Here is a 57671-nt window from a genome sequence, read left to right as displayed (position 1 = left end):
CCTCGCCGGCACGGCCGATTTGATGGCGGAACTGACGCTGGCGGATGCAGCCGACATGCCCGACGTGGTGACGCGGGTGTTGCCGTCGATCGAGGGGGTGGAGCACGTGGAGGCGCGGTTGGTGCTGCGGCCTTTCCGCCGAGCCGGTCAGTGGCGTATCCAGGCCGGCGACGGCCCGCCCGATGGACCGGAGCCGGCGACGGCGCAAGCGCCAGCCGCGCTGACCGAGCCGGAACAGCGTATCGTCGCCCATCTGATGCGCGATGGCCGCGCGAGCCTGGCCGAGTTGGCTGCGCATGCCGATGTCAGCGAGCCCACCGTCCATCGCCTGTTGCAACACCTGGTGGAGCGGCGCGCGCTGAGTTTCCGCGTGGAAGTCGAGCCTGCCCTGGTGGGCTTTCCGGTGGAGGCGGTGATCTCGGTGCAGGTGCGGCCGCAGGCGGTCGATGCCCTGGCCGCGCACCTGGCGCTGGATCCGAATACGCGCTGCCTGTTCGGCACCAGCGGCGCTTCGCAACTGTTCTGGCATGTGCTGTGCCGCGACAGCCTGAACTTGTGGGACGTGGTCACGCGCAGGCTTGGCGAACTCGATGGCGTGCTGGCCAGTGAAGTGGGCGTGGTGATGCGCGCCTACAAGCGCTGCGGCATCGTGCGCGAGGGCGCGCGGCTGGGCGGCGAGGCCGCCTGAGCGTTCTGGCGCGAAGCCTGGCGCGCCTGCGCCGCGCCAGGCTCCGGCGCATTCTCACGCGCCGAGGTAGGCGCGCGCCAGCGCTCCATCGGCGGCGATTTCCCGCGCCGTGCCGTGCGCCGCCACGCGGCCGGACTCCAGCACGTAGGCGCGGTCGGCCAGCGACAGCGCCAGCGCGGCCATCTGGTCCACCAGCAGGATCGTCATCGATTCGGCCCGCAGCCTGTCCAGCGCTTCGAACAATTCATCGATGATCTTCGGCGCCAGGCCGAGCGACGGCTCGTCCAGCAACAGGATCACCGGCTTGGACATCAGCCCGCGCGCGATTGCCAGCATCTGCTGTTCGCCGCCGGATAGCAGGCCGGCGCGCTGGTGCAGCCGCTCGCGCAGGCGCGGAAAGCGCGTCAGCATCTCTTCTACGCGGGCTTCCCGATCGGCCGGATGCAGGAAGGCGCCCAGCCGGATGTTGTCGAGCACGCTCAGGTCCGGGAACACCTGCCGCCCCTCGGGCACCAGGACCAGCCCTCGCGCCACGATGCGGTCCGCGCTCAGCCCCTGCAATTCCTGCCCTTGCAGGTGCATGCCGCCCTGGACGGGCCGGTGCAGCCCGGCCAGGGTGCGCATCAGCGTCGACTTGCCGGCGCCATTGGCGCCAAGCAGCGCCACCATTTCGCCCTCGCGGACCTGCAGGTCGATGCCATGCAGCACCGGGTTGGCGCCGTAGCCGGTGGTCAGGTTGCCTACGCCCAGCACTTCCGGCGCGACGCCGCCAGTCGCCGGACGCGCACGCGCCGTGGGCGCCTGGCGCGCCGCATCGTCGCCCAGGTAGGCTTGCCGCACGGCTTCGGACTGCTGGATCTCGCCGGTGGATCCCTGCGCCAACTCGCGCCCCGCGTCGATGGCGACAACGTGATCCGAGACGCCCATCACCAATGCCATGTCGTGCTCGACCAGCAGTACGCCGGCGCCGGCCTCGGCAATGCGCCGCAGCAGGGCGGCCAGTCGTGTCTTGTCCTCGCGGGACAGGCCCGCCGCGGGCTCGTCCATCAACAGGACGTCGGCGTCGGTGGCCAGCGCGCGGGCAATCTCCACCAGCCTGCGATCCACGTGCGCAAGATCGGCGGCCGGCGTGTCCAGGTCGCCTTCGTATCCGCAAAAGGCCAGCAGGGCGCGGGCCCGCTCGCGCGCATCGGACGACAGATAACGGCGGGCGGCCAGCAGGCCGCCCAGCCGGCCGCGCAACAGGCCCAGTGCGACGTTGTCCTCGACACTCAAAGTGTCGAACAACTGCGAGGTCTGATAGGTGCGCGCGATGCCCTCGCGCGCCACGCGGTGGGCCGGCAGGCCGGCCAGTGGCGCGGCGCCCAGCGCGACGTTGCCGCTGGTGGGCTGGTAATAGCCGCTGAGCATGTTGATGACGGTGGACTTGCCCGCGCCGTTGGGGCCGATCAACGCAGTGATGGCGGCGGGCGCGACGTGAAACGATACGCCCTGCACCGCGCGCACCCCGCCGAACGTCATGGTCAGCGTGTCGGCGCGCAGGGCGCGGCGGGCCCGGCCATTGGCGGCCAGGCCGCCCTGGCGTGGGGCCAGACGCGGTGTCAGGCCGCGTCGCCGCCAGCGGGCCAGCAGTCCCGCCGCGCCTTCGGGCGCCGCCCACAGCACCACGAGCAGGAAGGCGCCGAAGAACAACAGGCGATATTCCTCCAGGCTCGACAGCAGTTCGGGCAGCAGTCCGACCACCACCGCGCCCAGCAGGGGCCCCGCCAGCGAACCGGCGCCGCCGATGGTGACGGCCAGCACGAACAGGATCGACTGCATGAAGTTGAAGTTGTGCGGCGTGATCATGCCGGCCTGCGGCGCATACAGGCCTCCCGCCAGGCCGACCACGGCCGCCGACACCATGAAGGCCACGGCCTTCACCACCAGCGGGTTGATGCCGATGGATTCACTGGCCGTTTCACTGTCCTTGACGGCGCGCATGGCCGCGCCCCAACTGCCGCGCGCCAGCAGCGCATAACCGGCCAGCGCGGCGAACACCGTCACGATCGCAAGCATTGCCACCCCGCGGTCTCCGCCCAGCGCGCCGAGCGCGGGCTGGGCAATGCCCATCAACCCGTTCTGGCCGCCGGTGAGATCGCCGCCCTCGACCAGGGTGTGTTCCACGATGAAGCCGAAGGCGATCGTGATCATCGCCAGGTAGGGCCCTTGGACTCGCAGCGCCGGGAGCGCCAGCAGCAGCCCGAACACCCCTGCCACCGCCGCGGCAACGGGCCATGCCAGCCAGAAATTCCAGCCCGCCTGGCCGGTGAGGATAGCCACCGTGTACGCCCCGATGGCGTAGAACGCGGCATGGCCGAACGACATCTGGCCGGTCAGCCCCAGCAGCACGTTCAGGCCGATGCCGGCAAGCGCCAGCAAGGCCACGTTGCCGATCACGAAAACGTAATAGCCGTTGACGCTGGCCGCCAGGGTCAGGCTGACGAGCGCCAGCAGGGCGTAGGCGGCCAGCGCCGGCCAAGAGAATGCAGATTGCCGGGCCATCAGACTTTCCTCACGGCCGCGCGGCCGAACAATCCGTTGGGCCGCATGGCCAGGATGGCGATGACCAGCGCAAAGCTGATGATCTGGGTATAGCCGGAACCCAGGGCGACGGTGATCAGCCCTTCGGCCACGCCGAACAGCAGGCCGGCGAGCATGACGCCCCAGGCGCTGGTGATGCCGCCCAGGATGGCGACCACGAAGGCCTTCAGTCCGAACAGGGTGCCCATGTCGGCCTGCACGTTGAACAGCGGCGCGACCAGCGCGCCGGCCACGCCCGCGAACAGCGTCGAGACGGCAAAGGCGGCCATGATGGCGCGCCGCACCGGGATGCCCATCAGCCGCGCGGCGTTGGGATTCTGTACCACGGCCAACAGTGCCACGCCCCAGCGCGTGCGTCGCGACAAGGCGTGCAGGGCGGCGGCCAATGCCAGTCCGACCAGCGGGATCAGCAGTTGCAGCGGATACACGCCCAGCCCCAGGCCGCCGATTTCCAGCGGCGCTTGCGCCAGCGGAGACGGCAGGCTGCGCGGCTCCTTGCCGAAGGTGAACATCACCAGGTTGTCCAGCACGATGCCCAAGGCCACCGTCGACATCAGCCAGGCGTTCGAGCCGCGGCTGGCGAATGGCCGCACCGCCAGCCGCTCGACCACCAGGCCATACAGCGCGCACAAGGCCAGCGCCGGCGGCAAGGCGGCCAGCAGCGGCCAGCCCAGCGTCTGCGCGAAGGTATAGGTCAGCACCGCGCCCAGCATCATGGAGCTGCCCTGGGCGAAATTGACCGTGCCGGACACGGCGTAGGTCAGGTAGAAGCCCAGGGCCATCAGCCCATACATGCTACCCAGCCCCAGGCCGCTGACGATGGCGGACATCCACAGCATGCGTCTCTCCCCTCGCGCTTACTGCGCGCCCTTGACGGGCAGGATGCGGTTGTCGACGAAGTGCGTCCACACGTAGTCGTCTTCGCGCAGGGCGTCGTGCGAGGCCGGCGTGAAAGGCTGCTCGTAGGTCTTGATCAGGCCTTCATACTTGCCGATCTTGTAGAAGCCCTGGCGCACGGCGTCGCCGTCGGTGGAACCGGCCTGCGCGATCGCCAGCGCCGCCAGTTGCATGCCGTCATAGGCATTGGCCACGCCCACGGCCGGGGTGATGTCCTGCGGGCCCTTGATGTCGGAATACTTGGCCTTGAGCGCCTGCATCACTTTCTCGCCCACCGGCCCCTGCTTGCCGAAGAAGCTGTAGGTCTGCACGAAGTGCACGTTCTTGGCGTTGGGGCCGGCCAATTCCGTGAAGCGGCCGCCGGCCGGGCCCCAGTGCGACACCACCGGCACCTTCCAGCCCATGCGGTCCAGCGACTTCACCACCTGCGCCGAAGGCCCGACGTTGCCCACCAGGAACAGCGTGTCGGCGCCGGCCGCCTTCAGGCGGCTCAGTTGCGGCGTGACGTCGAGGTCGGCGGGCTGGAATTTCTCGACGCCGGCCGGCGTGATATTGGCGGCGGCGAGCGCGGCGTCCAGCCCCTTTTCGTTCGATTCGCCCCAGGGGTTGTTCACCAGGATCATGCCCGGCTTGGCGCTCTGGAACGTCTTGCGGGCGTACTGCACCATGGCGCTGTCGACGATTTCGTCCATTGCCGAGACGCGGAACACGAAGTTCGGGTTGCCCTTGTTGTGCGTGATCGCGGTGCCGGCGGCCCAGGGGCCCATGAATGGCACCTTCTCCTGGTTGACGATGGGCACGATGGCCATCGACACCGGGGTATCCAGGCCGCCGAACAGCACGGCCACTTTTTCCTTGTAGATCAGCTCGCGCGCGGCGGCCATGCCCTTGGCGGGGTTGCCTTCGTCGTCGCGCCGCACCAGCACCACCTGGCGCCCGCCCAGCAGGCCGCCCTTGGCGTTGATCTCGTCGATGGCGATGGTCATGCCGCGCGTCAAGGCTTCGCCGGCACGCGCCGATTCACCCGACAGGGCGGTGATCAGGCCGATCTTGATGGGGTCGGCGGCCAGCGCGGGTTGCGCGGCCAGGCCCGCCGCGAACAGGGCGGCGGCGGTGGCGCGGAGCATGAAGGAACGGCGGGTCGGGCGCATCGGGGCACTCCTGGAAAAGTGGAATGGATCTTGCATGGGAGAGGTGCTGCTGCCGTTCCCAATGCAAGATCCATGCCACCCGCGCCTCGGGGGCGTGTCCCAGGGGGAAATTGGTGGTTTGTCGACGCTGGATCCTGTTTTTGTTTTCAAAAGAGCAGGGTTTTTGTTCACAATCATGCATCAGGATTTGCACCAAAATGAATCCATCCCTGCTTCAAGGCACTAATGCGGGGCCTGCCGCGCCCTGGTCTCCCGCGCCGCTGGCCGGCCACGACCGCTTCGCCTACCAGCCCATCACCGGCCGCGCGGACTACGCCTGGCCCAACGGCGCGCGGCTGGCCGTCTACCTGGGGTTCAACATCGAGCATTTCGCCTTTGGCGAGGGGCTGGGCGCCGAGCTGGGGCCGGCCTCGCCGCATCCGGATGTGCTCAATTACGCCTGGCGCGAGTACGGCAACCGGGTGGGCGCCTGGCGCTGCCTGGAACTGTTCGACGCGTTGGGACTGCCGACCGGCGCCCTGATCAACACCGCGCTGTATGACCATTGTCCGGAACTGGTCGATGCCTGCCTGGCGCGCGGCGACGAGCTGATCGGCCACGGCTACAGCAACGCGCATCGCCAGGGAGGGTTGGGCGAGGCCGAGGAACGAGCGCTGCTGGAACACTGCCGCGAGCGCATCGGCCGCCACGCGGGCAGCGCCCCGGCCGGCTGGCTGTCGCCGTGGATTTCGGAAAGTCGCGCCACCCCGGACCTGCTGGCCGAGACCGGCTACCGCTACACCTTGAACTGGTGCCACGACGACCAGCCCACGCGCATGCGCACGCGCGCCGGCGATCTGTGGGCGATTCCCTACCCGCAGGAGCTGAACGACATTCCCATGATCATGGGCCGCAAGATGGACGCGCGCGATTTTGCCGATATGATTCTCGACCAGTTCGAGGAAATGCGGCTCCAGGCGCAGCGCCAGCCCCTGGTGATGGGCATCGCGCTGCATCCGTATATCGTGGGGCAGCCCTACCGCCTGCGGCACCTGCGCCGGGCGCTGGCCCCGCTGGCGGCCGCGCGCGACCGGGGCGAGATCTGGTTCGCCACGCCGGGCCAGATCTGCGCGCACGTCGATGGACTGTCGCCGGCGCCCGGACTGTCTTCCCGTTGACCGACCCTTTGCCTTCGTTGCCACCGAGTCCGCCATGCCTACCCGCGATCCCGCCAAATCCCGTCCCAGGGCGACGCCTTCGCGCCGCGCCGCCGCCGCCGTGTCCGAACACCTGGAGGACACGGCCCCCGATGCCGACATGGAGCGCCGCATTTGCGAGGCGGTCTATGAAAGTGTCATGAGCCAGCGGCTGACACCGGGCACCAAGCTGCCCGAGGCGGCGCTGTGCGACATCTTCGGCGTTTCGCGCTCGGTCGCGCGCAAGGCGCTGCAGCGCCTTGCCCACGAGCATGTGGTCGACCTGCACCACAATCGCGGCGCGGTGGTGGCCGAGCCCACCCCCGAGGACACGCGCCAGATCTTCGAGGCGCGGCGCGCGCTGGAAGCGGCCCTGTTGCCGCTGGCGGCCGCGCGCGCCACCAAGGCCGACTACGCCTCGCTGCGCAAGCAGTTGCGCGACGAGCATGCCTTGCTGCATCGCGCCGGCCAGCCTGCCTGGGCGCGCCAGGCCAGCGCCTTCCATGTGCGTCTGGGCGAGCTGTCTGGCAACGCCATCCTGCACGGCTACCTGGCCGAACTGGTGTCGCGCTGCTCGCTGATCGTGGCGTTGTATGAACCGCCCGGCAACGCCGCCTGCGAGCATGGCGAGCACGTGCAGATCGTCGATCTGATGGAACAGGGGCAGGTGGCCGAGGCGGTCAAGATCAACGACAACCATCTCGCGGACCTGGAGCGGCGCATCAGCCTGGAGCGCCCGCAGCCCGCACAAACCCTGGCCCAGATGCTGGGAATGGCCTGACATGGACATCGACTTCGATTCAATCACCGAATACCAGCGCTACAAGCTGATGGCCAGCCTGATCGTGCCACGGCCGATCGCGCTGATCACCACGCTGTCCGAAACCGGCGTGGTCAATGCCGCGCCCTTCAGCATGTTCAACATGCTGGGCGAGGATCCGCCCATCGTCATGGTCAGCATCAACCGGCTTGAGGACGGCAACCTGAAGGACACCGCTCGCAACATCGCGCGCGACCGCGAATTCGTGGTGCACCTGACCGACGAGGCCATGGCCGAGAAGATGCACCGCTGCGGCGATCGCCTGCCGGCCGACGTCAGCGAGCTGGCGCACGCCGGCCTGGACGCCGCGCCCAGCCAGCGGGTGGCGCCGCCGCGCATCGTGCAGGCGCCGGTGGCATTCGAATGCACCCTGTTCGAGACCCTGGAAACCGCCAGCCGCCAGATCTTCATCGGCCAGGTGCGCTGGCTGCATGCGCGCGATGGGCTGATCGACACGGACACCTGGCGCGTGCGGCTGCAGGATTATTTTCCGGTGGGCCGCTTTGGCGCCAGCTTCTACGTCACCACGCGCGACCGCTATGCCATCGGCGACATGCCGGCCAGCACCGCCATCGACGAGATCTGACAGCGCGCGGGACGTTCGTCACCACACGGCGGCCTGCGAACCCGGCGCGCGCAGGTGGCGGGCGAAGCGTTGCGCCAGGAAATCGACGAAGGCCAATGTCTTGGCCGGCAGGTTGAGCCGCTCCGGGTACAGCACGTGGATGTCCGCCGGCGGCGTCGCCCAGTCGGTCAGCACCTGACGCAGGCGGCCGGCGCGCAGCAGCGCGGCGGTCTCCCATTCCGAACGCATGACGATGCCGTGGCCGTCCAGCGCCCATTCCAGCGCGCTCTGGCCGTCATTCGAACTGACGGGGCCGCGCACCTTCACGGTTTCGGTGCGCGAGCCGGATTCGAGCCGCCAGGTGCCGTAGGCGACGTCGTTCTCGCGCACCACGATGCAGCGGTGGCGCTGCAACTCTCCGGGTGTGCGCGGCTCGCCAAAGGTCTCCAGGTAGCGCGGCGACGCGCACAGCAGGCGCCGGTTGGAGGCGATCTTGCGCGCGGTCAGGCGCGCGTCGGGCAAGTCGCCGAAGCGCACCGCGGCGTCGAAGCCTTCTTCGATCAGGTTCAGGGGCCTGTCGGTCAGGCGCAGTTGCACTTCCACTTCCGGATACTGCCGCGCGAAATCGGAGATGGCGGGCGTCACGTGGGCGCGGCCAAAGCCGAAGGTGGCGTTCAGGCGCAGCAGCCCCTGCGGCTGGGCGCGGCTGCTCGACACGGATCGTTCCAGCGCCTGAAGATCGGCCAGGATGCGGCTACCCTCGGCCAAGTACAGCTCGCCTTCCTGGGTGACGCTGACGCGCCGCGTGCTGCGGTTCAGCAGGCGTACGCCCAGACGCTGTTCCAGCTTGGCCAGCCGCGTGCTGACCGCCGGCGGCGTCAGGCCGAGCTCGCGCGCGGCCGCCGACAGATTGCCGTGCTTGACCAGCAGGGAGAAGAAGGCCAGATCCGACAGCGCGTCCATGGATTTATTTATAAATTCAATTTAATAAAGATTTATTTTATTCATCCATTATAAGAATGGAACGGACTTATACACTGGGTCGACCGATACACAGAGCCGCCTGACGCGGCCGCCCTCAAGGAGACCCACCCATGAAAGTCCGCCATCTGTTGTGCGCGCTGACCGCCGCCGCGTCCTGTTGGACGGCGCCGGCCATGGCAGCCGATGCCTTTCCGCAGCGCCCGATCACCCTGGTGGTGCCGTTCGCTCCGGGCGGCAGCGTGGATATCGCCGCGCGCCTGATTTCCGACGCCTGGGGCAAGGCCCTGGGCCAGAGCGTGATCGTCGAAAACCGCGCCGGCGCCTCCGGCAACATCGGCATGGCCGCCGTGGCCCGCGCCGAGCCCAATGGCTACACGCTGGGCATCAACACCATGTCGCTGGCGATCAATCCGGCGCTGTTCCGCGCCATGCCGTTCGACACCGCCCGCGATCTGCGTTCGGTCGGCACGGTTGGAACTTCGCAGCATGTGCTGACGGTGTCACCGTCGCTGCCGGTGAACGATGTCAAGGAACTGCTCGATTACATCCGCGCGCGCCCGGCGAATGCACTCAGCTTCGGCTCCGCCGGCACGGGCAGCACTTTTCACATGGCCGCTGAACTGTTCAAGGCGGTCTCCGGCACGCAGATCCTGCACGTGCCCTACAAGGGCGGCGGTCCGGCCATGGTCGACACCATCAGCGGCCAGGTGCAGATGAGCTTCCCCGTGCTGTCCGCGGCCAAGCCGCAGGTCGACGGCAAGAAGCTCAAGGCACTGGGCGTGACCGGCACCACCCGCTCGCCGCTGCTGCCGGACGTGCCCACCATCGCCGAGTCCGGCCTGCCCGGCTATGCCTTCACCACCTGGTTCGCGGTCAGCGCGCCGGCCGGCACGCCGCAGGCTGTCGTGGACACGCTGAACGCCAAGCTGGCGCAGGCCCTCCAATCGCCCGAATTGTCAGGTCGCATGCGCCGCGAAGGGTTCGATCCGCTCGTTTCGACGCCCGCCGAGACCGACGCCATGGTCAAGGGCGAAATGACGCGTTGGGCCGGCATCGTCAAGGACGCCGGCATCGAGGCCAATTGACGGCCGGCGACACATCGCGCGCCTCGCGTGGGCGCGTTGTTCTAAGCAAGGAAGCACCGACATGCCTGGCATGACGCTATACGACAAGCTGGTGGCGAGCCATGAAGTGGCCCGCATCGACGACGAGCACATCCTGCTGTACGTGGATCTGCACATCATGAACGAATACACCAGTCCACAGGCCTTCAGCGGCCTGGCCGCGCGCGGCCGCGATGTGCTGCGGCCCGCGCAGCAGATGGCGGTGGTGGACCACATCATCCCCACCCATCCGGTGCCGGCCGCGCTGCGCGTGATTGCGGATGACGCTTCCTCGCGCCAGGCCCGCAACCTCAAGCGCAATTGCGACGAGCAGCGCATCGCGCTGTTCGACACCACCGATCCGCTGCAGGGCATCGAACACGTGATCGCGCCCGAGCACGGCATGATCCTGCCGGGCATGGTGGTGCTGTGCGGCGACAGCCACACCACCACCTACGGCGCGCTGGGAGCGCTGGGTTTCGGCATCGGCACCTCGGAAGTCGAGCACATCCTGGCGACGCAGACGCTGGTCTACCGGGTCGCGCGCAACATGCGCATCCGCGTCGACGGCCGCCTGGGCGCGGGCGTATCGGCCAAGGACCTGGTGATCTACGTGGTCCACCGCATCGGCGCGCAGGGCGCGCGCGGCCATGCCGTGGAATTCTGCGGCAGCGCCATCGAAGGCCTGTCGGCCGAGGCCCGCATGACCCTGTGCAACATGACCGTCGAGGCCGGCGCCCGCGCCGCGCTGATCGCACCCGACGCCACCACCGACGCCTATGTCGCTGCCCGCGCGCGACACCTGGACGCCAGCGAACTGGCGCAGGCGCGCGCTTATTGGGCCACCCTGCGCACGGATGCCGACGCGGCGTTCGACGCCGAGCATGTCTTCGACGCGGCGCGGATCGCGCCGTTCGTGACCTGGGGCACCAGTCCCGACCAGGCCATGCCGATCACCGGCACGGTCCCCGATCCCCAGGCCGAGCCGGATGCGCTGGCACGCCTGGCGCTGGAAAAGGCCGTGGAATACATCGGCCTGCAGCCCGGTGCGCCGATCGCCGGGGTGCCGATCGAGCGGGTCTTCATCGGCTCGTGCACCAATGGGCGCATTGAGGACCTGCGCGTGGTGGCCGACATCGTGCGTGGCCGCAAGGTGGCCGATGGCGTGCGCGCCATGGTGGTGCCGGGCTCGGGCGCGGTGCGCGCCCAGGCCGAGGCCGAGGGCATCGCCGCCACGCTGGTCGATGCCGGCTTCGAATGGCGCCAGCCGGGCTGTTCCATGTGCCTGGCCATGAACGACGACGTGCTGCGGCCGGGCGAGCGCTGCGCATCCACCACCAACCGCAACTTCGAGGGCCGCCAGGGCCGCGCCGGGCGCACCCATCTGATGAGCCCGGCCATGGCCGCGGCCGCCGCGCTGGCCGGCCGCATCGTCGACGTGCGCGACTTGGAGAACCTGCAATGAACCAGATCATCAGCGGCGTTGCCGCGCCGTTGCCGTATTCCAATCTGGACACCGACCAGATCATGCCGAAGCAGTTCCTGCGCATCATCGACAAGGCCGGGCTGGATCGCGGCCTGCTCTATGACCTGCGCTTTGACGCCAACGGCGAGCCGCGGCCGGACTGCGTGCTGAACCAGCCCGCTTACGCGGGCGCGTCGGTGCTGGTGGCCGGCCCCAACTTCGGCTGCGGCTCCAGCCGCGAGCATGCCGTCTGGGGACTGATGCAGTACGGTATCCGCGCCGTTGTGGCCGCCAGCTTTGGCGAGATCTTCTACTTCAACGCGCTCAATAATGGTCTGCTGCTGGTGAGCCTGCCGCCGGCCGATGTCGACGCGCTCTTGGCGCGGGTGTCCGACCCCGGCGCCAACCGCGTCGAGATCGACGCGCTGGCGGGCACGGTGCGGGCCGCCGACGGCTGGACCGGGCATTTCGACTTGCCGCCGCGCCATCGCCGCATGTTCTCGCAAGGGCAGGACATGGTGGGCGCCTCGTTACAGCAGTTGGCGGATGTGGAACACTTCGAGGCCGGCCACTGGGCGCGGCATCCCTGGATGAAAGACGTGGCGCGCCGCGTGCGCGACCGGCTCGGCCAATGAACGCCACAGACTGAGAGGCACCGACCGCAATGACCGCTTTCTTCGATCTTCCCGTGCGCCGCCACGAGGTCAACGGTATTCACATCGCCGCCCGCATCGACGGCCAGGGGCCGCCGCTGCTGTTGCTGCACGGCCATCCGCAGACCCACGCCATCTGGCACCGGGTGTGGCCCGAGCTGACGCGCCGCCACACGTGCGTGGCGGCCGACCTGCGCGGCTACGGCGACAGCGACAAGCCGGCCGCCACGCCGGACCATGCCGCGCATTCCAAGCGCACCATGGCCGCCGACATGGTGGCGCTGATGCGCGTCCTGGGCCATCAACGTTTCGATGTGCTGGCCCACGACCGCGGCGCCCGTGTTGCGCACCGCCTGGCCCTGGACCATGCCGACGCCGTCGGACGCATGATGCTGCTGGACATCGCGCCGACGCTGGACATGTACGAAAACACCACCCGCGCCTTCGCCCAGGCCTACTACCACTGGTTCTGGCTGATCCAGCCGGCGCCGATGCCCGAAACCATGATCGAACGTGATCCGGTGTTCTACCTGCGTTCGGTGATGGGCGGCCGGCCTGGCGGGCTGGCGCATTTCTCCGCTGAGGCGATGGCCGAGTATGAACGCGCCGCGCGCCTGCCGGGTTGGGCCACCGGTATCTGCGAAGACTACCGCGCCTCCGCCACGCTGGATCTGGAGCACGACCGCCAGGGCCGCGCGGCCGGCGAGCGCCTGCGCATGCCGCTGCGCGTGCTGTGGGGCGAGCGCGGCGCGGTGGGGCGCAATTTCGATGTGCTGGGATTGTGGCGGGCGGTGGCCGACGAGGTCACGGGCGGACCGCTGCCCGGCGCCCACTACCTGGCCGAGGAAACGCCCGACGCATTGCTGCGCGAAGTGGCCGGCTTTTTAGGCTGGGACGGGCGGGAATAGAGGCGGCTGCCCTCGCGGCCGGCACGGACCAGCGCGGCTGCCGCGGCAGCCTGCTTGGCGACTTCCCATCGCCCTCCACGCCGGCCGTCGCCACCGGCCGGCAGTCAGGCCAGCGGCCTGGATGGTCCCTTGGCCCTGTTGTCAATCAAGCCACGGCGGGCGATAGGGCCATCCAAAAAGGGACGCACCGCCGGTGGTAACCTTCGGCCATGAATCCCTCTTTTGCCGATCTGACCGAATTGCCTGAACCGGAGGACGCCCAGCGCGCCTTCCGGGCCTCGGATTCCCCCTGCGTTGCCGTTTGTTCCACGCTGTTCGACGATATCTGCCGGGGCTGCGGCCGTACGGCCATGGAAGTGGCCAACTGGGTCTTCATGACGGAAGAGGAAAAGCGCGAGGTCTGGATCCGCATCAAGGCGCAGGGGTATCCCCGCCGCAACAACTAGGCCGGCGGCGCCGGGCGCGGTCTTGAGGGTGTCACATGGCGCGGGCTAAATCGCGCTATTGCCCACTTCCGGCCCCATCATGCGCATCGTCCTGGTTACGGATGCCTGGCATCCGCAAGTCAACGGCGTCGTCCGCACCTGGACGACCATGCAGCAGATTCTCACCGATTGGGGCCACGAGCTGATCGTGGTGAATCCCCAGGGCAGCCGCACCGTGCCGGCCCCCTCGGAGCCTGATTTGCGGCTGTGCCTGCAGCCGGGGCGGCAATTGCGCCGCATCCTGGGCGATATCGTGCCCGACGCGCTCCACATTGCCACCGAAGGCCCGCTGGGCCTGGCGGCGCGGCGCATGGCGCTGTCGCGCGGCTGGCGCTTCACCACCTCGTTTCACACCATGTTCCCCGACTACCTGCAGGCGCGCATGGGCATTCCCGCCGCGTTGCCGTGGCGCTTCCTGCGCTGGTTTCATCGACCGTCGCAATGCGTGCTGGTGCCCACGCCGACCGTGCGCGACATCCTGGTGCGGCGCGGTTTCGCCAACCTGCGCATCTGGTCGCGCGGGGTCGATCCGCGCAAATTCCAGCCCACCCCGGGCCGGGCGTTCCAGGACTTGCCGCGCCCCGTCTTCCTGTCGGTCGGCCGGGTGGCGCGCGAGAAGAACCTGGATGCGTTCCTGTCGCTGGACCTGCCCGGCAGCAAAGTGGTGGTGGGCGCGGGCCCCGACGAGGCGCGGCTGAAAAAGCGCTTTCCCCAGGCGGTGTTCCTGGGCATGCAGAACGACGAGGCCCTGCCGACGTTCTACGGCGCGGCGGACGTCTTCGTGTTTCCCAGCCTGACGGACACGTTCGGCCTGGTGATGCTGGAGGCCATGGCTTGCGGCACGCCGGTGGCGGCGTTCCGCAGCGAGGCGCCGCTGGCGGTGGTGACGCAAGGCGTCACCGGTTTCCTGGACGACGATCTGGCCCACGCCTGCCGCGCCGCCTTGCCGCTGGACCGGCACGCCGTGCGCGAGCACGCCCTGACGCGCAGCTGGGATGCCGTGGCCACGGATCTGCTGGCATCGCTGGTGCCGCTGACCCCCGGCGCGGAGCTGGCCAGGCCCTTGGCCCCGGCAGGCTGACCGCCGCCGATCCGACATTGCATATCGGGCTTTCCACCGCCCGGGCCAAACCGGTACAATGCCCGTCAATCCTGAGGAGCGTTGCGACGACCTCGCGGTTCCCGCCATGTCCCATGGCCCGCGGAACCCGGTTCGCCAGGCTCAGGAATCCTTGTTCAAGCGCCGTGCCACGCACGGCGTTACAGCAACGGCGCTCACCTTTTGTCGCGTATGGCGGAAAAGGCGAGCACTCGATTGTCGTGGTGGTTTCGCGTTGTCCGGCCGTATCGTGCGCCGTTCGTCATTCACGTGGAGCCTACACACCATGAACGCTGTCACCGATAAATCCTTCTCCGACTACATCGTCGCCGACCTGTCGCTGGCAGGCTGGGGCCGTCGCGAGCTGGCCATCGCCGAAACCGAAATGCCCGGCCTGATGGCCATCCGCGAAGAGTTCGCCGCCAAGCAGCCGCTCAAGGGCGCCCGCATCGCCGGCAGCCTGCACATGACCATCCAGACCGGCGTCCTGATCGAGACGCTGGTGGCCCTGGGCGCCGAAGTGCGCTGGGCCTCGTGCAACATCTTCTCCACGCAGGACCACGCCGCCGCCGCCATCGCCGCGTCGGGCACGCCGGTCTTCGCCGTCAAGGGCGAAACGCTGGAAGAATACTGGCAGTACACCCACAAGATCTTCGAATGGCCCAATGGCCAGAACGCCAACATGATCCTCGACGATGGCGGCGACGCCACGTTGATGCTGCACCTTGGCACCAAGGCCGAGAAGGACATCTCGGTGCTGGCCAACCCCGGCAGCGAGGAAGAGCGCGTGCTGTACGCCGCCATCAAGAAAACGCTGGAGCGTGATCCGAAGTGGTACTCGACCCGCCTCGCCCTGATCAAGGGCGTGACCGAGGAAACCACCACCGGCGTGCACCGCCTGTACCAGATGTCGCAGAAGGGCGAGCTGGCCTTCGCCGCCATCAACGTCAACGACTCGGTCACCAAGTCCAAGTTCGACAACCTGTACGGCTGCCGTGAATCGCTGGTCGACGGCATCAAGCGCGCCACCGACGTGATGGTCGCCGGCAAGATCGCCGTGGTGGCCGGTTACGGCGACGTGGGCAAGGGTTGCGCCCAGGCGCTGGTCGCCCTGCGCGCCCAGGTGTGGGTCACCGAAATCGACCCGATCTGCGCCCTGCAGGCCGCCATGGAAGGCTTCAAGGTCGTGACCATGGAAGAAGCCGCCGCCCACGGCGACATCTTCGTCACCGCCACCGGCAACTTCCACGTCATCACGCGTGAGCACATGAACGCCATGAAGGACCAGGCGATCGTCTGCAACATCGGCCACTTCGACAATGAAATCGACGTCGCCAGCCTGGCCGACTGCAAGTGGGAAGAGATCAAGCCGCAAGTCGACCACGTCATCTTCCCGGACGGCAAGCGCATCATCCTGCTGGCCCAGGGCCGCCTGGTGAACCTGGGTTGCGCCACCGGTCACCCCTCGTTCGTGATGTCGTCGTCGTTCGCCAACCAGACCATCGCCCAGATCGAACTGTTCACGCGCAACGAAGCCTACAAGTCGGGCGAAGTCTACGTGCTGCCCAAGCACCTGGACGAGAAGGTCGCGCGCCTGCACCTGAAGAAGCTGGGCGTGAACCTGACCACGCTGCGCAAGGACCAGGCCGACTACATCAGCGTTCCGGTCGAAGGTCCTTACAAGCCGAATCACTACCGCTACTGATGCTTGTAGCAAAATAGGAAAGTGCCGCGCCATGTCGGCGCGGGCTTTCCGGTCCGCGGGGCTTGCCCGTCTCGCCTGGCGATGGCGGGACCGCGGAGCGTCAATACAGGAGGTCGAACAATGGCATTGATACTCGTCTGGATCCTGAACGCGGTGGCCCTGTTGGCCGTTGCCTACTTGCTGCCCGGCATCACCGTGGCCAGCTTCGGTTCGGCGCTCATCGCCGCGCTGGTGCTGGGCCTGGTCAACATGCTGGTCAAGCCGGTGCTGGTGCTGCTGACACTGCCCATCACGATCGTCACGCTCGGTCTCTTCCTCATCGTCATCAACGCCTTGTTGTTCTGGTTCGTCGGCTCCGTGCTGAAGGGCTTCCAGGTCAACGGGTTCTGGTGGGCCGTGGGCGGTGCGATCCTGTACAGCATCATCTCGGGCCTGCTTACCAAACTGATCCCCTGAATTCCCACCCCCGAGCGCTACGCGTTCCCCCTCGAAGGGGGCGTGCCAGCGGACCGGCCAAGCCGGCTCCGCGGCGCCCCGAGGGGGCGGCACCTGTTTCATGCAATGCGCATGGCGCTATGGATAACTGATCCGATATGTCCGACTCGACTTCTCCGGCGTTCAGCCTGGAATTCTTTCCGCCTCGCGACCTGGCTGGCCAGGAGCGGCTGGTCCGCGCGGCCAAGCAGATGCTGGCGATCCAGCCCAAGTACGTCAGCGTGACGTTCGGCGCCGGCGGCTCCACCCGCGCCGGCACGGCCGACGCGGTGCGCACGCTGCGTAACCTGGGCTGCGACGCGGCGCCGCACCTGTCGTGCGTCGGCGCCTCGCGCCAGGACCTGCGCGAGATCCTGCAGGCCTACAAGAACGAAGGCGTGCGGCGCGTGGTGGCCTTGCGCGGCGACCTGCCCTCGGGCATGGGCGGCGACGCCGGCGAACTGCGCTATGCCAACGAGCTGGTGTCGTTCATCCGCGAGGAAACGGGCGATTGGTTCCACATCGAAGTGGCGGCCTATCCCGAAATGCATCCGCAGGCCGCCCATCCGTCGGCGGACCTGGATCATTTCGTGGCCAAGGTCAACGCGGGCGCCAATGCCGCCATCACCCAGTACTTCTTCAACGCCGACGCCTACTTCGACTTCGTCGACCGGGCCCAGGCCAAGGGCGTGCGGGTGCCGATCGTGCCGGGCATCATGCCCATCACCAACCACACCCAGCTGCTGCGCTTCTCGGAAATGTGCGGCGCCGAAGTGCCGCGCTGGATCCGCCTGCGCCTGGCCGAGTTCGGCGACGACAAGGCCTCGATCCGCGCCTTTGGCGTGGATGTGGTCACCGAGCTGTGCCAGAACCTGCTGGACAATGGCGCGCCGGGCCTGCACTTCTACACCCTCAACCACGCCGAAGCGCCGTTGGCCGTGTGGAAGGAATTGAGCGTGTGATCCCCGCGGCGCGCAGCGCGCAGTAACGCAAAGGCCGGCAGCTATTGCCGGCCTTTTTTATCGGGCGTGTCAGGGTCTCATCGCGCCTGACCGGCACGCGCGCCGCGTGGCAGCGAGGGGCCGGCTGGGGGCGACGGCAAGCGCGCCTCAACGGCCCGCATGACGCTTCAGTCGGCGTATACGCCTGCCTTGCGGATGATCGGCCCCCACTTGTCCACTTCCGACTGCAGCCAGCTCTGCAGGCCGGCCGGCGTCTGCTTGGCCTCGGGCACGATTTCCGCGCCCAGCTCGGCCATCTTCTGCGTGAAGGCGGGGTCCTGGAGCGCCGCGCGCAGGGATGCATTGAACTTCGCCACCACTTCCGGCGGGGTGCCCTTGGGCGCGTACACACCGTGCCATACCTTGACCTCGAAGCCCTTCAGCCCGCTTTCCTGCAGCGTCGACGCATCGGGCAGCGTCTTGATGCGATCCAGCGTGGTCACGCCGTACAGCTTGACCCGCTGCGCCTTGATGTGCGGAATGGTCTGCGTGGTCTGGTCGCACAGCACATCCACCTGGCCGCCCAGCAGCGCCGTCAGCGCGGGGGCGGTGCCGGCATACGGGATCGTGGTGAACTGCGTGCCCAGCGCTTCCTGCAACAGCATGCCGCATAGCTGCGACACCGCCCCCAGGCCGGCATTGGCCAGGTTGATCTTGTTGCCGTTGGCGCGCGCGTACTTGATGAATTCCACCATGTCGGCGGGCGGCAGATCCTTGCGGCCCAGCAGCGTCATGGGCACGTCGGCCACCTGGCCGACATAGGCGAAGTCGGTCAGCGGATTGAATGGCAGCTTGCGGTACAGCGCCGGGGCAGTCGCCATCCCGTTGTGGTGGATCAGGAAGGTATACCCGTCGGGCGCGGCGCGCGCCACGTGCGTGGCCGCCAGCGTGCCGCCCGCCCCGGGCCGGTTCTCGACGATGATGCTCTGGCCGAGGGTCTTGGACATGGCGGCCCCCAGGCTGCGGGCCACGACGTCGGTGGGGCCGCCCGCCGCGAACGGCACGACCAGCGATATGGCGTGGTTGGGATAGTTGTCCTGGGCCGTGGCCGGGCCGCCTGCCAGGCAGCCCAGCGCCAGCAGGGGCGCGGCCAGGCGCCGCAGGGCGCGCGGGAAATTCGGGGTCATGTCTCGTCCTTATGGTGTTATGGCGACCCGCAAGACGAAGCATGGCGGGCTGGCGCCAGTGTGGCGCGCCAGCCGCGAGATGAGAATTTGTGGTTTTACAAGCCGGGTTTAGGGAAGCGGAAAGCCGGGTTTGTACGGTGGGACAAGTCCGAGCCCTAGTTCGGCTGATCCTTGCCCGGGTCCTCCGCCAGCACTTGCGGCGCGGGATAGACGACCTGTGGCACGTCCACCGGTTCGGCACGCAGCGGCTGGTGCTCCCGGCTGGCGGGCACCAGCGAACCCGGGTCTTCCGGACGGGTCCAGAGCGGATCCGGGATCTCGGCGAACACCTGGCGCAGGCGTTCGCCCCAGGTGCCGCGGATCATGCGGAAATATTCATTGTGCTCGTCGATGCTGGCGAAGTGCGTGACGCGCAGCGCGTCGGCGTCATAGACCAGCAGGTCCAGCGGCAAGCCGACCGAGATGTTCGAGCGCAGCGTCGAGTCCATCGAGATCAGCGCGCACTTGGCGGCTTCGTCCAGCGAGGTATCGGGGCGCAGCACGCGGTCCAGGATAGGCTTGCCGTACTTGGCCTCGCCGATCTGGAAGTATGGGCATTCGGAGCCGGCCTCGATGAAGTTGCCGGCCGAATACACCTGGAACAGCCGGCAGCGTTCGGTGCCGATCTGGCCGCCGAAGATCAGGCTGACGTTGAAATCCACGCCCTGCTCGTGCAAGGCCGCGGCCTCGCGGTGGTACACCGCGCGCACCGCCGCGCCGACCCGGCGGGTGGCCTCGAACATGTCGGGCGCGTTCCAGACGGTTTCGCCACCCTCGTCATGCTGGCGCGCCAGCGCGTTCAGCACGGCCTGGCTGACGGCCAGGTTTCCCGAGGTCATCAGCACCATCATGCGCTCGCCGGGGCGCTCGAAAACGGTCATCTTGCGGAAGACACTGATCTGGTCGACCCCGGCATTGGTGCGGGAGTCGGACAGGAATACCAGGCCGGCGTCGAGGCGGGCGGCTACGCAGTAGGTCATGATCGAAAAAGGGAAAAAACCACACCGCATTGTATTGCGGCGTGGCCGGGCGGGGTTATTGCTGCAATGCCGTCTGCACCTGCACCGAGACTTCCATGGACTCCTCGCCGCCGCCGGTGCGCACGCCGCGCACGGGGGAGGCGGAATCATAATCGCGCCCCACCGCCAGGCGGCAGTGGCAATCGGACGCGAATTGGCGATTGGTGACGTCCACGCTGGTCCAGCCGGTGCCCGCCAGCCAGACATCGGCCCAGGCGTGGCTGGCCGCGTGTTCGTTGGTGGTGTACAGATAGCCGCTGACGTAGCGGGCCGGCACGCCCAGGCCGCGCACGCAGGCCAGGAACAGGTGGGCGTGGTCCTGGCAGACGCCATGGCCCAGCGCCAGCACCTGGCCGGCGGCGGTGGTGACGTCGGTGGTGCCGGGCTCGTAGGCGACCCGGTCGCAGATTGCGCCGGCCAGCGTCAGCACATCGGCGGGCGTGTTCAGCCCATCCGGCAGCGCATTGCGCACGAATGCGAGGATGGTGTCGTCGGCCTGCGTCAGCGGCGTCTGCACGCAATAGGCGTGCACCGGCAGGCGGCTGTCCTCGCCGCCCAGCGCGCCTTGCGTCAGCGAGCCGACCAATACCTGCCCGACCACGCGCAGTTCGATCTCCGTGTGCGGCCGGTTCAGCGTCAGCGTGTGGGTGATGTTGCCGTAGGCGTCCACCTGCTGCTCGAGCGCGCCGGGCGCCTCAATGTGCCAGCGCAGCACGCGCTGGTGTTCGTCGTCGCGCGGGGTCAGCCGCAGGGTCTGGATGCTGTAGTTGACGGGCGCGGTGTAGCGGTAGTGCGTGACGTGCGTGATGATCTGTTTCATGCCTGTCTCCTTGTCATGCCGACAACGGCACCAGGAAGTCCTGGCTGATCCGGTTGCCCAGGTCGTTGATGCGGTCCAGGAAGTGCTCCAGGTACTGGTGCAGGCCGCTGCGCAGAATGTCCTCGACGCGGCCGAATTGCAGTTCGGCGCACAGCATGCCGGCGCGTCGCTGGGTTTCGGTCGAGCGCTGGTTGGACACACGGGCCAGATCCTCGGATACCGCCCGCATGGCCGCCAGCAGCGAGCGCGGCATGTCGGGATGCAGGATCAGCAGCTCGGCCACGCGGTCGGGCGTAATCACATCGCGATAGACCTTGCGGTAGATCTCCAGCCCGGACACCGAGCTCAGCAGCGCGGACCAGCGGTAGAACTCGCTTTGCAGGGCGCCCGAAGCATGGCCCTCGCCGCGGCCGTCCTGCTGTTGTTGCGGCGTGCCGTTGCCGTTGCCGTCGCGTTCGTGGAACTTCACGTCCAGCATCCGCGCGGTGTTGTCGGCGCGTTCAAGGTGCATGCCGATGCGCAGGAAATACAGCGCCTCGTCCTCCAGCATGGTGCCGATGGTGACGCCGCGCGCCAGGTGCGAGCGGAACTTGACCCACTCGAAGAACTCGCCCGGGTTGCGTTCCAGCAGCCCGGTGTGCAGGTGCTTGAGCAGTTCCAGCCAGGTGGTGTTGTAGGTCTCCCAGACTTCGGTGGTGAGGCTGCCGCGCACGGCGCGGGCGTTTTCACGCGCGGCGCGCATGCAGCTGTAGATGGACGAGGGGTTCTCGGCGTCGCGCACCATGTACTGCAGCACGTCCTGCGGCGACACCGCGGCGTGCTTGGCGTGGTACAGCCGTTGCAGCTCGGAGATGCGCAGCACGGCGTTCCACGAGCCTTCGCGGGTCTGCGCGTCCTGCGGCAGCAGCGACATCTGCAGGTTCACGTCCAGCATGCGGGCGGTGTTCTCGGCGCGCTCGGTGTAGCGGCACATCCAGAACAGGTTGTCGGCGGTTCGGCTCAGCATCGTTATTCCTCCAGAACCCAGGTGTCCTTGGTGCCGCCGCCCTGGCTGCTGTTGACCACCAGCGAGCCTTCGGTCAGCGCCACGCGGCACAGCCCGCCGGGCACGGTGCGGATGTCCTTGCCGCACAGCACGTAGGGGCGCAGGTCGACGTGGCGCGGCGCCACGCCGGATTCAACGTAAGTCGGCACCGTGGACAGGGCCAGCGTGGGCTGCGCGATGTAGTTGGCGGGATTGGCGCGCACCCGATCCTTGAACGACTCGACCTCGGCGTGGGTCGCGGATGGTCCCACCAGCATGCCGTAGCCGCCGGCGCCGTGCACTTCCTTGACCACCAGTTCGTGCATGTTGGCCAGCACGTGCGACAGCTCGTCGGGACGGCCGCAGCGCCAGGTCGGCACGTTCGACAGGATCGGCTCCTCGCTCAGATAAAAGCGGATCATGTCGGGCACGTAGAGGTAGGTGGACTTGTCGTCGGCGATGCCGGTGCCGATGGCATTGGCCAGGGTCACGCGGCCGGCGCGATACACCGACAACAGGCCGGGCACGCCGAGCGCCGAGTCGGCGCGGAACGACAGCGGATCGAGAAAGTCGTCGTCCAGCCGGCGGTAGATCACGTCCACCTTGCGCGGCCCCTGCGTGGTGCGCATGTAGACCGTGTTCTGCTCGACAAACAGATCCTGGCCCTCCACCAGTTCCACGCCCATCTGCTGCGCCAGGAAGGCATGCTCGAAGTAGGCCGAGTTGTACATGCCGGGCGTCAGCACCACCACCGTGGGATCATCGCCGCCGTGCGGCGCCACTTCGCGCAGGTTGTCCAGCAGCAGGTCGGGGTAGTGCGCCACCGGTTCGACCTTGATGCGGCTGAACGCGTCGGGCATCAGCCGCATCGACATCTTGCGGTTCTCCAGCATGTAGGACACGCCGGACGGCACCCGCAGGTTGTCCTCCAGCACGTAGAACTCGCCGGCGCCGGCGCGCACGATGTCGACCCCGGCGATGTGGCAGTAGATGTCCTCGGCCACATCCACGTCCTGCATCTCGGGGCGGTACTGGGCGTTCAGGAACACCTGCTCGGCCGGCACCACGCCGGCGCGCACGATTTCATGGCCATGGTAGATGTCGTGGATGAACATGTTCAGCGCCCGCACGCGCTGCTTCAGGCCGGCCTCCAGGCGGCGCCATTCGTCGGCGGGGATGATGCGCGGGATCATGTCGAACGGGATCAGGCGTTCGGTGCCGTCCGCGTCGCCGGCCACTGAAAAAGTGATGCCGACCCGCCGGAAACTCAGGTCGGCCTCCAGGCGGCGCGCCGCCATGGCTTCCGCCGATTGCTCCTGGTGCCAGCGCTCGAAGGCCTGGTAGTGGGAGCGTATGCCGCCGGCGCTGTCGCGCATTTCGTCATAGGCGGCGGGACGGGATGATCTGTCCTTCATGGCTCCTCCGTTGCAGATGCTGACGGCCGGCTTGGGCGCGGCCGTTGGCCGGCCCTTGCGTGGCCGGTCTGAATGAATAAGCAACCCGTGTGCCAGCTTGCGCTGGCGCGGTCGGGATACCGCCTGGAGGTAAATATCCTCTGGTCGGCGGCGGATGGCTAGCCTCCGGATGCACCGAGACAGCGGTGGCGCGGGTGGGGCGGCGGGTCCCCGGGGGGCGGATGGCGTGGGGAAATGATGCGAAGCGTGGCTGCGCGGGAGCGCGGCGGCGTCCCGCGGACGGGCCAAGGCAGCGGGCCGCGCAGCGCGGCGGAAGGCGTGCCCGCCGGCTATGCCGCGTCAGGCGGCAAACGAGAATATCAGGGGCAGATCATAGGGCTTGCACCGTCATGGTGCAAGCCCCGGGGCGAAACTGGTGCGTCAGCGCAGCGTGTAGCGGTGCAGCGTGGCGCCGCCGCCCTGGCCGGGCTGTTCCTGCGGCGCGTGCGGCACCCAGCCATCGGGCGTGATGACGGCGTCCAGGCGGAAGTCGTGCGCGGCCGGTTCATAACCGGGTTCCAGTTCGCCGCAGCTCCAGGCCACGCCGATCGTGGTGAAGGCGTGGCCACGGTCGCGCAGCGCCGCCAGGGTGCGGTCGTAGTAACCGCCGCCATAGCCGAGGCGGTCGGCGGATTCGGTGTACCCCAGGGTCGGGACCAACAGCACATCGGGCAGCACCTCGGCCCCTTGGACCGGTTCCTGGATGCCGTAGGGGCCGGCGCGCAGTTCGGCGTCCGGCGTCCACGGCAGGAAGGCCAGCGGCGCGTTGCGCTCGCGCACCACTGGCAGCGCCACGGTGACACCATTTTCGGTCCATTGCTCCAGCAGCGGCCGCAGGTCAGGCTCGTCTTCCATCGGCCAGAAGGCGGCCACCACCGCGGGCGCCCGCCGGCCGGCCCGCACCGCTTCGTCGCGGGCCACGTTAAGCCAGGTGAACAGCCGCGCGCGCATCAGCAGGCCGCCGCGGCTGCGTTGGTCTTCGGGCAGTTCGGCACGCAGTTTCCGCAATCGCGTGCGTAGCTGGCTTGCGGTATCCTCTGGAGTATTTTGCGTAGTCATGCGGTAGCTGTAACAGGGGTGGAAAATGAAGGCGACAATGCGGGTCAGTGATAACACGTGCAACAGCGCGCACCCGCGCGCGGATCATCGCGCAGCCAGTCGCCATGCTGGCCATCGCGCCCACGACGGCGCGCATCGCCGCGCCTGTCTCTGCGCCTATCACTGCGCGGATCCGCAAGCCGCCGCCCGGGTCCACGCATGAAGCCCGCACGCAACGCCACGGGCGCGGTCCGGGCCCCGCAATCCGGACGGTATCAGAAAACCGGTGGGAAATCCCTGCGCGCGGTCGACACCCGCGCCGGTTTGCGTCGCTGGTTGCCATTGCTGGCGCTGTTCACGGCCGCCTGCGCGCCCGTCGACGCCCAGCAACGCACCGCGTCCGTCAGTCCCCAGCCCCAATCCGCCGCGCAGGCGCCGCAACCGGCCATCGCCGTGCCGCCGGCCGTGCTGGCGGGCTTGCCGCCCACCGCCGAAACGCCGGCCCTGGCCGCCGTGGTGGCCGCGCGCGAGGCCATGAATCGCAAGCAGTGGTCAATCCTGGGCGCCCTGGTGCCGCAGGCCAAGTCCGACCCGCTGGGCATGTATCCGGAATACTGGCTGTTGCGCTATCAGCTGTGGACGCCGCCGCCGGGCGGACGGCCCAACGCCGAACTGCAGAAGTTCATCAGCGGCAATGGCGACGCCTACCTGGCTGATCGGCTGCGCGCCGACTGGCTGCTCGCCGCCGCGCGCAGCGGCGACTTCGAAACCGTGCGCAAGCTGGCGCCGGTCAAGAACAGCAATGCCCAGGTCGAATGCGCCATCCTCAACGCCAAGCACATGACCGGTCAGCGCGCCACGGCCGCGCAGGCCGTGGCGGTGTTCGCGCCGGGCGGCGCCTGCTGGTCGCTGTACGACCAGCTGGTCGCCGACAACGTCCTGGGCTGGGATCAGCTCGAACCGCAGTTGCGCGACGCCATCGAGGCCAACAAGACCGCCGACGCGCGCAAGTTCGTGCAGTACATGTTCGAGCCGCGCGACCAGAAGACCTACGATCTCCTCATCAAGGACCCGATGCGCTGGCTGACGCGGCAAGACCGCCTGCCGGTGGGCCGCAACGAGAAAGAGCTGGTCACCATCGCGCTGGCGCGGCTGGCCCGCTCCGATATCAACGTGGCCGATTCCTACCTGCGGCGCGAGTGGGCCAAGTCCATGGCCAAGTCGAACCTGGCCTGGATCCGTGGCCAGTATGCGCTGGTGGCCGCGCTCAACCTGGACAGCCGCGCCGACGACTGGTACCACGAGGCCGGCCATATCCGCATGACGGAATACAACGCCGGCTGGAAGGTGCGGGCGGCGCTGCGTCAACCGAAGATCGACTGGAAGTGGGTCATCGAGTCCATCGATCAGATGCCCGCCGCGCAACAGCAGGATCCGTCCTGGATCTACTGGAAGGCGCGCGGCATGGCCGCGACCGGCCGGCGCGACCAGGCCAACGCGGCCTACGCCTCCATCGCCGATCGCTTCGACTTCTACGGCCAGTTGGCCGCCGAGGAACTGGGCCGCCGCATCACCGTGCCGCCGCGTCCGGCGCCCATCACGGACAGCGAGATCGCCGAGGCCCGTGCCAACCCGGGCCTGCGCCGCGCGGTACAGCTGTTCCGCCTGGGCTGGCGCCAGGAGGCCGTGCCCGAATGGAACTTCGCGCTGCGCGGCATGACCGACCGCCAACTGCTCGCCGCCGCCGAACTGGCGCGCGCCGAGAACATCTACGATCGCGTGGTCAACACATCCGACCGCACCGAGAAGGAATTCGACTTCAGCCAGCGCTTCATCGCGCCGTTCGAAGGCCGCGTCACGGCCAAGGCCAACGCCATCGCGCTCGACCCCGCCTGGGTCTACGGCCTGATCCGCCAGGAATCGCGCTTCATCATGGACGCGCGCTCGCACGTCGGCGCCTCCGGCCTGATGCAGCTGATGCCGGCCACCGCCAAGTGGGTCGCGGGCAAGATCGGCATGAGCAACTTCACGCCCGACAGCGTCAACGACTTCGACACCAACACCGAGCTGGGCACCAACTACCTGAACATGGTGCTGCGCGACCTGAACGGCTCGCAGATGCTGGCCAGCGCCGGCTACAACGCCGGACCGCGCCGTCCGCACAACTGGCGTTCCACCTTCAACCATCCCGTCGAAGGCGCGATCTTCGCCGAGACCATTCCGTTCAACGAGACGCGCACCTACGTCAAGAACGTGATGTCCAACTCGGTCTACTACGCCGCCATGTTCAGCGGCCAGCCGCAGTCGCTGAAAGAGCGGCTGGGCAACGTGGTCCCGCTGGGCGCGGAAAGCACCACCCTGCCATGACGGAGGATGTGGCGACGCAGGGCCTGCAGGTCTACATCGTGGGCGGGGCGGTGCGCGACGCGCTGCTCGGCCTGACGCCCGGCGATCACGACTGGGTGGTGGTCGGCGCCACGCCCGAGGACATGGCGCGGCGCGGCTTCATTCCGGTGGGCGGCGATTTCCCGGTGTTCCTGCACCCGGTTACCAAAGAGGAATACGCCCTGGCGCGCACCGAGCGCAAATCGGGCCGCGGCTACAAGGGCTTCACCTTCTACACCGGCGCCGACGTCACGCTCGAAGAGGACCTGCGCCGCCGCGACCTGACCGTCAACGCCATCGCGCAGAAGCAGGACGGCGAACTGGTCGACCCGCTCGGCGGCGCGGCCGACGTGCGCGCGCGCGTGTTCCGCCACGTGGGCGAGGCCTTCGAGGAAGATCCGGTGCGCATCCTGCGCCTGGCGCGCTTCGCCGCGCGCTTTGCCGACTTCAGCGTCGCGCCCGAAACCCTGGCGCTGTGCCGCCGCATGGTCGAGGCCGGCGAGGCCGACGCCCTGGTGGCCGAGCGCGTCTGGAAAGAAGTATCGCGTGGCTTGATGGCCGCCGCGCCGTCGCGCATGTTCGACGTGCTGCGGCAGTCCGGCGCGCTGGAGCGCGTCATGCCCGAGTTGCAGGGCTCCGAGGAGACCGGCGGTGACGTCGATCGCGCGGCCGCGCGCAACCTGTCGCTGCCGGGCCGCTATGCCTTGCTGTGCCGCCTGTCACCCGAGCGGGAAACGCTGGGCCGGCGCCTGCGCGTGCCCACCGAATGCAACGACTACGCGCGGCTCCTGCCCGAGATGTTGACGGGCTTGGACGCCACGCAGGCGCCCGGCGCCGACGAAGCCGACGCGCAACTCGCGCTGATGGAGCGCGTCGACGCGCTGCGTAAACCCGAGCGCTTTTTCGATCTGTTGGAAACGGTGGCGGTGCTGCGGCCGGTGGCTATCGACGCCTGGCGCGAACGCGCCGAAGCGGTGCGGGGCGTGGATGCCGGCGCCATCGCCCGCGCCTGCGCCGGCGATCCGGCGCGCATCAAGCAGAGCGTGCGCGAGGCGCGCCTGCAGCGGCTGCGCGCCGCCTGACGCCGACTACTACAGCTTGCCGAGGCGGTCGCCGCGCGCAAAGCCGATCAGCGGCTGCGCGATGCCGCGGCCCACGGCCAGCACCTTGAAGAGTTCGCCCATCTCGGCTTCGGACAGCAGCTTCTGCACCGGCGCCACCGCCTGCGCATAGGCGCGTGCATCGCTCGGGTCCAGTTGCGCCAGCAGTTCCATCAAGCCGGCGTTCATCAGGAAGCGCGCCTGTGACGTATAGCCCAGCACCTGCAGGCCGGCCGCCTGCGCGGCGTCCGCCATGGCGGTGAAGTCGACGTGCGCCGTGATGTCCTGCAGCCCCGGCGCGGTGAACGGGTCGCCATGCGCGTGGTGGCGCAGATGGCACATCAGCGTGCCGCCGGCGCGTTGCGGGTGGTAGTACTCGCCCTGCGGAAAGCCGTAGTCGATCAGCAGCGCCGCGCCCTGTTCCAGCCAGCGGCCCATGGCGTCGATCCACGCTTCGGCCTGCGGGTTGATCTCGGACACATAGCCAGGCAGCGCCGGCATGCGCGCCGCGACCGCCTCGGCCAGGCGCGGCGGGGCTGGCCTATCTTCCCAGACGAAACCGTGCGTGGCGTCCCACGCCACGCCGCGTTCCATCACCGTGCCGTCGTCGCCCCAGCGGAACAGCGACACTGGCATGGCGTCCAGCACCTCGTTGGCCAGCACGCAGCCGCGGAAACGGTCGGGCAGGGCATCCAGCCAGCGCACCCGCTCGCCGAACGGCGCCAGCCGCTCGGCCTGGCGCGCGCGCAGGTCGGCCGATACTTCGAGGATCAGGTACTGCGTGTCCTGCAGCCCCAGCGCGTCCAGTTCGCGCAGCACGCCTTCGGCCAGCGCGCCGGTGCCGGCGCCGAACTCCAGCACCGCCTGGGTATCGGTCTGCCGCAGCACCTGGGCCACCTGGCGTGCCAGGGTGCGGGCGAACAGCGGAGTCAGTTGCGGCGCGGTGACGAAATCGCCCGCGGGTGCGCTCGCATCGGCTTCGGCCAGCTTGACGTTGCCGGCCGCGTAATAACCCAGTCCTGGCGCATACAGCGCCTCGGCCATCCAATGATCGAACGGCAGCCAGCCGGACGCGGCGCCGATCGCGGCGCGCAGGTGCGCGGCGGCGGCTTCGCTATGGGCCTGGGCGGCGGGAGGCAGCGGGGGCAGGTTGGCAGGGGCGGGGCGTTGCATGGCGGAAAATGAAGCGTCGAAGAGGGCATTTTCCCAAAAAACAAACCCCGCGACAGGCGCGGGGTTTGCTGGGTGCCGATCAAGGCTTAGCCGCGGCGGGCGCCGGCCGGCTTGTTGAAGCGCTTGGCGGGGCCGCCGGGGCGCTTGTCGAAGCTGGGACGGTCACGGAAACCGCCTTCCGAGCGGTCGCCGCCGCGGAAGCCGCCTTCGCGCTGCGGACGGTCGCCGAAGCTGGGGCGATCGCTGAAGCTCGGGCGCGAATCGCGGTCGCCGCCACGGAAGCCGCCTTCACGCGGGCCGCGCTCGTTGAACGGACGCGGATCGCGCTGCGGGCGATCGCCGAAGCTGGGGCGGTCGCTGAAGCTCGGGCGCGAATCACGATCGCCGCCACGGAAGCCGCCTTCACGCGGGGGGCGGTCGCCGAAGGGACGATTGCCCTGGTAGCCGCCTTCGCGCTGGGGACGATCACCGAAGCTGGGACGATCGCCGAACGAACGGGCCGGGCGGTCGCCGAACGGGCGGTTGCCTTGGTAGCCGCCGCCTTCGCGGGCGCCCTGGTAGCCGCCTTCACGCGGCTTGAATTCACCGCGCGGACCGCCGAACGAACGGCCTTCGCGCGAACCGCCTTCACGGTGACCCTGGTAGCCGCCGCCGAAGCCGCCCGGACGCTTGCCAAACGGCTTGCCGCCGCGCGGCGCGCCGCCGGTCGAGGGACGCGGGGTGCGCTTGGGTTCCAGGCCGGCGATCACTTCGGGCGTGATGGACTGGCCGATGTAATGCTCGATGCGGCGCACCTTGTGGCGCTCGGAGTGCGTGGCCAGCGTGAACGCCAGGCCGTTGCGGCCGGCGCGGCCGGTGCGGCCGATACGGTGCACGTAGTCCTCGGCCTGCATCGGCAGGTCGAAGTTGACCGCGTGGCTGATGCCTTGCACGTCGATGCCGCGGGCGGCCACGTCGGTGGCGACCAGGATGCGCAGCTGGCCGCGTTGCAGTTGCGACAGCGTGCGGGTGCGTTGGCGCTGGTTCATGTCGCCGTGCAGGGCGGCGGCGGCAAAGCCCTGGTCGGCCAGGTGGTCGGCCAGATCGTCGGCGCCGCGCTTGGTCGACGTAAAGACGATGGCCTGGTCCAGCGAAGCGTCGCGCAGGACGTGGTCCAGCAACTGCATCTTGTGGCTGGCGTCGTCCGCGTACAGCAGGCTTTGCGTGATGTTGGTGTGCTTTTCCTTGGCGCCGGCGACTTCGATGCGCTGCGGATCGCGCATCATGCGGGCGGCCAGCTTGGCCACGGTGCCGTCCAGCGTGGCCGAGAACAACAGCGTCTGGCGCTCGGCCGGCAGGCGGCTGATGATGGTCTCGATATCCTCGATGAAGCCCATGTCCAGCATGCGGTCGGCTTCGTCCAGCACCAGCGTGTGCACGGTATTGAGTTTGACGCGGCCCGAATTCAGGTGGTCGATCAGGCGGCCGGGCGTGGCCACCAGCACGTCGACGCGGCGCGACAGGGCCTTCAGTTGGGCGCCGTAGGGCATGCCGCCGACGACGGTGGCGGTGCGCAGGTCGGCCAGCTTGCGGCCGTAGGTGGCGGTGGCGTCGGTGACCTGCAGGGCCAGTTCACGGGTCGGGGCCAGCACCAGCACCTGCACGCCGACGCCCTTGTTGGCGGGCATCTGGGCGATGCGGTGCAGCGCCGGCAGCATGAAGGCGGCGGTCTTGCCGCTACCGGTCTGCGACGACACCATCAGGTCGTGGCCGGCCAGCGCCTGCGGAATGGCCGAGGCTTGCACGGTGGTGGGGGTGGTGAAGCCAGCTTCTTGCAGGGCCGACAACAGGGCGGGCGCGAGGCCCAGGTTTTCGAAAGACATAACTTTCCCTTGCCGCGATCAAATGCGACGCAGTGCTTGGTCGGGCCAGGGGATTAGGCGGCCGGATCCAGGCGACGGTTGATGGAGCATCGTGCCGACCGAATCAACCGTGCGCGTGGCGCGTTCCCGTAATGCTGCTTGGAACGCAGGGCGAAAGGAAAGGAGGTCAGGAATCGATGATGTTCGGCATGGGCTGGGCTTGGTTGCCCGGCAGACTGCTGAAATTTCCGCTAAATCAAGGCGGTAAATGCCGAACTCGTTTGGTGCAGTGCGGCGATCATAACCCGAATTCGCCTTGCACGGGAATTATTTTTTTGTCCAGCTTCCAATCAATAGGGTTTTTCCCTTGGTCGACCAGCCAGCGGTTGGTCGCCAGGAAGTGGCCGCAGCCCAGGAACGGCACGGGCGGACGCCGGGCCGACAGCGGCGAGGGATGGTTCGCCATCAGTACCAGGTGGCCACTGTCGTGCGGAAGCAACGCCTGCTTGGCCTGGGCATGGGCGCCCCACAGCATGAACACCTTGGGCGACGGGTCTTGCGCCACCAATGCAATCAATGCATCCGTCACCGTTTCCCAGCCGCGCTTGGCGTGGGAGGCGGGCTGTCCATCCTCGACCGTCAGCGCGGTGTTCAGCAGCAGCACGCCCTGCTCGGCCCAGGGACTCAGATCGTTGCCGGCCGGCAGCGGCGTGCCCGGGTATTCCTGGGCGATCTCATTGAAGATGTTGCGCAGGCTGGGCGGACGCTTGCAGTCGTCCGGCACGGAAAACGCCAGGCCCTGCGCCTGGCCCGGGCCGTGATACGGATCCTGGCCCAGGATCACCACCCGCACATCCGATGGTTCCAGGCCCTGCAGGGCGCGCAGCGGCGTGGCGGGATATACCACCGCGCCTTCGGCCAGGCGCCGCTCGACATGGGCGGTCACGGCCTGCTGGGCTTCGGCGACGCGCGGGGCGCGCAGGGCGGCCTGCCAAGAGGCAGGCAATTGCGCCGTCTGGGCGGCGAGGGCATTGGGAATCAGTCGGTTATCGGTCGGCATGGCCGTGATTTTTGCACAGCGCCGGCGAGGTCGCGGCGGGTCGGAAGTCATGCCGTCTTCGCATTTTCAAAGCCGCTTCATCTCAAGGAGCACACCTCCGGGAGCAGACATGCGCGTAATCAAATGTTGCCACTCGGGCGCTGTCGCCAAATTTTGTATTTTCTATTCAAGCGAGAAAATCGGCGAAAAAGACGGCATAAATTGAAATATGCGCTTAATTAGCTGTGAAATCTTCCGTTATGAAAAGAAATTAGCATTTTCAATAAGAAACAAGTGCATACCATCGTATCGCGAGGCCGCCTCCGGCAGAGGTGGCTTCCCTGCCTGGCATTGTTCGCTTCGTCCATCGCCTTCCTGCCCCCCTTGGTCGCGCAATCCCTCCCCGTGGAGGCCGCCACGCGCGCCAGCGAGATCCAACGCCGCCAGGAGCAGGAGCTTGACGCGCAGCGCGCCCGCGCCGCCGAAAGGCCGGACGTGCTGTCGGCGCCGCCCGCCGTCCCCGGCGAGGGGCCGCTCGTCTTCCCCGAGGAATCACCCTGCTTCACCATCGCCCAGGTGGTCTGGGATGGCTCACCGCCACCGGCCGCGCTGCGCCGCGACGTCAATACCGTCTTGGGGCAATGCATCGGCGGGCAGGGCCTGCGCGTCCTTCAGGAACGCCTCATGGCGCGCCTGATCGACCGTGGCCTGATCACCGCCCGCGTGCTGGTGCCGGAGCAATCGCTGGCCAGCGGCACCCTGACCCTGCGTTACGTGCCCGGCCGTATCTCCGGGGTCAAGAGCGACGGCGCGCCCGGCTGGTGGCGCACCGCCTTGCCCACCTGGCCGGGCGGCGAGGTCAACCAGCGCGACCTCGACCAGGCGCTGGAGAACATCCGTCGCCTGGGCGGCCAGGCGGACGCGTCGATCGACATCGCGCCCGGCCCTGAGCTGGGCGACTCGGACATCATCATCAAGCCCGGCACCGGCAAGCGCTGGCATGCCTACGTGGGCGGGGACAACGCCGGCCTGGAATCCACCGGCAAGAACCAGGTCAACGCCGGACTCACGCTCGATTCGCCGCTGTTCCTGTACGACCAGTTGTCGGTCTCCTGGAACAGCAACGCCGACCTGCGCAACAGCGACGCCGGCTCGCGCGCCGCTTCCATCAACTACAGCCTCCCGTTCGGCTACTGGACCCTGTTCGCCGGCGCCAGCAAGTCGCGCTACCGCCAGACCGTGGCCGGCTTCGATGAGCCCATCGTCTACGGCGGCACCAGCAAGCAGGTTGAGGCGGGCGTGTCGGTGGTGCCCTACCGGGGCGCCAGCTACAAGGGCACCGCCATGCTGAAGTTCCTGCGCAAGCGCGCGAGCAGCACCCTCAACGACATCGACATCGAGGTGCAGCGGCGCGACGTGGTCGGCTACGAGTTCAGCTACGGCCATCGTCATTACATCGACCAGATGGTGCTGGACGTTGGCGGCGGCGTGCGCGGCACGCTGCCGCAGTTCTCCGATCAGCCCGGCTACGTCTACGGCGATCCCGACTGGAACGGGCGCAGCACCATCCTGACGGCCAATGCAGGTCTATACCTGCCCTTCAAGGTGGCGGGGCAGCAGATGGCGTACCAGGTCAACTGGCAGATCCAGCATGCCAAGACGCCCATCGTGCCCGCCGACTACTTCACCATCGGCAACCGCTATGCGGTGCGCGGCTTCGATGGCCAGATGACGCTGGCCGCGGAAGACGGCTGGACCCTGCGTAATGACCTGTCGCTGAACCTGGGCAACCTGGGCCAGCAACTTTACACGGGCCTGGATGCCGGCCGCGTTGGCGGCCCGGCGGCGCAGTACCTGACCAGCCGCACCCTGGTCGGCGCGGTCGCGGGGCTGCGCGGCCGCATCGCCGTGCCCGGGGTTGCCAATGCGGTCAACGCCAGCTACGACCTGTCGGCCGGCTGGCCCCTGAAAAAGCCCGACAACCTGAAGACCCAAAGCACGGTCTTCGCCGCCACGCTGATGTTCGAGTTCTAGACCGGGCGGGGCCCGTGCGCCCCGGCCGTCGTCCGTTCAGTTGCTTCACGCTTACCGAGAGTTGCCTCGTCATGTCCAAGCTTCGCTCCGCAGTCGTCTGGTTGGTCCTGTACACGCAGATCTGGACGCCCGTCCTGGCGCAGACCCTGCCCATTTCCGTCGACAAGAGCGTGCCGGGCCAGAAGCCCGTGGTGGGCGTAACGAATGGCGTGCCGGTGGTCAACATCGCGCCGCCTTCGGCCGGCGGCGTCTCGAACAACCGCTACACCCAGTTCAACGTTGGCCCCTCGGGGGTGGTGCTGAACAACAGCGGCGCGGCCAGCCAGACGCAACTGGCCGGGCAGGTCGCGGGCAACCCGATGCTGGGCAACCAGCGCGCCGCCACCATCCTGAACCAGGTGACGGCGCCCAATCCGTCGCAACTGATGGGCATGCTGGAAGTGGCGGGCAACCGCGCCAACGTCATCGTCGCCAACCCCGCCGGCATCACCTGCAACGGCTGCGGCTTCCTGAACGCCAACCGCGCCACGCTGACCACCGGCAAGCCGGTCATCGGTCCGGATGGCGCGCTGGGCTTCGACATCGCCAGTGGTCGCCTCGCCATCGAAGGCGCGGGCCTGTACGGCGCCAACCTCAGTCAGCTCGACCTGATGGCGCGCACGCTGGAACTGAACGCCCAAGTCTGGGCCAACAATCTGAACGTGGTCGCGGGCGCGGCGCGCGTCGGCTATGACGGCATCGACGTTTCGGCCCTGACCGGCGCCGGCGCGGGCACCGGCGTGGCTTTGGACGTCGCCGCGCTGGGCGGCATGTATGCCAACAGCATCCGCCTGATCGGCACCGAAGCCGGGGTCGGCGTGAACATCGGCGGCAACCTGGCGGCGCTGACGGGCACGCTGACGGTCAGCGCCAACGGCGACGTCCGGATCCAGCCTTCGGGTCGCCTGCAGGCCGCCACGAACCTCTCGGTGCAAAGCGCCCGCGACATCGTCAACGACGGCACGGTTGCCGCGGGCGGCGCGCTGGGCTTGAACGCCGCCGCCAAGGTCATCAACAACCAGGCCATGTCCTCGGCTGGCAACGCCAGCATCGTGGCGCGCCAGCTGGAGAACCGCGGCGCGCTCACGGCGGGCTTGCAGGCGGACGGCTCCATCAGTCCGCTCGGCGCCTTGAGCGCGCAGGTGGACCAACTGCTCAACCCCGGCACCCTGGTGGCAGGCGGGGACGCCACCATCACCGCGAACGCGCTGGGGCTGTCGGGCGGCAAGTTCGTCGCCGGGGGCGCATTGCGCGTGGACGCCACGGGCGCGGTCACCAATCGCGGCGGCTCGGTCTATGGCGGCTCCGTGGCCTTGCGCGCGGCCGGCCTGGACAATACGGGCGGCAAACTCACCAGTGGTGCGGCGCTTGACGGCCAGGTGGCGGGCGCCATCGACAACACCGGCGGCACGCTGGCCGGCGCCGGTGCGGTGGACCTGCGCGGCAGGTCCGTGGTCAACGCGGCCGGCGGCGTGATCTCGGGCCAGAGCGTGGCACTGCGCGGCGCCGACGGCATCGACAACCAGGGGGGATCGGTGCAGGCCAACGACGCTTTGCGCGTCGAGACGGCCGGCGCGCTCGACAACCGTGGCGGCAAGCTGCTCGGCGGCGCCACCGACATCCAGGCGGCCAGCCTCGACAACCGCAATGGCATCGCCCAGGCCGACGCCAAGCTCGCGGTCAGCAGCGGCGGCGCGCTGCAGAACCAGTCAGGCGGCCTGTATGGCGGCACGGTCGGCATCGACGCGGCAAGTCTCGCCAACAGCGGCGGCAAGGTCGCCAGCGGCGGCGAATTGGACTTGAAGACCGTCGGCGCGATCGACAACGTCGGCGGCACCATCGCCGCGCAAGGGCAGGCCACGCTGAGCGCACAAAGCCTGTCCAACACTCGCGGCATCGTCGCGGCCAGCGGCCTCACGCTCAAGACGCAAGGCACGCTGGACAACAGCGCCGGCCTGATCCAGGCCGACAACGCGCTGGCGCTGACCGCCGGCAGCTTGAAGAACCGCGACACCCTCGCCAACGGCATCGCCGGCGCCGGCAGCACGGTCGCGGGCGCCCTGGGCCTGATGGGCAAGCAGGTCATGCTGGACACCGGATCCATCGACAACCAGTCCGGCCGCATCGGCGCTGGCCAGGACCTGGCCCTGTCCACCGGCGCGCTCGACAACGCGCGCGGCAACGTCTCGTCCGACGCCAATGCGAAGCTCGCCTTCAGCAGCATCACCAACACCGGCGGCGCCCTGACCGCCGGCAAATCGCTGGAGCTGGTCACCGGCAACCTCGACAACGACGGCAAGATCCACTCTGGCCAGGACCTGAAGATCACCGCCAATACGCTGACCAACCGCGCCGGCGGCGAATTGATCGCGGTGCGCAACAACGAACTGATCATCGGCGGCCTGCTGAGCAACGCTGGCCTGATCGACGGCGGCTACACACTCATCAACGCGGGCAATCTGCTCAACACCGGCCGCATCTACGGCGATCGCATCGGCATCAAGACGCCGTTGTTGCAGAACGAACCCAATGCCGTCATCGCCTCGCGTGGCGACATGGACCTGGGCGTGGGCACGCTGACCAACCGCGAGCACGCGTTGATCTACGCCGCGGGCGACCTGCGGCTGGGCGGCACGCTGGACGCCACCGGCAAGGCCACCGGCCAGGCGGCGTTGTTGTCCAACGAGTCCGCCACTATCGAAGTCGAGCGCAACGCTGACATCGCCGCGGCCAGCATCCAGAACCGCAACCTGCACTTCGCCAGCGAAAGCGTCGAGGTCAGCCGCGAAGCCAAATGGTTCTACCGCCTGGATGGCACCACCGACATCGTCGACGGCGAAGGCATGTGGTTCTGTAACACCGTCAAGTCCATCTGCGGTCGCGACCCCAGCTGGATGGGACAGTACGACGAGCGGCGCCTGCTGATGCCGTCGGCGCGTTATCCGGAAAGCCAGTATGGGCCGCCGTTCGACTACAGCAACATCCAGGAGGACCAGCAGGGGCGCGCGGGTGTCAGCGCGCCGATTGGCCTGGCATATATCGCCGAATACTCCGGCTGCAGTGGCGGCGATGCGGGCGGGTGCTACACCAACCCCGCACAGTTCCTGTACAAGCCCGACGCCAAGATCTGGTCCGTCTTCGAGGTAGAGCGTCCCAGCGGCATCAGGCGGCCCCCGTCGCCGGATGATTGCGGCTTGCGTTGCCCCGCGGACCTGGCCCAGCAGCAGGCCCAGTACGACCACGACCTGGTGCTGTACGACACGCTGAACGAGAAGATCAAGGACTTCAACGCCGACTTCCGCAACAACCGCATGATCAAGGATTTCACCTTCTATGAGGTGACCCAGATCACGCGCGAGACCCGCATCACAGAGAGCGATCCGGGCAAGATCATCGTGGGCGGCAATGCCCGCCTTGTTGGCAACATCGTCAACGACAAGAGCCGCATCCTCGCCGGCGGCGCCTTGAAAACCGAGGGTGGAACGCTGAGCAATGTCGGCGCCGAGGGACTGCGCACGGTCGACCGTGTCGGCACCATGGCCTACACCTACGAGAAGAACGACTCCCGCAAGTACAACCGTTCCGACTACAACGCCACCGTCCTGGCCGAACGCATCGAGACCGGTCTGGGCGACGCGAAGGGCGGCGCCGCGGTCGCGCCGTCTGGCCAGACGCCGGGCGCCAGCACCGTCGTCCAGGCGTTGCCGCCGGCGACCCTGACGCGCATCACGCTGCCGGGCAACCAGACCATCGCTGTCGTGGTGCTGCCGCCGACCCTTCCGACCAGCAAGCTGTACCAGGTCATCACGGCGCCCAACGCGCCTTATCTGATCGCCACCGACAGCCAGTTCATCGGTTCGCGCGCCGTGGTGTCCAGCGATTTCCTGCTGGAGAAACTGAACCAGGATCCTGGCCACGTCCTCAAGCGCCTGGGCGACGGCTTCTATGAGCAGAAGCTGGTGGCCGAACAGGTCATGCTGGCGACCGGCCAGCGCTTCGTCGGCGACTACACCGATAACGAGACCCAGTACAAGGCGCTGCTTTCCGCCGGCGCGGACTTCGCCAAGCAGTTCGGCCTGGCCGTGGGCACCGCGCTTACTGAAGAGCAGATGCGCCACCTGACCAGCGACATCGTCTGGATGGTGGAGCAAACCGTCACGCTGCCCGACGGCACGCAGCAGAAGGTGCTGGCGCCGCAGGTCTACTTGGCCGTCAAGCCGGGCGACCTGCGCGGTGATGGCACGTTGATCGCCGGCCGTGACACACAGATCAGCGCGACGGGCGACGTGAACAACAGCGGCACCCTCGGCGCACGCAACGCGTTGGTGGTCGATGCGCAGAACGTGCGCAACACCGTGGGCACGATCCAGGGCAAGACCGTCAACCTGAATGCGCGCAACGACATCGATAACCTGGCCGGGTTGCTCAAGGGTGACGGCGTCACGCTGACCGCGGGCCGCGACATCAACCTCACCGCCAGCACCCAATCGAACGTGCGTGGCGGAATCAGCAACACCATCGTCGACGGGGTCGCCCGTATCGACGCCGGCACGCTGAATGCGCAGGCGGGCCGCGACGTCAACGCGCAGGCCGCCGCCATCGTCACCAGCGGTGATGCGAGCATTCGCGCCGGCAACGATATCAACCTGACCGCCGCGGGGACGAGCTACGGCGAGTCGTTCAACTTCGGCAAGAAGAACCGGTCGGAGATGCGTACGACGGAGGACGTGGGAACCCGCATTGCCGCTGCCGGGAACCTGACGTTGATGGCTGCGCAGGATATCAATGCCATTGCCGCGCAAGTGTCGTCCGACAAGCAGTTGGCGTTGGGCGCGGGGCGCGATATCAATGTGCTGGCGGGGGATTCCAGCGGGTATACGTACAACGAGATTTACTACAAGACGAAGGGGTTCTGGTCCAGCAAGACGACGCATCGCATCAAGGAAGCGTCGTGGACTGCGGGGGTTGCTTCAACCTTTACCGGCGACACCACGATGGTGATGGCCGGCCGGGATGTAAACGTTGTTGGTTCGAATGTCGGCGCGCAGAACGACCTGGTGATGTCTGGCGAGCGAAACGTCAATATCGTTGCAGGCGAGAACACTTCGGCCAACTACGACTACGAGTACATCAAGAAGTCCGGGTTCGGTGCGATGGGTGGGTTGAGCTACGGCACTCGCAAGCAGACCGACATTCTCGACGGCACCAAGGTGTTTCATACTGCAAGCACTGTCGGCAGCGTTCAAGGAGATACGCTGATCAATGCCGGCAAATCGCTGAACGTCGTTGGCAGCAATGTGCTGGCGCGGCAGGGCGATGTCACCATGATCGGGCGAGACGTGAGCATCGTGGCCGTCGCTGACACCGCCCGTGAGAAGGAGTATCACGAGGTCAAGCAGTCCGGCTTCAGCATCAACGCGAGCACGCCTATCGTCAGTGCGATGCAGACTGCCGGAAGAATGGGTGAGGCTGGCGGCAAGACGGATAACAAGGTCATGCAGGGGCTTGCACTGGCTACCACCGGGCTGGCGGGTATCAATGCCTACGATGCCGTGATGGGGGCCAAGGACAAGGCGGGCGGCTTCAACGCTAGCATCGATTTTGGCAGTAGCAAGAGTCAGACCACCATCAAGCGGGAATCGACTTCCGTATCCGGTTCGAACGTCGCTGCAGGCAAGGACTTGACCATCGTCGCGAAGGGAGGTGGCAAGGACTCCGACGTCACGGTGACGGGTTCCCGTCTTTCCGCCGGGAACAATGCCGTTATCAAGGCAGAGGGAGATATCCTGCTGCAGGCCGCCAAGAATTCGTTCGAGCAGCACACAACGAACAAGAGTTCGAACGCCAGTATCGGAGTCGGGGTGACGGCTGGCAACAATGGCTTTGGCCTCGTGGTCAATCTCGCTGCGGGCGGCGCGCGTGGCTACGCTGATGGCACGGACACAAGTTGGGCCTACACCACCGTTACAGCCGGGAATGCGCTGGCGTTGCAATCGGGTGGAGACACCTCGCTTATCGGAGCAGTTGGGCAGGCCGAACAGATCATTGCTTCGGTGGGCAACAACCTGCGCATCGAGACGCTGCAAGACACCAGCACCTATAAGTCCAAGCAGGAGAGCGCGGGCATCAACGCCAGTATCTGCGTCTATGGCTACTGCAGCAGCAGCGTTTCCGCCAACGTCTCGCAGGGCAGGATGAACAGCGACTTCAAGTCTGCCACTGAACAGGCTGGGCTGAAGGCTGGGAATGGCGGGTTCATTGTCGACGTCAAGAACAAAACCACGCTTATCGGCGGTGTCATCGCCAGCGGAGATCAAGCCGTTATCGACGGCCTGAATCGAGTCAGCACAGGCACTCTGGTTGTCCAAGACTTGAAGAACACCGCGGACTATAAGGCCAGCCAGGTGGCAGTGGGTGGCGGTTATGGCTGGGGTGATTCGAAGACCGGCGTTGGCATGGGAACCACCTCCAAGGGGGAGGTCGCGGGAGGCTCGAAAGCCGAGGCTGGTACGAAAGTACCTACGACCAGCGGTGGCGTTGGCATGGGAGTGCCCGTCGCGCTAGGTGCGTCCGGTAGCGCCAATTCGACAACCAACAGCGCCATCAGTGGCGGGACGATAGAAATTCGCGATGAGGCGGGTCAGCTTGCGCTGACTGGAAAGACAGCCGAGGAGACCATTGCTTCGTTGAATCGCGACACGTCGTCAGACACGTTGAATGCGTTGAAGCCGATTTTCGACAAGGAGAAGATTGAGGCGGGGTTCGCGATCGCGGCGGAAGCCACGCGCCAGATGGGTCAGTACTTGACCAATCGGGCGAAAGAGGCTGACGAACTGAAAAAGGCGATGAGTACCGAGAACGACCCGACTCGATATGCGGAGCTCGAGCGTCAATACGAGAATGCCAAGCAATGGCTGCCGGGTGGCACATATCGGCAAGTTGCCAACGCGATCTTGGCTGCGACGGGAAGCAATGTAACGGGAGCAGCGAGCACTATCGCGCAAAACGCGGTAGTTAGCTATCTGCAGCAACAGGGCGCAGCTCAAGTCGGGAAATGGGTCGGCGAAGGTCTCATTCGTAATGGTTCCCCGGAGCACGTGGCGCTGCAGGCGATAGTAGGTTGTACGGGCGCGGGTGCGAGCGGCCAAAGTTGCGCAGCGGGGGCTACAGGCGCGGCAGCTGCAGTGGTAGTCAATGCATTGCTGGATAGCTCAAAGGGCAAGAGCAACGAGGACGCGGAGGCCCGTCGCAATCTAGTAGCGTCGCTCATCGCTGGTGCGGCTGCTGTCGCGGGCGCTGACGGCCTCGCGACCATCACAAACGCGGCGATTGCCGAGCTGGACAACAACTCCCTCAATCCTTTGCATCATCAACCGCTTATTGGGCGGTTGGCGCAGATGGACAAGCTGGAGCCGGAAGAGCAAGTTGAGTTGCTGCAGCGACTCAAAGCCGCGCACGCGGAAGGTACGCAGACCGCTCTGGATCAGATGAAAAGTGTTTTCGGGCCGGAGGAGTTAAAGGAGACGCGAGATCAATTGGAGTCCATGTTGGGCGCAGGTTCTGCTTGCGGTCAGGTTCCGGCGTGCGCGTTGCAACTGACGAGGTCTATTAAGGAACTTGACGGGCTGCTTGCACAGTACAAAACACAGAGTGAACTAACTCCGAAGGTGGACGCGGCATTATTGGCTTTCGATCTGGCGACAAGCGGAATTGTGGGTGCTGTGCGAGGTCCTATCCTCGACGCGATTCGACTCAGCGCCACGCGAGCTGCGGGTGGTTCACTAGAGATGGCAGCAGCCAAGATGGCCTACGCCGACGGGGCTTCCTGGGCCGTGCGTAATGGGGAAGTGTTGGCCGCAGACGGGAAAACAGTTCTGGCGAGACAGAATCCGGTTACGGGAAAATATGATTCGATTCTTGTACCGAAACCCGGAGTGAAGCCGTCTCCTCCGCCTGTCGAGGTCATCCCGCCGGGGATGAGTCGCCCTTTTCGGCCGGCAAATCCGAACTTTCCGCCTGACGCTGCAGTGGTGGACGCGATGAATAGTCCCATGCTTAAGAAAATGACTGAAGCTTGCACAAGTGTCGACTGCTCTGAAATTGCGGAGAAACTACTCTCGAGTGCCGGAGGGAAAGGGAAGATCCTCGAAGTGCGTCCGAAGACGGCTAACAATCTTTCTATTTATGAGAATAGTGTGATAGAAAGAAACCTTAACTATCATCAAGTTTATACGGACGGTAGATATGTTTACGATCCGAGGTTATCAAGTTCCCCGGTTCCAAAAGGTGACTGGGAAATGCATATGCGAGGTATGAATCCGGACGGTGTGTCGATATCGGATAAGTTGAGGGGAATGCAATGAGTGCTCATAATATCCTGGCCCAAGAGGGGGCACTGTTAAATGTTATTGAAAAACTGATGCCCCTTGCTTGGAGGCGATTTCAGCACAGATTTCCAGAAGTATGGGTCATTGATCATGCCGAAATTCAAGACTATTCCGCCTATCCGCCTTGCATTTCTTTCAGATTTAAAGGTGAGCCGAATAATATTATTGATAAATTGAGAGCAGCGGTTAGTGAGTATGAGGGAGAGTTGCGTTGGACATTGCAGTCTCGTGAGAGAGAAGGGTTGCCAGGGATTATTTGGTCAATAATGCCAGAAGAGGTTTTCTCAAAAAGAAAATTGCTTGGTGATGAGTTTTTTAATATAAATGAGTATTTTTCGAAAAACTTCCCTTCTTTTGGGCCTATTGCCTATAGAGATCTTGATGGGCTGACGAAGCATATTGAGAAATATTTTTTTGGTTAAGCTAGGTCATATTGCCGCTTATAAAGAATAGCTCGAAAGTGCTTCGTAGTAATAATTGTAGTGGGTTGGGTGGCGCTGCAGGGTGGCGAAGCGAGCTTTCATCACGTCATGAAAGATGGTCTGCGCTGTTGTGGGCGAACCCGGCGTAAAGGTCTGATCTCCTGATGCGGATATTGAATTCTGTGCTCCTTTCCAGACTTCATTGGACGTTGTGGAGATCGAAAATCGCCTTCCTTCGCTAAAGTTCCGGTTTAGCGCTTCTTGTGTAATGTCGGCGGAATTCTCTCGCTGCGATTGCCGTCGTGGTGCTGCCGCCGACCCTTCCGGCCAGCAACCTGTACCAGGTCGTCACGGCGCCCAACACGCTTTACCTGATCGCCACCGACAGCCAGTTCATCGGTTCGCGCACCTGTTGTCCAGCGACTTCCTGCTGAAGAAACTGAAAAGTGAAGCGTCCGTGAACGCGATTACTAGGGCTATCGAAGGGAAAGCGGACGGCGCCTCCGGTGCTCTTGTTCAAGCAGATCTTTCGGACTCTGATATGGCCTCTATTGCTGCTCGTACACGGGGCAAACCAAGTGCGCAATCTGTCGATACGCTGTTCCTCCCGCAATCGAATGGAATTATCGTGCGCTTTAATCGACTAAATTCAGGAGGCTGAAATGCCAAAATTTGCTTGCAAGCTGTCGGTGGAGGTGGTACTCGCTTTATTGATGGGTTTACTGTTGTTGATCAGAAATCAGGAAAAATATTTCAAGGGGGCTGTCGATCTTGGGCCGACTCTAGATCGCATAAATAATAGTGGGATGTTTCCACATAAAATGATGGGTCAATATTTAAAAATAAAAATTTAGACCTTCCTCAGAAGCCGCTTGGCTACTATACCGAATACGTTCATCCTACTCCGGGTGTTTCCGGACCAGGGCCTCAAAGAATAGTCGTGGGAAAGGGCGGGGAGATATACTATACGGCAGATCATTATAAGACTTTTATTCCGATCCAAAAATAGGTAAAAAATGTTGCCTTTTGCATTTACTGAAAATAGTCCTTCATATGATGCGTCGCGTGTTTTTTATGCGCGTATTGATCCGGAAACTAGTCTGGCTGATGAATTGTTGAGATCCTTGTATTACATACTCTGGTTTCCGGGATATTTTGGATTTAATTGGGATGCACTGTACGACTGTTTGAGAGATCTTAGCTGGATCCCTTGTAAAAAAGTTGTCTTGGTTCACGAGTCGCTGCCTAAACTGAACGATGAGGACCTTCGTATGTATCTAGAGGTGCTTCGCGATTCTGTTCTAGATTGGCATCCTGGCGAGGATCATGTGTTGGAAGTGAATTTTCGTTCGAGGGATGAATGCGTTATTAGATCGATTTTGAGTGGGCAGGTGTAGAGTCTCTGTTACGGAAATCAAGCCCTCCGTCCAACAGATGAGGAATTTTGGCCTATGAGGACTAGTGCGAGTCTTGGAATCTATTGGGCATTTGTAGATAAGAATACAGGGGAGATATATCAGGAAGAAGTGCCTGGTTTGATATTTTTCGGTTACTGGAAAGAAGGGTATTCGTCTGATGTGGCGAAGAATATATCTTCATTTAAAAATATCTGGGCCGATTTTTCTGAAATAAGGGCGCGTGAGTGGGTTGGGGAGGATTTAAGCAACGTTTCTTTCGAAATGAAGATCAACTTATGGCCAACAGAAAGACGCTGGAAGGAGAGTGTTGAGGCCTCATTGCGTTGGTTTGTTAATAGAGGTGCATTGATTTCGTGGTGTGGTGGCGAATTTTCTAGTCCTTCGTTGGACGTGTTTCGTCCTGACTGCCACGCAGGATCGATATATGCGGCGTATTGCAATAGTGTCGGATTTGTTTGTGGTTCGAGACTGAGTTCCGAATATAGGGATGTTGGTGTGGTTGATGTCGAGAAGTTTATGCGCGTGCTTGAAAATTAATATTCCAATTGACTGGTTCCCAGGGGCTCTCTGGTCAAGACGCGAAAGAGTTGACGGCCGAGCAGAAAGAAGCACGCGTCAACCTGGTCGCTAGCCTTGTCGCTGGCCTTACTGTTGCCTTGGGTGGAGATAGCGCTGTCGCGACGTTGGCTGCCCAGATCGAGACCGAGAACAACTATCTCGGACAGAAACCCGAGCGATTTCTGGGCTGCCGAACAGCGCCGATTCGACGCGGCAATCGCTTCTTGCGGTCCCAGGGATCCAGATGCCTGCAATCGGGCGCGAGAACTGGGAGGCATATCGGCGCAACGCGACAAAGACCTGGCAAGCGCCTGCGCGGATCGGACATCTCCCCTGTGCGGCGTGGCAATCCAACTGGCAACAACGAGGGGTAACGTTGTGCTCTTCGATCAGCGCGGTGTGCCTTTTGCCGTGCGGGCTGATTCTCCTATGCTTCAAGCTTCGCCCGATCCCCTGGATGGAACTTGGCATTACACAATAGCTGCCAGTGTTGCCGAAGGGCTGGCGATTGATAGTGGTGGTGGCGCGCTGAGTGGAATAGCATCTGCGGTGCGTGGGCTATTCAGACCATCGGTGACCGAGGTCGCGTTGGCCGCCAAAGGAGGAACCGCTGGTAAACCGACGATCGAGCTGTTCGGAGGGAAAAGTGCACAAACCCCAGGTGCAATAAATGTGGATATTCGAGCGGATATTCAAACGGGTATTCGTGCGGATGCTAGGCAGTTACCGTTTACTGGTGGTTCTTTAGAGAAAATTGTGGCGAGCAACCCGTATACACCAAAAAATGCTGTCGGGACTAATTCGATGATGGATTTTTTGCCAGAGGCCACGCGTGTCATAGAGCCTGGCGGAAAGATTTTTATTAACGCCAATTCCGCAAATCCCTACGGAAAGATCCAAGCTTGGCTGACTTAGAGGCATTGGGATTGAAAGTCGTTCAGAATTCCCCGCTTGACGCACGTTTCTCAGGGCATACATTCCTTCGAACTGATGGGAGTGTTTTACAAACCTGGATGGCATGAGAACTATTGTTCTGGAAAAAATCAGATGATCATAGATATAGATTTTGATTTGATTAATAAGTTTGATTGTACCTATGGAGAGATTGACGAGAGTGAGGGTGGTTTGCGGGTTTTTGTCAAAGGTGGGGCGGCCTTGCCGCAAGGAAGCATCTCAAGAAGGAATAGTGAGGTAGGAGTTTTTGATTTTTTTGAGGGCAAAGGAGAGGGGGCGGAAAAATTATTCCCCAAGCATTACATTTATGATTCCTCGAAAGGGGTGGAGTATGTTGAGTGGTATCTTGAAGATGGTATTCTGAGAGGACGAACTAGTTCTGGTGAATGGACTAAATATACAAGTAAAGCTGATAGCTTGTATGCAATGCATGAGTACGTTGGAGGGTTTTGGTTCGTATTTGAAGGGGTTGTTTTTTGTCGACGAGTTTTTGATGAGTACGCTTCGGGTAGGCAGGTATCTGTGGCAGATAGGTTGGTGCACGAATCAGGCAATGCTTCGGAAGTGAGTTCTGCTTTTAATAAATATATTTTAGAAGGGGTGCTTGAGTTTCCCGCGGTTTCTGGTTGGATGTTCTTGGAAGTTTTTGCGAGAAAATTCTATATCTATATCCCTTCTGAAGGTGATTGACATTTATTAAAATTATTTAATTAATTTCAATAACGGTTGATGTTTAAGGTATATTTTCCCGTTGAGCGGGACTGAGCTGCATTAGTACGTACGATACCGCTTTCGCTGTTTTACGTTGTATCTTCAATTTCTACCTGACGACGCAGATCACGCGCGATGCGCATCACGGAGAGCGATCCGGGCAAGATCATGGCAGCGGTGATGCGAGCATTCGCGCCGGCAACGATATCAACCTGACCGCCGCTGGGACGAGCTATGGCGAGTCGTTCAACTTCGGCAAGAAGAACCGGTCGGAGATGCGTACGACGGAAGATATCGGTACGCAGATCGCCGCTGGTGGAAACCTGACGCTGATGGCAGTGAGGGACGTCAACGCCATCGCCGCGCAAGTCGCATCGGACAAACAATTGGCTGTTGGCGCGGGACGCGACATCAACGTGCTGGCGGGGGACGCCAGTGGCTACACCTACAACGAGATCTACTACAAGACGAAAGGCTTCCTTTCCAGCAAGACGACGCACCTCATCCGCGAGACGGAGTGGACCAAGGGAGTTAGTTCGACCTTTGGCGGCGACACGGTCGCGATGCTGGCCGGACGCGATATGACGGTCGTCGGCTCGAATATCGTCGGTGATCGCGATGTCGAGATCGCGGTTGGCAGAGATCTGCAGGTACTGGCCAAGGACGAAACCTACAAGGACTATCAGTACGAGAAGATCAAGAAGTCGGGCTTTGGCGGAGGCGGCGGATCAGCATCGGCTACAACAAGCAGGAACGCACCGACTGGATGAAAGGAGCCAGCGGTGGCTATTCGGCGAGCACGATCGGCAGTGCCGGCGGCAACCTCACCATCGACGCGGGGCGCGATGTCGGCATCATGGCGAGCAACCTGCTGGCCCAGGACGGCAATATCTCCATTGTCGGCAGCAACGTCGCCATCATTGCCGGCGTGGGCGAAGCGCGCCAGCATGAGTATCACGAGTTCAAACAGTCCGGCCTGACCATTGGCGTGGCAGGCGGCGTGTTGGGCGCTGCCCAGCAGATTCAGGGCACCTTGCAGCAAGCAGGCGACGCCAAGAGCGGTAGGCTGGCCGCGGTCAAGGTAGGGCAGGCGGCCTATCAGGCAGTGCAGGCCAACCGGATGATGGACGCCGCAAAGGCGGATAACGCGTCGGTGGCGCAGAAGGAAGCCGCCAGCGCCCAGATCCAGATCAGCCTTGGCTCCAGCAAGTCTGTTAGCGAAACGAAGCGTACTCAGGAAACCGCCTTCGGTTCTTCCGTCATGGCGGGCGGGAATATCTCCATCATCGCTTTGGGCGAAAAGGGCGTTGCCGGCTCCGGCAATCTTTCCATCATCGGCAGCGACCTGGCCGGCAAGAATGTACTGCTGGCGGCCACCAATGACCTGATGCTGCAAAGCCAGGCCCAGACATCCACGGAGGTCTCCACCAATAAGAACAGCGGCTGGAAGGTCGGCGTCGGCATCGGTGTCTCTGATAGCGGTAGCGGTGGCGGCATCAATATCTTTGCCAGCGGCTACGTCGGAAGCGGCAACGCCAGGGGGAACGGCACGACGTATCGCGAGACTCAGGTCAGCGCGCGCGACAACCTGACGTTGATCTCCGGTCGTGACACCGTGCTTGAAGGCGCCCAGGCGCGAGCGGACAGCATCCGAGCCGATATCGGCCGCAACCTGATTCTGGCGAGCCAGCAGGATTCGGATCGCTATGACGCCAAGCAAAAACAGGCCAATGCCGGGGCCAGCTTCAGTTTTGGGTCGATGACGGGCAATGCCTATCTTGGCGCGAGCATTGGCAAGACCAAGTCCAACTATGACAGCGTGGTCGAGCAAACGGGCTTGTTTGCGGGCTCCGGGGGTTACGACATCTACGTTGGGAAGCACACGCAGTTGGATGGCGCCGTCATTGCCAGTGATGCCGATGCTGCGAAAAACCGATTGTCGACCGAGACGTTGGGGTTCAGCGACCTGCATAACAAGGCGGAATACAAGTCGACCACGGTCGGCATCAACCTGGGTATGTCTGGCGCGTTCGACAAGCTCAACAAGGGTGATGCTTTGGGCGGAGGCCCATCGGGTTTGAGCTTTGCGAGCACCAGCGGTAGTGAATCAGGCATGACACGCGCGGCTGTGTCGGCAGGCACGATCGAGGTGCGTTCGGACAAGGACACGGGGCGGGATAGCACGGCAGGGCTGAGCCGCGATACGGCTGGCGCGAACGGTAGCATCGGCAAGATCTTCGACAAGGACAAAGTTCGCGAGCAGATCGAGTTCCAGCAGGCGTTTGGCCAGTTGGGGATGCAGATTGCAGGGGATGTGTTGAAGGATCTTGCCAAGGAGAATCCCGAGCTTTGGGGTGAAGGAAAAAAGGGTTCGATTGCGTTACATGCTGTTGTGGCAGGAGTTGGGGCCGCTCTTGGGGGAGGCAACGTCCTTGGAGCAATCGCCGGCACAGTAGCGGGCGACGTGGCAAGCAACCTGGTGCAGGAGCAAATACAGAGGGCTGTAGCGGATATTCCGCCCGAACTCAGAGACAAGGTCGTAGACGTAATTACTAACGTTATCGCGGGCACTGCCGGCGGTCTTGTTGGGGGTGGCAGTGGTGCGGGTGGGGCTCTCGTCGCCAATATGTACAACCGTCAACTTCATCCCGATGAGCGCAAGTGGGCGAAGGAAAACGCCGAAGGGATGCAGAAATACGTCGCGGAATTGACGGGACAACATATCTCGCTGGAAGAGGCGTATCAACGTCTGTTGTCTGCTGGGTATGCCATTGTTGACGAGCGAGCGGATGCTGTCGATAACTCGGGTCGTGACGAATTTGCTCGGCAATACATAGCTCAGAATAAGCCCGCGTCCTTATTTACAGCTAGCCCTGCGGAACGGCGGGATCATCTGCTTAATGGTAATGCGAATGGCTCGTGGACGCCCGAGCAGCAGGCTCGATTTGGAGACAGAAATCCCGGTCAGACTGCCAGTCAGAAGGTCACAAATGCTGAGGCCTATCTTGGAAAACCATGCGGCACCAGTTGTGCGGCAAAATTCTCAAGTATTAACGATGCGATTGTGTCCTTAGAAGCGGCAAAACAGCTGTATCAAGATGACCCCGGAAGCGTGGAGCTGATTAATCGGCAAATAGCATTGTTGGTAGGAGGCATTACTCCGGAGGAGATTATCAGGGGGGGCGCAGGCTATCTCGGCGCGAAGGATAAAGAGGTGGCGTTCGCTCTACTAGGCAATCCGGGGCTGCAAGAAATATTCCGAAAACTCGGCGCAAAGACGGTGGGTGAAGCTGTTGTCGTAGCAAAGGGGGGGCCAAGCAGTGCTGAGTTCATTAATCTGGCGAGCAGGCAAAGAACGCTACATATTTTGCTAGGTGATGCTAGCGGCGGAGGGCATTTATGGCCAGGCGCCCCAGGGAAGACGGCTTTCCCTTCTTCCTGGAGCAGCGAAGACGTTATGCATTACGTTTCTGATTTGGCTACTGATCCTAAAGCAACATGGACACAATTAAGTGGTAAACCTGGTGCTCAATTCACCACGAAGGGTAACCCGGTTCGATGGGCCGTGGAAGGTGTCCGCGATGGGGTTAACGTGCGTGTGATCGTGGAACCCTTTGGAGAGGGTATTATTACTGCTTATCCAACAAAATAGGGAGAAAATATGTGTGATCCGGAAAAAATAATCATAGCTGCTTTGGATGAGATTTCGACGAGCTTCGTTGATAACACTGAGGCTAATGTCCGAGAACTGCTCTCATCTGGTGAGGCTGGGGTGGCGCTAGAACTGCTATGTACCCAGTTGGTGGAATTTGATATCTGTATTTCAGAGCGATTAAAAGAGCAGCTTGTTTTGGCGGAAAAAGCTATGGAGATGAGTATCGAAGAGTTGCAGTACTTAAAAACTCTGTAGTTAAAGGGAGGGGTGTTTCAGAAAAATAATGTGTCAGATTATGTTTTCGTCCAAATTCTTCGCATTGCACATAGCAACCTCCGTGTCTGCATAAACATCAGCGATTAGTCATATTTTGGCAAAGCGCTCGTCTTGGGGGCAATAGGGAAGAATTCAGACTACGTTTTCCGGCGAAGCCTAGAGCATGTTATGAATTTTTCCTTGTTGACCTACACCTCCGACTGCGATTATCAGAAGGGAATTGGCGACAGAGATTGGAGCGTGGCCACCACTGCTCTGCCGGCGTCATACGCGGCCGAGACTGTCTGCAAAGCGCTGAATAGCGAACTGCCAGGCGCGATGGACGCTGCGGGCATCAAGGCGAGTCAAGCAGCGAGAGATGGATCCGAAGTCCGCCCGCCCGCCGACCATGGAAGAAGATGTTGCGGCGATCGGTGCAAAATATGTGCTGCATTGGACGAGCACAATGGATTTGGCGGGGAGCAACAATACGGGCCTTCAGCCAGAATCAAGGTGCGGCCGCATGACGTCGTATCAGGCGAATATTGCGGCCGGGCGCACGATTCCTATCCCATTCCGATTAGGTCGGCTCAATCAAAATAATAAATATCGGACTTATCTGATGGAAAAAATGCCCTTGCGGCGTAAATTTCCGCCAATATAATCGCAGTTGTCGCGTCAGTGTACTTAATATCCAGCGCTCTCTGCCGTTAGTACTAGAACTCCCGTTCTTATCAAGCGGGTCGACCAATCCGTAAAGAAAAATAAGACATCGAGCTAAGTTTTCGACCGCTGTTCGATAGCGCTGACTGGTTTATCAGGCACACGAATCAATACGACTATCGAGTGCCGCGGCATAGCAGACCTGTTCCATTCATTCAACGCCCTCATGGAAGATTCAATGTCCAGATTTTTTCCTACGTTGCTTGCCTCGTTTTGCTTGCTTGCAGCCTCTTCGGCGTCGGCGACGGGCAGTTCGCCCGCGTCGGCAAGCGAGGCGCTCCGCCTGTTCGCGAGATGCGATGCATCGCTGTTCAATGCGCTCAAGGAAAATCCGAATCTGCTTGGAACAGTGGTAGAGGTAAAAAAACGAGGCCAAGCGGCGACTATCGTGGTTGAAAACCCGCTTGCCGAGAAGGGGCGGGATCAGGTTTTCTCGAGGCCGCTGGATATTGACGGGGTGCGCCTGCTCGCCTGGCATGATGAAGTTTCCTACGACGTCGAATTTGGCGCCTTCCTATATTGGGGGTTCAAGGCGGAAGGCAGCATCAAAACTGTGGCCGAGAAAATAAATGCCTTTCTGCCTGCCTCCCGAAAACTTGTCGACGAGGGTAATACCTGGGCTCGTAGCGAGATTCGCAAAGTCGGCGACCCATTGGACTCTTGGCGACCGAGCGGCACCGGCACGCTGACTCCGAAGGGAAGCGTGGAACGCGCACTCATGCTCGAAGTTGACGCTGCCGGCCAGGTCTACATCTATTGCACGCTCCAGGGATCAATAACACCGCCGCTACTGCAAATCCTACGTCCCGATCTGACCAACGACGAGTATCCACAATGAAGTCATTTATCTCAGCAACGCTCGTTGCCCCCTTGATCCTGCTCTCAGGTTGTGCTGTCACGCCGAGGGCGGGTTTTGCTGATCGTGCGACGACGAGTCACGCCAGCCCGTGTGAGCAGGTCAGCGGCATAAAATCCACTGCGAATGGCAGGGCGCAAGATCCGGACCAGGCCATTCAACTGCTGTCTGCTTGCCTTTCAAGCCCGCTCGGCGCGCAGACGGAGGTGCAGGTGCTCACGCTACGAATGCGTGCTCTTATCTATGCGCAAAAGGGGGATTATGCGCATGCAATCGCCGATCGCGAGGAATCGCTTCGCTTGAAGCCTGCCCGCACAGGCTGGGACATCATCAATCTTGCGGGCAACTATCGAGATAACGGGCAGCCGGAACGGGCGGTTGAACTTCTCCGAAAGATGTTTCAAGACAACATGGGGCTTAGGGGCAAGGGCACCGGCCATGGCATGCCGAGTTACTACCATCTCGGCCGGGCACTGATCGATGTACAGCAGTGGTCTAGTGCCGCAGAAGCCTTTTCCGAAGGTATGGTGTACCAACCGGATTATGTCTGGGCATACGCCTATCGCGGTCTGGCCTACGACCGGATGGAGCAGCCGGAGCTGGCGCAGGCCGACATCGACAAGGTGCGTTCCTTAGTCAGGAACTCCAAACCGGATGTCCGCGAGGAACACCGCCGGACTCTCCAGGAACCGCCATTCGTAGAGTTATTGAAGAAATATCCTGAGCAAGGAAACTAGGTGATAGGGCGTAGTGTTGCGCCGCCAAAGCCTGGCTCGGCTTCAAGCGGGCAAGCAGGTCGAGGTTTTCTATCACGCGGATGAGTTCGCGGTGGTGGATCTGGGTGGCTCCACGGTCTACACCGAGATCTTCCAATTCGCCGAGCCGGCTACGGCCGAGTAGACGGCTACCGCCCGTCCGCAGTTTGCTTCATTGAATACCACGAATATCATGCGTTCACTTAAATTGGCAGCTACTGCCGCTGTGTTGCTGCTCACGTCGGGCTGCGCCTTCATCATGGGTTCCCCGGCCAAGCCCTTGGCGACGAACCCCGAGCCGGATGAAGTGATCAGTCCGGTCCTGGTCTATACGTCCGATTGCAATTACCAGAAGAAAATCGACGACACGGGCTGGATCGGCGCGCGTACCGCGCTGCCAGCGCTGTATGCAGCCGAGGCGGTCTGCAAAGCCCTGAACAACGAACTGCCCGGCGCGATGGATGAGGCGGGTATCAAGGCGACATTCAAGCTGCGCAAGGTGAATCCGGATTCCGCGCGGCCGTTGACCTTGAAGGAAGACGCGGCGGCCATCGGGGCAAAGTATGTGGTGGCATTGGGCGAACCCTATGGCTTTGGCGGCTATCAGCAATACGGCCCATCGGTAAGCATCAAGGTGCGCCTGTATGACGCCGTATCGGGTGAATACCGCGGCTACGCCGAAGACACCTATCCGATTTCCCTGCGCGACTACTCCAATCGGGGGCCGGCCGCAGACGGCCTGCGGATCGCGGCGGATATGGCGCAAATGCTGGCGCGCACGATGCGCAAGCGCTGCATCGAGGCCTATCCTTATCAATGCGGCAAGACAGGCTTGTTCCGCCTGGCCGAGCCTCGCGATGCCTATGGCAAGTGAGCACCGCGTTTGCCCTGGCTAATTTCTTCTCTTTTGAGTGAATGGTAGATGATTGCTGTGTTGCGTTGCATGGCGCCCGCTGTGTTGCTGGGTGGCGCCTTGGCGGGTTGCTCCGCCACCAATCCCAATATTCTCAGTCGTTACGACGCGGGCAGCAGTGCGCGGGTTCGCGTGTATGTATATACGGCGGATCGCATCCGCCTGGATTTTGACAGGACGTGCTTCCTGCCCGCGTCGGGCCTGTTCGGCCATGGCGACGGCCTGGAAACGATCCAGCGTTCGCACATGCGCGGTAGCGGCAGTGTTGGAATGCCGCCTTCGCCGAACATCTCGGGCCTGGTGTTCGACGAATTCATCATCAAGGCGGGTATTCCGGTAACCATTTACGGTCAGGTCGGCGGGACGTACAGAAGCGCCGGGCCTTATGGGTCCGTGACCATCACGAGCTGGCCCGAGACGAAGAATGCGGGGTATTTCACGCCAGCCGCTGGCAAGGACTACGAGGTCTATGTGGAGCGGCGCGCGGTCGTGGTGCAGGACATCACGGTGCCCGGCGCCAGCGCAGCGGAACGGCAGGTGCCGCTGACGCCGGCTTCGGCCTGCCCGGAACCCCCTGCGACCGTGATGCCGAAGGTCTGACCGCAGTCGCTGGGCCTATCCGGTACGCGTCGTCTCACACCGGCCATTCCCCCATCCGATACGCAGAGTCCCAGAACATCCATTCCAACTGCGCCGCATGCGTATACGCCCGGTGCATGTCGTCGCGCGTTTGCGCGGACGCCTTGTCCGCGGCCTGGTCCACCGATGCGATGACTTCGCGCACCAGGCTGTGGAATTCTTCCCCGGCGTAGGTATCGATCCACGCGCCATAGGGATTGGGACGCGTCGCGCGCGAGTGGATGTCGCGCCCGATCTCGGCATAGATCCAGAAGCACGGCAGCAACGCCGCCAGCGCCACCGGATACGGAGCGCTCCACGCCGTGGCGATGAGGAAGCTGGTGTAGTGATGGCTGGCCGGCGACAGCGGGGTGCTGGCGAACGTCTCTGCATCGATGCCGAATTGCTTCATGAAGCCTTCGTGCAGACTGCGTTCGACCACCACCGCGTTCTTGGCCGCATCGGCGAACTGCACCACGCCGTCGGCATGGTCGGCCTTGGCGGCGGCGACCGCCAGGGCGCGGCCGAAGGCCAGCAGGTAGTGCGCGTCCTGGATCATGTAGTGGCGGAACGCCTGCTCGCTGAGCTGGCCGCTGGCCAGTTCCTGGTTGAACGGCATGGTGCGCGTTTTTTCGTACAGCGCGGCGTTGCGCGCCCAGGCGTCGGTGCTGAAAGACATGGCAATCCTCAAATCGAAGTCGGACGGCGCATCATGCGCAGCGCCGTGGCTACGGTTCAAGGATATCAAGACTTCCCGGCAGCGTTTGCGCGCACGGCAGGCCGGTGGGCGGAACCTCGATAGCGGGACGGGCCGCGATGCTCTCGCTCCGTGCTGCCCTTATTGCATGTACCACCCATGGCTGACCACGAACGACTGCCCCGTGAACGCCGCGCTGGGGAAGGTCGACAGGAACAGCGCCGTCTGCGCCACGTCCTCGACGGTGGTGAAGATGCCGTCGACGGTATCGCCCAGCATCACCTTCTTGACCACGTCTTCTTCGCTGATGCCCAGTTCCTTGGCCTGTTCGGGAATCTGCTTCTCAACCAGCGGGGTGCGCACGAAGCCGGGGCAGATGACGTGCGAACGCACGTTGTGCTTGGCGCCTTCCTTGGCCAGCACGCGCGCCAGGCCCAGCAGCGCGTGCTTGGCGGCGACGTAGGCGGACTTGAGCGGCGAGGCTTCGTGCGAGTGCACCGAGCCCATGTAGATCACGACGCCGCCGCGATCATCCTTGTACATGTGCTTGAGCGCGGCCTTGGTGGTGAGGAAGGCGCCATCGACGTGGATGGCCTGCATCTTCTTCCAGTCGGCGAAGGCGAAGTTCTCGATGGGGTTGACGATCTGGATGCCGGCGTTCGAGATCAGGATGTCGATGCTGCCATAGGCGGCGGCGACACGGTCGATGCCCTGGTTGACGGCGTCTTCGTTGGTGACGTCCATGGCCACGCCCATGGCCTTGCCGCCGGCCTGTTCGATTTCGCGGGCGACGGCGTCGGCGCCGGCCTGGTTCAGGTCGGCGATGGCGACCGCGGCGCCGGCGCGCGACAGGGTCAGCGCGATTTCCTTGCCGATGCCGCTGGCGGCGCCGGTGACGACGGCGACTTTTCCGTTCAGATTGCTCATGCTGGGGACCTCCGGGTAAGGATGCCGCGAGCCGGGATGCGCCCGCGGATGCGAGGGGCATGGTTTCGATGGTAGCGCGCCAAAATGAGAGCGGCCTGAACGCCACGGCTCGGTAACCATCTATGTCATTTGCTTCCACCGGCGCTTCGCGCCAGAGCCGACGCCGGCATCGTGGCCGAGAGGCGGCCGTCGGCGGCGCGGCGCGCGCCGGTGCGGGCTGTTACCAACCGGCCCGGCACACCCCCAGCGGACATTGCCGATTGCTGCCCGCTGCGCGAGAATCCGCGGCAGTCGACGCCGCCGCGAGGCGGCTATCCGGATTTCTTACAGGACAAAGACAAACGTGGCATCGGTCATGGCGGGTCAGGCGGGCAAGGGCGGGAACGTGGCGGGAAAATGGGCGCGGCGCATGGCGGCGTCCTTGCTAGTCCTGGCGGCAGGGGCGGCGCAGGCCGCCCACGTCGTGGTGGACACCGGCCATACCCCGAAGCAGCCGGGCGCGACCGGCGCCAGCGGCCGGGTGGAGTATCTGTACAACCTGGACCTGAGCGGCGCGGTGGCCGCCGACCTGGCGGCATCCGGGAACCGCGTGACCCGCGTGTCCGCCGACGGCGCCGAGGTGCCGCTGGGCCGGCGCACCCGGATCGCGCCGGATGCGGATTTCTTCATCTCGATCCACCACGATTCGATGCAGCAGAAGTACATCGACGCGGGCCGCCAGCGTGAATTTGCCGGGTTCTCCATCTTTGTCTCGCAGCTCAATCCGCGCTACGAAGACAGCCTGCGCTGCGCAAAGGCGATCGGCGAGGCGTTGCTGGCGGCGGGCGAGAAGCCGTCGCTGTATCACGCCGAACCCATCGCCGGTGAAAACCGGCCGTTGCTGGACCGGCGGCTGGGCGTGCATCGCTACGACGGGCTGGCGGTGCTCAAGACCGCCACCATGCCCGCGGTGCTGGTGGAGGCGGGCGTGATCGTGAATCCGGACGAGGAGGCGCGTCTTGCCAGGCCGGAGACCATCCAGCGGCTGGCGCGCGCGATTGCCGGCGGCGTGCAGGCCTGCCAGGCGCGGTAGCGCGACTCGCGGGCCTCGGAAACTGGCGATGGCCGGCGAGATGGATAAAATCCCGGATTCGAGGGGGCGGGCCGCGCCGCCCAACGCGGGGATGACGGCGCGAACCGGAGGCGATCCGGCCCGTGGCATGCGTTCCGAGGACAAGGACTGATGATGCTGAAAAGAAAACTGACGACACTGGCCATGGGCCTGGCACTCACGCTGACGGGCCTGTCCATGGCGCCCGCCCAGGCACAGTCGCCCGCGCCGCAAAAGGAAGAACCCGAGCGCTATGGCCCGTTCTTCTACCTGCCCAGCGAACCGAACCTGTTGATCTACGTCGGCGCGGTCAGCGCCAACGACCTGCTGCACATGAAGAAGGCGTTGCGCGAGCATCCGACCATCTCTACCCTGATCCTGCAGAACAACGGCGGCGGCCTGGTGCACATCGGGCTGGTGGTGGCCGAGGAGGTCTACGAACGCGGGCTCAACACCTACATTCCGAAGGACAGCTACTGTGCCTCGGCGTGCGCGTTCGTGTTCTTCGCCGGCCGCCAGCGTCTGGCCGAAGGCCGGCTCGGCGTGCACCAGATCACCGCGCCGGAGATGACGGGCGAACAGGCGCAGTTCGGCGTGTCGGATATCGTCACGACCCTGCCCAAGTACGGGGTGTCGGCCGACGTGCTGGGCATCATGTTCAGCACCCCATCCAAGGAAATGTATTTCTTCTCGCCGCAGGAGATCATCAAGTACGGCATCAATCGCACCGGCAATGTGAAAACGGCCGCCAACGAGTCGCAGCAGGGCGGCCAGCGGCCGGCGCCGGCCTCCGCGCCAGCCGCCGCGCCCGCGCCGCAGGCCCAGGCATCCGACGACGACACCC

Annotated in this window: 50 protein-coding genes, 1 pseudogene and 1 riboswitch (1 of these 52 running past the window's edge); of the genes and pseudogenes, 36 read left to right on the top strand and 15 right to left on the bottom strand. The window is 64.4% G+C overall.

Translation table 11 applies throughout. The features are described from left to right. Positions 1-688: the 3' portion of an Lrp/AsnC family transcriptional regulator gene (locus AruCF_RS27890; RefSeq protein WP_231891610.1), read on the top strand. 287 nt of this gene lie to the left of the window's left edge; 688 of the gene's 975 nt are visible here — the last part of the coding sequence; the start codon falls outside the window, past its left edge; its stop codon occupies positions 686-688. 54 nt (positions 689-742) lie between these two features. Here the strand turns inward: AruCF_RS27890 and AruCF_RS27885 are convergent, their stop codons facing one another. Genes AruCF_RS27885 through AruCF_RS27875 form a run of 3 tightly spaced genes read right to left on the bottom strand, consistent with a single transcriptional unit; the run spans position 743 to position 5319 of the window. Then, entirely contained in the window at positions 743-3232 is a 2490-nt protein-coding gene (locus AruCF_RS27885; RefSeq protein WP_049077050.1) for a branched-chain amino acid ABC transporter ATP-binding protein/permease, read from the bottom strand. After that, the gene (locus AruCF_RS27880) at positions 3232-4110 is read right to left on the bottom strand and encodes a branched-chain amino acid ABC transporter permease (protein ID WP_049077048.1); all 879 of its coding nucleotides are present in this window, start codon (positions 4108-4110) and stop codon (positions 3232-3234) included. The genes AruCF_RS27885 and AruCF_RS27880 overlap by 1 nt, the downstream gene beginning before the upstream one ends. Before the next feature lie 18 nt (positions 4111-4128). Then, complete coding sequence (locus AruCF_RS27875) at positions 4129-5319, bottom strand: ABC transporter substrate-binding protein (protein ID WP_049077045.1); 1191 nt, start codon at positions 5317-5319, stop codon at positions 4129-4131. Positions 5320-5516: 197 nt separating this feature from the next. Between AruCF_RS27875 and AruCF_RS27870 the strand changes: the two genes are divergently transcribed. Genes AruCF_RS27870 through AruCF_RS27860 form a run of 3 tightly spaced genes read left to right on the top strand, consistent with a single transcriptional unit; the run spans position 5517 to position 7900 of the window. Further along, positions 5517-6476 (top strand): polysaccharide deacetylase family protein, encoded by a 960-nt coding sequence (locus tag AruCF_RS27870; RefSeq protein ID WP_049077043.1) that lies wholly within the window; start codon positions 5517-5519, stop codon positions 6474-6476. Positions 6477-6510: 34 nt separating this feature from the next. Then, positions 6511-7275, top strand: a complete 765-nt coding sequence (locus AruCF_RS27865) for a GntR family transcriptional regulator (RefSeq protein WP_006389774.1) — start codon at positions 6511-6513, stop codon at positions 7273-7275. Between the two features lies 1 nt (position 7276). After that, entirely contained in the window at positions 7277-7900 is a 624-nt protein-coding gene (locus AruCF_RS27860) for a flavin reductase family protein (protein WP_020925921.1), read from the top strand. An 18-nt stretch (positions 7901-7918) separates the two neighbouring features. On the opposite strand, the gene AruCF_RS27855 is transcribed toward AruCF_RS27860, so the two are convergent. Beyond that, a complete protein-coding gene (locus tag AruCF_RS27855) occupies positions 7919-8842 on the bottom strand; it encodes a LysR family transcriptional regulator (protein WP_049077041.1) in 924 nt (307 codons plus the stop codon). A 131-nt stretch (positions 8843-8973) separates the two neighbouring features. On the opposite strand from AruCF_RS27855, the gene AruCF_RS27850 reads away from it, so the two are divergent. From AruCF_RS27850 to metF, 9 genes are all read left to right on the top strand, one after another. After that, positions 8974-9948 (top strand): Bug family tripartite tricarboxylate transporter substrate binding protein, encoded by a 975-nt coding sequence (locus tag AruCF_RS27850; protein ID WP_049077040.1) that lies wholly within the window; start codon positions 8974-8976, stop codon positions 9946-9948. 61 nt (positions 9949-10009) lie between these two features. Next, positions 10010-11431: a 3-isopropylmalate dehydratase large subunit gene (gene leuC, locus AruCF_RS27845; RefSeq protein ID WP_049077037.1), complete on the top strand. Its 1422-nt coding sequence runs from the start codon at positions 10010-10012 to the stop codon at positions 11429-11431. Continuing rightward, positions 11428-12066 carry a 3-isopropylmalate dehydratase small subunit gene (gene leuD, locus AruCF_RS27840; RefSeq protein ID WP_049077035.1) on the top strand — a complete coding sequence of 213 codons (639 nt, stop codon included), beginning with the start codon at positions 11428-11430 and terminating at the stop codon, positions 12064-12066. Before leuC ends, leuD begins: the two co-directional genes overlap by 4 nt. 29 nt (positions 12067-12095) lie before the next feature. Beyond that, complete coding sequence (locus tag AruCF_RS27835; RefSeq protein ID WP_049077033.1) at positions 12096-12992, top strand: alpha/beta fold hydrolase; 897 nt, start codon at positions 12096-12098, stop codon at positions 12990-12992. 209 nt (positions 12993-13201) lie between these two features. Then, the gene (locus AruCF_RS27830) at positions 13202-13438 is read left to right on the top strand and encodes a DUF1289 domain-containing protein (protein WP_047993175.1); all 237 of its coding nucleotides are present in this window, start codon (positions 13202-13204) and stop codon (positions 13436-13438) included. Positions 13439-13517: 79 nt separating this feature from the next. Continuing rightward, on the top strand, positions 13518-14558 hold the full coding sequence (locus AruCF_RS27825; protein WP_049077029.1) for a glycosyltransferase family 4 protein: 1041 nt from the start codon (positions 13518-13520) through the stop codon (positions 14556-14558). Between the two features lie 67 nt (positions 14559-14625). Next, positions 14626-14761: riboswitch (S-adenosyl-L-homocysteine riboswitch) on the top strand. A gap of 101 nt (positions 14762-14862) precedes the next feature. Beyond that, positions 14863-16281 (top strand): adenosylhomocysteinase, encoded by a 1419-nt coding sequence (ahcY, locus tag AruCF_RS27820; protein WP_049077027.1) that lies wholly within the window; start codon positions 14863-14865, stop codon positions 16279-16281. Between the two features lie 120 nt (positions 16282-16401). Beyond that, positions 16402-16737 carry a phage holin family protein gene (locus AruCF_RS27815; protein WP_006389784.1) on the top strand — a complete coding sequence of 112 codons (336 nt, stop codon included), beginning with the start codon at positions 16402-16404 and terminating at the stop codon, positions 16735-16737. A gap of 137 nt (positions 16738-16874) precedes the next feature. Beyond that, positions 16875-17717: a methylenetetrahydrofolate reductase [NAD(P)H] gene (gene metF, locus AruCF_RS27810; protein WP_049077025.1), complete on the top strand. Its 843-nt coding sequence runs from the start codon at positions 16875-16877 to the stop codon at positions 17715-17717. Positions 17718-17884: 167 nt separating this feature from the next. On the opposite strand, the gene AruCF_RS27805 is transcribed toward metF, so the two are convergent. From AruCF_RS27805 to AruCF_RS27780, 6 genes are all read right to left on the bottom strand, one after another. Then, on the bottom strand, positions 17885-18883 hold the full coding sequence (locus AruCF_RS27805; RefSeq protein ID WP_049077023.1) for a tripartite tricarboxylate transporter substrate-binding protein: 999 nt from the start codon (positions 18881-18883) through the stop codon (positions 17885-17887). 155 nt (positions 18884-19038) lie between these two features. Beyond that, the gene (locus AruCF_RS27800; RefSeq protein WP_049077021.1) at positions 19039-19902 is read right to left on the bottom strand and encodes a proteasome-type protease; all 864 of its coding nucleotides are present in this window, start codon (positions 19900-19902) and stop codon (positions 19039-19041) included. 55 nt (positions 19903-19957) lie between these two features. Continuing rightward, a complete protein-coding gene (locus AruCF_RS27795) occupies positions 19958-20761 on the bottom strand; it encodes a transglutaminase family protein (RefSeq protein ID WP_049077020.1) in 804 nt (267 codons plus the stop codon). Positions 20762-20774: 13 nt separating this feature from the next. Beyond that, positions 20775-21767, bottom strand: a complete 993-nt coding sequence (locus AruCF_RS27790; RefSeq protein WP_049077018.1) for an alpha-E domain-containing protein — start codon at positions 21765-21767, stop codon at positions 20775-20777. A 2-nt stretch (positions 21768-21769) separates the two neighbouring features. Continuing rightward, on the bottom strand, positions 21770-23200 hold the full coding sequence (locus AruCF_RS27785; protein ID WP_049077017.1) for a circularly permuted type 2 ATP-grasp protein: 1431 nt from the start codon (positions 23198-23200) through the stop codon (positions 21770-21772). 420 nt (positions 23201-23620) lie between these two features. Continuing rightward, positions 23621-24298, bottom strand: a complete 678-nt coding sequence (locus tag AruCF_RS27780) for a 5-formyltetrahydrofolate cyclo-ligase (protein ID WP_049078201.1) — start codon at positions 24296-24298, stop codon at positions 23621-23623. 198 nt (positions 24299-24496) lie between these two features. Between AruCF_RS27780 and AruCF_RS27775 the strand changes: the two genes are divergently transcribed. Both AruCF_RS27775 and AruCF_RS27770 read left to right on the top strand, forming a co-directional pair. Next, complete coding sequence (locus AruCF_RS27775) at positions 24497-26644, top strand: lytic transglycosylase domain-containing protein (protein ID WP_049077015.1); 2148 nt, start codon at positions 24497-24499, stop codon at positions 26642-26644. Beyond that, positions 26641-27744, top strand: coding sequence for a tRNA nucleotidyltransferase/poly(A) polymerase-related protein (locus AruCF_RS27770; protein ID WP_049077013.1), 1104 nt, complete (start codon positions 26641-26643; stop codon positions 27742-27744). Before AruCF_RS27775 ends, AruCF_RS27770 begins: the two co-directional genes overlap by 4 nt. Before the next feature lie 9 nt (positions 27745-27753). On the opposite strand, the gene AruCF_RS27765 is transcribed toward AruCF_RS27770, so the two are convergent. The 3 genes from AruCF_RS27765 to AruCF_RS27755 form a co-directional block, all read right to left on the bottom strand. Then, positions 27754-28935 carry a class I SAM-dependent methyltransferase gene (locus tag AruCF_RS27765; protein WP_049077011.1) on the bottom strand — a complete coding sequence of 394 codons (1182 nt, stop codon included), beginning with the start codon at positions 28933-28935 and terminating at the stop codon, positions 27754-27756. Positions 28936-29021: 86 nt separating this feature from the next. Beyond that, entirely contained in the window at positions 29022-30797 is a 1776-nt protein-coding gene (locus AruCF_RS27760; protein ID WP_049077010.1) for a DEAD/DEAH box helicase, read from the bottom strand. Between the two features lie 277 nt (positions 30798-31074). After that, complete coding sequence (locus tag AruCF_RS27755; RefSeq protein ID WP_049077009.1) at positions 31075-31836, bottom strand: uracil-DNA glycosylase; 762 nt, start codon at positions 31834-31836, stop codon at positions 31075-31077. 330 nt (positions 31837-32166) lie between these two features. Between AruCF_RS27755 and AruCF_RS27750 the strand changes: the two genes are divergently transcribed. The 19 genes and pseudogenes from AruCF_RS27750 to AruCF_RS27705 all read left to right on the top strand — a co-directional run bounded on the left by AruCF_RS27750 (position 32167) and on the right by AruCF_RS27705 (position 54095). Then, on the top strand, positions 32167-33849 hold the full coding sequence (locus AruCF_RS27750; RefSeq protein WP_235432718.1) for a ShlB/FhaC/HecB family hemolysin secretion/activation protein: 1683 nt from the start codon (positions 32167-32169) through the stop codon (positions 33847-33849). 71 nt (positions 33850-33920) lie between these two features. Next, complete coding sequence (locus AruCF_RS27745) at positions 33921-42251, top strand: two-partner secretion domain-containing protein (protein ID WP_049077005.1); 8331 nt, start codon at positions 33921-33923, stop codon at positions 42249-42251. Further along, entirely contained in the window at positions 42248-42697 is a 450-nt protein-coding gene (locus tag AruCF_RS29390; RefSeq protein ID WP_144419185.1) for a hypothetical protein, read from the top strand. Before AruCF_RS27745 ends, AruCF_RS29390 begins: the two co-directional genes overlap by 4 nt. Positions 42698-42999: 302 nt before the next feature. Continuing rightward, positions 43000-43131, top strand: a complete 132-nt coding sequence (locus AruCF_RS30165; RefSeq protein ID WP_268750461.1) for a hypothetical protein — start codon at positions 43000-43002, stop codon at positions 43129-43131. After that, on the top strand, positions 43110-43358 hold the full coding sequence (locus AruCF_RS29610; RefSeq protein ID WP_156524621.1) for a hypothetical protein: 249 nt from the start codon (positions 43110-43112) through the stop codon (positions 43356-43358). The genes AruCF_RS30165 and AruCF_RS29610 overlap by 22 nt, the downstream gene beginning before the upstream one ends. Before the next feature lie 171 nt (positions 43359-43529). Further along, positions 43530-43706 (top strand): ribonuclease domain-containing protein, encoded by a 177-nt coding sequence (locus AruCF_RS30230; protein WP_080977598.1) that lies wholly within the window; start codon positions 43530-43532, stop codon positions 43704-43706. A 7-nt stretch (positions 43707-43713) separates the two neighbouring features. Continuing rightward, positions 43714-44094 (top strand): barstar family protein, encoded by a 381-nt coding sequence (locus AruCF_RS30225; RefSeq protein WP_080977526.1) that lies wholly within the window; start codon positions 43714-43716, stop codon positions 44092-44094. 54 nt (positions 44095-44148) lie between these two features. Further along, a complete protein-coding gene (locus AruCF_RS29385) occupies positions 44149-44652 on the top strand; it encodes a hypothetical protein (protein WP_144419184.1) in 504 nt (167 codons plus the stop codon). 123 nt (positions 44653-44775) lie between these two features. Then, a pseudogene (locus tag AruCF_RS30220) lies at positions 44776-44988 on the top strand (DUF6862 domain-containing protein); the annotation flags it as partial. Positions 44989-45102: 114 nt separating this feature from the next. Next, positions 45103-45588, top strand: coding sequence for a hypothetical protein (locus AruCF_RS27730; protein ID WP_200904293.1), 486 nt, complete (start codon positions 45103-45105; stop codon positions 45586-45588). Between the two features lie 36 nt (positions 45589-45624). Beyond that, positions 45625-46317: a hypothetical protein gene (locus tag AruCF_RS29380; protein WP_217349496.1), complete on the top strand. Its 693-nt coding sequence runs from the start codon at positions 45625-45627 to the stop codon at positions 46315-46317. 296 nt (positions 46318-46613) lie between these two features. Further along, the gene (locus tag AruCF_RS27725) at positions 46614-47108 is read left to right on the top strand and encodes a hemagglutinin repeat-containing protein (RefSeq protein WP_049077003.1); all 495 of its coding nucleotides are present in this window, start codon (positions 46614-46616) and stop codon (positions 47106-47108) included. Beyond that, a complete protein-coding gene (locus tag AruCF_RS27720) occupies positions 47105-49990 on the top strand; it encodes a hemagglutinin repeat-containing protein (RefSeq protein WP_049077002.1) in 2886 nt (961 codons plus the stop codon). Before AruCF_RS27725 ends, AruCF_RS27720 begins: the two co-directional genes overlap by 4 nt. A gap of 9 nt (positions 49991-49999) precedes the next feature. Continuing rightward, positions 50000-50248, top strand: a complete 249-nt coding sequence (locus tag AruCF_RS29375) for a MafI family immunity protein (protein WP_144419182.1) — start codon at positions 50000-50002, stop codon at positions 50246-50248. A 379-nt stretch (positions 50249-50627) separates the two neighbouring features. Then, positions 50628-50912, top strand: coding sequence for a hypothetical protein (locus tag AruCF_RS29370; protein WP_144419181.1), 285 nt, complete (start codon positions 50628-50630; stop codon positions 50910-50912). 237 nt (positions 50913-51149) lie between these two features. Next, a complete protein-coding gene (locus AruCF_RS29365; protein ID WP_144419180.1) occupies positions 51150-51809 on the top strand; it encodes a hypothetical protein in 660 nt (219 codons plus the stop codon). Further along, entirely contained in the window at positions 51806-52564 is a 759-nt protein-coding gene (locus AruCF_RS29360) for a tetratricopeptide repeat protein (RefSeq protein WP_049077000.1), read from the top strand. The genes AruCF_RS29365 and AruCF_RS29360 overlap by 4 nt, the downstream gene beginning before the upstream one ends. A gap of 211 nt (positions 52565-52775) precedes the next feature. Continuing rightward, the gene (locus AruCF_RS27710) at positions 52776-53456 is read left to right on the top strand and encodes a hypothetical protein (RefSeq protein ID WP_144419179.1); all 681 of its coding nucleotides are present in this window, start codon (positions 52776-52778) and stop codon (positions 53454-53456) included. Between the two features lie 48 nt (positions 53457-53504). Further along, a complete protein-coding gene (locus AruCF_RS27705) occupies positions 53505-54095 on the top strand; it encodes a hypothetical protein (RefSeq protein ID WP_235432717.1) in 591 nt (196 codons plus the stop codon). A gap of 34 nt (positions 54096-54129) precedes the next feature. On the opposite strand, the gene tenA is transcribed toward AruCF_RS27705, so the two are convergent. Together tenA and AruCF_RS27695 are read right to left on the bottom strand one after the other, a co-directional pair. Next, the gene (gene tenA, locus AruCF_RS27700) at positions 54130-54792 is read right to left on the bottom strand and encodes a thiaminase II (RefSeq protein ID WP_049076995.1); all 663 of its coding nucleotides are present in this window, start codon (positions 54790-54792) and stop codon (positions 54130-54132) included. A gap of 159 nt (positions 54793-54951) precedes the next feature. After that, entirely contained in the window at positions 54952-55737 is a 786-nt protein-coding gene (locus tag AruCF_RS27695; protein WP_049076994.1) for a 3-hydroxybutyrate dehydrogenase, read from the bottom strand. A 409-nt stretch (positions 55738-56146) separates the two neighbouring features. Between AruCF_RS27695 and AruCF_RS27690 the strand changes: the two genes are divergently transcribed. Beyond that, positions 56147-56809: an N-acetylmuramoyl-L-alanine amidase family protein gene (locus tag AruCF_RS27690; protein ID WP_049078197.1), complete on the top strand. Its 663-nt coding sequence runs from the start codon at positions 56147-56149 to the stop codon at positions 56807-56809. A gap of 150 nt (positions 56810-56959) precedes the next feature. Then, positions 56960-57671 (top strand): COG3904 family protein (locus AruCF_RS30110; RefSeq protein WP_496349928.1); only part of this gene is annotated, 712 nt, incomplete at its 3' end.

It is taken from the genome of Achromobacter ruhlandii (genome assembly GCF_002082135.1).
Taxonomy (GTDB): domain Bacteria; phylum Pseudomonadota; class Gammaproteobacteria; order Burkholderiales; family Burkholderiaceae_B; genus Achromobacter; species Achromobacter ruhlandii.
The sequence above is the reverse complement of the archived record's forward strand: the minus strand, read 5'-3'. Positions and strand labels throughout refer to the sequence as shown.

Excerpts from the sequence above, each read along its gene's own strand:
- AruCF_RS27865 (WP_006389774.1), top strand. The coding sequence starts at position 6,511 with ATGCCTACCCGCGATCCCGCCAAATCCCGTCCCAGGGCGACGCCTTCG.
- AruCF_RS27855 (WP_049077041.1), bottom strand. The coding sequence starts at position 8,842 with ATGGACGCGCTGTCGGATCTGGCCTTCTTCTCCCTGCTGGTCAAGCAC.
- AruCF_RS27880 (WP_049077048.1), bottom strand. The coding sequence starts at position 4,110 with ATGCTGTGGATGTCCGCCATCGTCAGCGGCCTGGGGCTGGGTAGCATG.
- AruCF_RS27790 (WP_049077018.1), bottom strand. The coding sequence starts at position 21,767 with ATGCTGAGCCGAACCGCCGACAACCTGTTCTGGATGTGCCGCTACACC.
- AruCF_RS29375 (WP_144419182.1), top strand. The coding sequence starts at position 50,000 with ATGTGTGATCCGGAAAAAATAATCATAGCTGCTTTGGATGAGATTTCG.
- AruCF_RS27695 (WP_049076994.1), bottom strand. The coding sequence starts at position 55,737 with ATGAGCAATCTGAACGGAAAAGTCGCCGTCGTCACCGGCGCCGCCAGC.
- AruCF_RS27860 (WP_020925921.1), top strand. The coding sequence starts at position 7,277 with ATGGACATCGACTTCGATTCAATCACCGAATACCAGCGCTACAAGCTG.
- AruCF_RS29370 (WP_144419181.1), top strand. The coding sequence starts at position 50,628 with ATGGATCCGAAGTCCGCCCGCCCGCCGACCATGGAAGAAGATGTTGCG.
- AruCF_RS27745 (WP_049077005.1), top strand. The coding sequence starts at position 33,921 with ATGTCCAAGCTTCGCTCCGCAGTCGTCTGGTTGGTCCTGTACACGCAG.
- AruCF_RS27720 (WP_049077002.1), top strand. The coding sequence starts at position 47,105 with ATGAAAGGAGCCAGCGGTGGCTATTCGGCGAGCACGATCGGCAGTGCC.
- AruCF_RS27795 (WP_049077020.1), bottom strand. The coding sequence starts at position 20,761 with ATGAAACAGATCATCACGCACGTCACGCACTACCGCTACACCGCGCCC.
- AruCF_RS27725 (WP_049077003.1), top strand. The coding sequence starts at position 46,614 with ATGCGTACGACGGAAGATATCGGTACGCAGATCGCCGCTGGTGGAAAC.
- AruCF_RS27875 (WP_049077045.1), bottom strand. The coding sequence starts at position 5,319 with ATGCGCCCGACCCGCCGTTCCTTCATGCTCCGCGCCACCGCCGCCGCC.
- AruCF_RS27835 (WP_049077033.1), top strand. The coding sequence starts at position 12,096 with ATGACCGCTTTCTTCGATCTTCCCGTGCGCCGCCACGAGGTCAACGGT.
- AruCF_RS27770 (WP_049077013.1), top strand. The coding sequence starts at position 26,641 with ATGACGGAGGATGTGGCGACGCAGGGCCTGCAGGTCTACATCGTGGGC.
- AruCF_RS27755 (WP_049077009.1), bottom strand. The coding sequence starts at position 31,836 with ATGCCGACCGATAACCGACTGATTCCCAATGCCCTCGCCGCCCAGACG.
- leuD (WP_049077035.1), top strand. The coding sequence starts at position 11,428 with ATGAACCAGATCATCAGCGGCGTTGCCGCGCCGTTGCCGTATTCCAAT.
- AruCF_RS29360 (WP_049077000.1), top strand. The coding sequence starts at position 51,806 with ATGAAGTCATTTATCTCAGCAACGCTCGTTGCCCCCTTGATCCTGCTC.
- AruCF_RS27710 (WP_144419179.1), top strand. The coding sequence starts at position 52,776 with ATGCGTTCACTTAAATTGGCAGCTACTGCCGCTGTGTTGCTGCTCACG.
- AruCF_RS29385 (WP_144419184.1), top strand. The coding sequence starts at position 44,149 with ATGAGGACTAGTGCGAGTCTTGGAATCTATTGGGCATTTGTAGATAAG.
- tenA (WP_049076995.1), bottom strand. The coding sequence starts at position 54,792 with ATGTCTTTCAGCACCGACGCCTGGGCGCGCAACGCCGCGCTGTACGAA.
- AruCF_RS27765 (WP_049077011.1), bottom strand. The coding sequence starts at position 28,935 with ATGCAACGCCCCGCCCCTGCCAACCTGCCCCCGCTGCCTCCCGCCGCC.
- AruCF_RS27690 (WP_049078197.1), top strand. The coding sequence starts at position 56,147 with ATGGCGGCGTCCTTGCTAGTCCTGGCGGCAGGGGCGGCGCAGGCCGCC.
- AruCF_RS27825 (WP_049077029.1), top strand. The coding sequence starts at position 13,518 with ATGCGCATCGTCCTGGTTACGGATGCCTGGCATCCGCAAGTCAACGGC.
- AruCF_RS27760 (WP_049077010.1), bottom strand. The coding sequence starts at position 30,797 with ATGTCTTTCGAAAACCTGGGCCTCGCGCCCGCCCTGTTGTCGGCCCTG.
- AruCF_RS30225 (WP_080977526.1), top strand. The coding sequence starts at position 43,714 with ATGTTGCCTTTTGCATTTACTGAAAATAGTCCTTCATATGATGCGTCG.
- AruCF_RS27780 (WP_049078201.1), bottom strand. The coding sequence starts at position 24,298 with ATGACTACGCAAAATACTCCAGAGGATACCGCAAGCCAGCTACGCACG.
- AruCF_RS27785 (WP_049077017.1), bottom strand. The coding sequence starts at position 23,200 with ATGAAGGACAGATCATCCCGTCCCGCCGCCTATGACGAAATGCGCGAC.
- AruCF_RS27800 (WP_049077021.1), bottom strand. The coding sequence starts at position 19,902 with ATGACCTACTGCGTAGCCGCCCGCCTCGACGCCGGCCTGGTATTCCTG.
- AruCF_RS27885 (WP_049077050.1), bottom strand. The coding sequence starts at position 3,232 with ATGGCCCGGCAATCTGCATTCTCTTGGCCGGCGCTGGCCGCCTACGCC.
- AruCF_RS27705 (WP_235432717.1), top strand. The coding sequence starts at position 53,505 with ATGATTGCTGTGTTGCGTTGCATGGCGCCCGCTGTGTTGCTGGGTGGC.
- AruCF_RS27850 (WP_049077040.1), top strand. The coding sequence starts at position 8,974 with ATGAAAGTCCGCCATCTGTTGTGCGCGCTGACCGCCGCCGCGTCCTGT.
- ahcY (WP_049077027.1), top strand. The coding sequence starts at position 14,863 with ATGAACGCTGTCACCGATAAATCCTTCTCCGACTACATCGTCGCCGAC.
- AruCF_RS29365 (WP_144419180.1), top strand. The coding sequence starts at position 51,150 with ATGTCCAGATTTTTTCCTACGTTGCTTGCCTCGTTTTGCTTGCTTGCA.
- AruCF_RS27815 (WP_006389784.1), top strand. The coding sequence starts at position 16,402 with ATGGCATTGATACTCGTCTGGATCCTGAACGCGGTGGCCCTGTTGGCC.
- AruCF_RS27730 (WP_200904293.1), top strand. The coding sequence starts at position 45,103 with ATGCTTCAAGCTTCGCCCGATCCCCTGGATGGAACTTGGCATTACACA.
- AruCF_RS27830 (WP_047993175.1), top strand. The coding sequence starts at position 13,202 with ATGAATCCCTCTTTTGCCGATCTGACCGAATTGCCTGAACCGGAGGAC.
- AruCF_RS29390 (WP_144419185.1), top strand. The coding sequence starts at position 42,248 with ATGAGTGCTCATAATATCCTGGCCCAAGAGGGGGCACTGTTAAATGTT.
- AruCF_RS27870 (WP_049077043.1), top strand. The coding sequence starts at position 5,517 with ATGAATCCATCCCTGCTTCAAGGCACTAATGCGGGGCCTGCCGCGCCC.
- metF (WP_049077025.1), top strand. The coding sequence starts at position 16,875 with ATGTCCGACTCGACTTCTCCGGCGTTCAGCCTGGAATTCTTTCCGCCT.
- AruCF_RS27775 (WP_049077015.1), top strand. The coding sequence starts at position 24,497 with ATGAAGCCCGCACGCAACGCCACGGGCGCGGTCCGGGCCCCGCAATCC.
- AruCF_RS27805 (WP_049077023.1), bottom strand. The coding sequence starts at position 18,883 with ATGACCCCGAATTTCCCGCGCGCCCTGCGGCGCCTGGCCGCGCCCCTG.
- leuC (WP_049077037.1), top strand. The coding sequence starts at position 10,010 with ATGCCTGGCATGACGCTATACGACAAGCTGGTGGCGAGCCATGAAGTG.